The sequence below is a fragment of the Temperatibacter marinus genome (genome assembly GCF_031598375.1).
Classification (GTDB): domain Bacteria; phylum Pseudomonadota; class Alphaproteobacteria; order Sphingomonadales; family Kordiimonadaceae; genus Temperatibacter; species Temperatibacter marinus.
The window spans coordinates 2,792,063-2,849,733 of sequence record NZ_CP123872.1; the positions used below are offsets into that span (position 1 = coordinate 2,792,063).

At 43.5% G+C, this 57,671-nt stretch carries 54 protein-coding genes, 6 tRNA genes and 1 pseudogene (2 of these 61 running past the window's edge); 13 read left to right on the forward strand and 48 right to left on the reverse strand.

Features of this window, described 5'->3' with window-relative positions:
* From dnaE to QGN29_RS12795, 37 genes are all read right to left on the reverse strand, one after another.
* Positions 1-3,373: the 5' portion of a DNA polymerase III subunit alpha gene (gene dnaE / locus QGN29_RS12615; RefSeq protein WP_310798229.1), read on the reverse strand. The gene continues 149 nt to the left of window position 1, outside the view; 3,373 of the gene's 3,522 nt are visible here — the first part of the coding sequence; it begins with the start codon at positions 3,371-3,373; the stop codon falls past the left edge of the window.
* A gap of 87 nt (positions 3,374-3,460) precedes the next feature.
* Positions 3,461-3,883 carry a DUF1761 domain-containing protein gene (locus tag QGN29_RS12620; protein WP_310798230.1) on the reverse strand — a complete coding sequence of 141 codons (423 nt, stop codon included), beginning with the start codon at positions 3,881-3,883 and terminating at the stop codon, positions 3,461-3,463.
* Positions 3,884-3,925: 42 nt separating this feature from the next.
* The gene (locus tag QGN29_RS12625; RefSeq protein WP_310798231.1) at positions 3,926-4,603 is read right to left on the reverse strand and encodes an ABC transporter ATP-binding protein; all 678 of its coding nucleotides are present in this window, start codon (positions 4,601-4,603) and stop codon (positions 3,926-3,928) included.
* A 4-nt stretch (positions 4,604-4,607) separates the two neighbouring features.
* A complete protein-coding gene (locus QGN29_RS12630; RefSeq protein WP_310798232.1) occupies positions 4,608-5,852 on the reverse strand; it encodes an ABC transporter permease in 1,245 nt (414 codons plus the stop codon).
* 19 nt (positions 5,853-5,871) lie between these two features.
* Positions 5,872-7,179, reverse strand: a complete 1,308-nt coding sequence (gene proS / locus QGN29_RS12635; protein ID WP_310798233.1) for a proline--tRNA ligase — start codon at positions 7,177-7,179, stop codon at positions 5,872-5,874.
* Positions 7,180-7,623: 444 nt separating this feature from the next.
* The gene (locus QGN29_RS12640; RefSeq protein WP_310798234.1) at positions 7,624-7,872 is read right to left on the reverse strand and encodes a DUF1467 family protein; all 249 of its coding nucleotides are present in this window, start codon (positions 7,870-7,872) and stop codon (positions 7,624-7,626) included.
* 9 nt (positions 7,873-7,881) lie between these two features.
* On the reverse strand, positions 7,882-8,286 hold the full coding sequence (gene mce / locus QGN29_RS12645; protein ID WP_310798235.1) for a methylmalonyl-CoA epimerase: 405 nt from the start codon (positions 8,284-8,286) through the stop codon (positions 7,882-7,884).
* A 10-nt stretch (positions 8,287-8,296) separates the two neighbouring features.
* On the reverse strand, positions 8,297-9,976 hold the full coding sequence (locus QGN29_RS12650) for a ribonuclease J (protein WP_310798236.1): 1,680 nt from the start codon (positions 9,974-9,976) through the stop codon (positions 8,297-8,299).
* A 13-nt stretch (positions 9,977-9,989) separates the two neighbouring features.
* A complete protein-coding gene (locus QGN29_RS12655; RefSeq protein WP_310798237.1) occupies positions 9,990-10,775 on the reverse strand; it encodes a type III pantothenate kinase in 786 nt (261 codons plus the stop codon).
* Positions 10,776-10,786: 11 nt separating this feature from the next.
* The gene (locus tag QGN29_RS12660) at positions 10,787-11,566 is read right to left on the reverse strand and encodes a biotin--[acetyl-CoA-carboxylase] ligase (protein ID WP_310798238.1); all 780 of its coding nucleotides are present in this window, start codon (positions 11,564-11,566) and stop codon (positions 10,787-10,789) included.
* A 6-nt stretch (positions 11,567-11,572) separates the two neighbouring features.
* The gene (gene nuoN, locus QGN29_RS12665) at positions 11,573-13,024 is read right to left on the reverse strand and encodes an NADH-quinone oxidoreductase subunit NuoN (RefSeq protein WP_310798239.1); all 1,452 of its coding nucleotides are present in this window, start codon (positions 13,022-13,024) and stop codon (positions 11,573-11,575) included.
* 12 nt (positions 13,025-13,036) lie between these two features.
* The gene (locus QGN29_RS12670; RefSeq protein WP_310798240.1) at positions 13,037-14,581 is read right to left on the reverse strand and encodes an NADH-quinone oxidoreductase subunit M; all 1,545 of its coding nucleotides are present in this window, start codon (positions 14,579-14,581) and stop codon (positions 13,037-13,039) included.
* A gap of 18 nt (positions 14,582-14,599) precedes the next feature.
* Positions 14,600-16,687, reverse strand: a complete 2,088-nt coding sequence (gene nuoL / locus QGN29_RS12675; protein WP_445800657.1) for an NADH-quinone oxidoreductase subunit L — start codon at positions 16,685-16,687, stop codon at positions 14,600-14,602.
* An 11-nt stretch (positions 16,688-16,698) separates the two neighbouring features.
* On the reverse strand, positions 16,699-17,010 hold the full coding sequence (gene nuoK, locus QGN29_RS12680) for an NADH-quinone oxidoreductase subunit NuoK (RefSeq protein ID WP_375164607.1): 312 nt from the start codon (positions 17,008-17,010) through the stop codon (positions 16,699-16,701).
* A 9-nt stretch (positions 17,011-17,019) separates the two neighbouring features.
* On the reverse strand, positions 17,020-17,649 hold the full coding sequence (locus QGN29_RS12685; RefSeq protein WP_375164711.1) for an NADH-quinone oxidoreductase subunit J: 630 nt from the start codon (positions 17,647-17,649) through the stop codon (positions 17,020-17,022).
* A 23-nt stretch (positions 17,650-17,672) separates the two neighbouring features.
* Positions 17,673-18,152 (reverse strand): NADH-quinone oxidoreductase subunit NuoI, encoded by a 480-nt coding sequence (gene nuoI, locus QGN29_RS12690; RefSeq protein WP_310798243.1) that lies wholly within the window; start codon positions 18,150-18,152, stop codon positions 17,673-17,675.
* A gap of 5 nt (positions 18,153-18,157) precedes the next feature.
* Positions 18,158-19,219 carry an NADH-quinone oxidoreductase subunit NuoH gene (nuoH, locus tag QGN29_RS12695; protein ID WP_310798244.1) on the reverse strand — a complete coding sequence of 354 codons (1,062 nt, stop codon included), beginning with the start codon at positions 19,217-19,219 and terminating at the stop codon, positions 18,158-18,160.
* Between the two features lies 1 nt (position 19,220).
* Positions 19,221-21,263 carry an NADH-quinone oxidoreductase subunit NuoG gene (nuoG, locus tag QGN29_RS12700; RefSeq protein ID WP_310798245.1) on the reverse strand — a complete coding sequence of 681 codons (2,043 nt, stop codon included), beginning with the start codon at positions 21,261-21,263 and terminating at the stop codon, positions 19,221-19,223.
* Positions 21,264-21,281: 18 nt separating this feature from the next.
* Entirely contained in the window at positions 21,282-22,568 is a 1,287-nt protein-coding gene (gene nuoF, locus QGN29_RS12705; RefSeq protein ID WP_310798246.1) for an NADH-quinone oxidoreductase subunit NuoF, read from the reverse strand.
* Positions 22,569-22,578: 10 nt separating this feature from the next.
* The gene (nuoE, locus tag QGN29_RS12710; RefSeq protein WP_310798247.1) at positions 22,579-23,178 is read right to left on the reverse strand and encodes an NADH-quinone oxidoreductase subunit NuoE; all 600 of its coding nucleotides are present in this window, start codon (positions 23,176-23,178) and stop codon (positions 22,579-22,581) included.
* Positions 23,175-24,359, reverse strand: a complete 1,185-nt coding sequence (locus tag QGN29_RS12715; protein ID WP_310798248.1) for an NADH-quinone oxidoreductase subunit D — start codon at positions 24,357-24,359, stop codon at positions 23,175-23,177. Before QGN29_RS12715 ends, nuoE begins: the two co-directional genes overlap by 4 nt.
* Positions 24,360-24,361: 2 nt before the next feature.
* Positions 24,362-24,991, reverse strand: a complete 630-nt coding sequence (locus tag QGN29_RS12720; protein WP_310798249.1) for an NADH-quinone oxidoreductase subunit C — start codon at positions 24,989-24,991, stop codon at positions 24,362-24,364.
* A gap of 91 nt (positions 24,992-25,082) precedes the next feature.
* Entirely contained in the window at positions 25,083-25,649 is a 567-nt protein-coding gene (locus QGN29_RS12725; protein WP_310798250.1) for a NuoB/complex I 20 kDa subunit family protein, read from the reverse strand.
* Positions 25,640-26,005, reverse strand: a complete 366-nt coding sequence (locus tag QGN29_RS12730; protein WP_310798251.1) for an NADH-quinone oxidoreductase subunit A — start codon at positions 26,003-26,005, stop codon at positions 25,640-25,642. The genes QGN29_RS12725 and QGN29_RS12730 overlap by 10 nt, the downstream gene beginning before the upstream one ends.
* A gap of 257 nt (positions 26,006-26,262) precedes the next feature.
* A tRNA-Asp gene (locus QGN29_RS12735) sits at positions 26,263-26,339 on the reverse strand.
* A 185-nt stretch (positions 26,340-26,524) separates the two neighbouring features.
* Positions 26,525-26,601: transfer RNA gene (locus tag QGN29_RS12740), tRNA-Asp, on the reverse strand.
* 143 nt (positions 26,602-26,744) lie between these two features.
* Positions 26,745-27,173: a BLUF domain-containing protein gene (locus QGN29_RS12745; protein WP_310798252.1), complete on the reverse strand. Its 429-nt coding sequence runs from the start codon at positions 27,171-27,173 to the stop codon at positions 26,745-26,747.
* Between the two features lie 125 nt (positions 27,174-27,298).
* Positions 27,299-27,374: transfer RNA gene (locus QGN29_RS12750), tRNA-Val, on the reverse strand.
* Positions 27,375-27,400: 26 nt separating this feature from the next.
* Positions 27,401-27,476: transfer RNA gene (locus tag QGN29_RS12755), tRNA-Val, on the reverse strand.
* Between the two features lie 157 nt (positions 27,477-27,633).
* Entirely contained in the window at positions 27,634-27,909 is a 276-nt protein-coding gene (gene hbs, locus QGN29_RS12760; protein WP_310798253.1) for a non-specific DNA-binding protein Hbs, read from the reverse strand.
* Between the two features lie 171 nt (positions 27,910-28,080).
* Positions 28,081-30,483, reverse strand: coding sequence for an endopeptidase La (gene lon / locus QGN29_RS12765; protein WP_310798254.1), 2,403 nt, complete (start codon positions 30,481-30,483; stop codon positions 28,081-28,083).
* Between the two features lie 241 nt (positions 30,484-30,724).
* Positions 30,725-31,975, reverse strand: coding sequence for an ATP-dependent Clp protease ATP-binding subunit ClpX (clpX, locus tag QGN29_RS12770; protein WP_310798255.1), 1,251 nt, complete (start codon positions 31,973-31,975; stop codon positions 30,725-30,727).
* Between the two features lie 181 nt (positions 31,976-32,156).
* A complete protein-coding gene (gene clpP / locus QGN29_RS12775; RefSeq protein WP_310798256.1) occupies positions 32,157-32,783 on the reverse strand; it encodes an ATP-dependent Clp endopeptidase proteolytic subunit ClpP in 627 nt (208 codons plus the stop codon).
* A gap of 234 nt (positions 32,784-33,017) precedes the next feature.
* The gene (gene tig / locus QGN29_RS12780) at positions 33,018-34,583 is read right to left on the reverse strand and encodes a trigger factor (RefSeq protein ID WP_310798257.1); all 1,566 of its coding nucleotides are present in this window, start codon (positions 34,581-34,583) and stop codon (positions 33,018-33,020) included.
* Positions 34,584-34,705: 122 nt separating this feature from the next.
* Positions 34,706-34,790: transfer RNA gene (locus QGN29_RS12785), tRNA-Leu, on the reverse strand.
* A gap of 226 nt (positions 34,791-35,016) precedes the next feature.
* Positions 35,017-36,579 carry an NAD(P)H-hydrate dehydratase gene (locus QGN29_RS12790; protein ID WP_310798258.1) on the reverse strand — a complete coding sequence of 521 codons (1,563 nt, stop codon included), beginning with the start codon at positions 36,577-36,579 and terminating at the stop codon, positions 35,017-35,019.
* A 146-nt stretch (positions 36,580-36,725) separates the two neighbouring features.
* A tRNA-His gene (locus QGN29_RS12795) sits at positions 36,726-36,802 on the reverse strand.
* Between the two features lie 307 nt (positions 36,803-37,109).
* Between QGN29_RS12795 and QGN29_RS12800 the strand changes: the two genes are divergently transcribed.
* From QGN29_RS12800 to QGN29_RS12810, 3 genes are all read left to right on the forward strand, one after another.
* Positions 37,110-37,448, forward strand: coding sequence for a P-II family nitrogen regulator (locus QGN29_RS12800; RefSeq protein ID WP_310798259.1), 339 nt, complete (start codon positions 37,110-37,112; stop codon positions 37,446-37,448).
* A 43-nt stretch (positions 37,449-37,491) separates the two neighbouring features.
* Entirely contained in the window at positions 37,492-38,916 is a 1,425-nt protein-coding gene (glnA, locus tag QGN29_RS12805) for a type I glutamate--ammonia ligase (RefSeq protein WP_310798260.1), read from the forward strand.
* A 302-nt stretch (positions 38,917-39,218) separates the two neighbouring features.
* Positions 39,219-39,776: a hypothetical protein gene (locus QGN29_RS12810; RefSeq protein WP_310798261.1), complete on the forward strand. Its 558-nt coding sequence runs from the start codon at positions 39,219-39,221 to the stop codon at positions 39,774-39,776.
* Positions 39,777-39,859: 83 nt separating this feature from the next.
* On the opposite strand, the gene QGN29_RS12815 is transcribed toward QGN29_RS12810, so the two are convergent.
* Complete coding sequence (locus QGN29_RS12815; RefSeq protein ID WP_310798262.1) at positions 39,860-40,126, reverse strand: hypothetical protein; 267 nt, start codon at positions 40,124-40,126, stop codon at positions 39,860-39,862.
* A gap of 325 nt (positions 40,127-40,451) precedes the next feature.
* Between QGN29_RS12815 and parE the strand changes: the two genes are divergently transcribed.
* On the forward strand, positions 40,452-42,428 hold the full coding sequence (gene parE / locus QGN29_RS12820) for a DNA topoisomerase IV subunit B (protein WP_310798263.1): 1,977 nt from the start codon (positions 40,452-40,454) through the stop codon (positions 42,426-42,428).
* A gap of 226 nt (positions 42,429-42,654) precedes the next feature.
* Positions 42,655-43,125 (forward strand): CPBP family intramembrane glutamic endopeptidase, encoded by a 471-nt coding sequence (locus QGN29_RS12825; protein ID WP_310798264.1) that lies wholly within the window; start codon positions 42,655-42,657, stop codon positions 43,123-43,125.
* A 58-nt stretch (positions 43,126-43,183) separates the two neighbouring features.
* Here QGN29_RS12825 and spbR read toward each other — a convergent pair whose 3' ends face one another.
* Entirely contained in the window at positions 43,184-44,314 is a 1,131-nt protein-coding gene (spbR, locus tag QGN29_RS12830) for a SpbR family protein (RefSeq protein ID WP_310798265.1), read from the reverse strand.
* Between the two features lie 353 nt (positions 44,315-44,667).
* Between spbR and QGN29_RS14505 the strand changes: the two are divergent.
* The 3 genes and pseudogenes from QGN29_RS14505 to QGN29_RS12850 all read left to right on the forward strand — a co-directional run bounded on the left by QGN29_RS14505 (position 44,668) and on the right by QGN29_RS12850 (position 47,421).
* Positions 44,668-46,201: pseudogene (locus QGN29_RS14505) on the forward strand (alanine/glycine:cation symporter family protein).
* A 138-nt stretch (positions 46,202-46,339) separates the two neighbouring features.
* The gene (locus QGN29_RS12845; RefSeq protein ID WP_310798268.1) at positions 46,340-46,756 is read left to right on the forward strand and encodes a c-type cytochrome; all 417 of its coding nucleotides are present in this window, start codon (positions 46,340-46,342) and stop codon (positions 46,754-46,756) included.
* A 29-nt stretch (positions 46,757-46,785) separates the two neighbouring features.
* Positions 46,786-47,421, forward strand: a complete 636-nt coding sequence (locus QGN29_RS12850) for an MlaC/ttg2D family ABC transporter substrate-binding protein (RefSeq protein WP_310798269.1) — start codon at positions 46,786-46,788, stop codon at positions 47,419-47,421.
* 97 nt (positions 47,422-47,518) lie between these two features.
* On the opposite strand, the gene QGN29_RS12855 is transcribed toward QGN29_RS12850, so the two are convergent.
* On the reverse strand, positions 47,519-48,058 hold the full coding sequence (locus QGN29_RS12855; RefSeq protein WP_310798270.1) for a glycine cleavage system transcriptional repressor: 540 nt from the start codon (positions 48,056-48,058) through the stop codon (positions 47,519-47,521).
* Between the two features lie 108 nt (positions 48,059-48,166).
* Here QGN29_RS12855 and QGN29_RS12860 point away from each other — a divergent pair, with 108 nt between their 5' ends.
* Positions 48,167-48,388 (forward strand): DUF4170 domain-containing protein, encoded by a 222-nt coding sequence (locus QGN29_RS12860; protein WP_310798271.1) that lies wholly within the window; start codon positions 48,167-48,169, stop codon positions 48,386-48,388.
* A gap of 59 nt (positions 48,389-48,447) precedes the next feature.
* Here the strand turns inward: QGN29_RS12860 and QGN29_RS12865 are convergent, their stop codons facing one another.
* On the reverse strand, positions 48,448-48,627 hold the full coding sequence (locus QGN29_RS12865; RefSeq protein ID WP_310798272.1) for a hypothetical protein: 180 nt from the start codon (positions 48,625-48,627) through the stop codon (positions 48,448-48,450).
* 215 nt (positions 48,628-48,842) lie between these two features.
* Between QGN29_RS12865 and hspQ the strand changes: the two genes are divergently transcribed.
* On the forward strand, positions 48,843-49,187 hold the full coding sequence (gene hspQ / locus QGN29_RS12870; RefSeq protein WP_310798273.1) for a heat shock protein HspQ: 345 nt from the start codon (positions 48,843-48,845) through the stop codon (positions 49,185-49,187).
* A 119-nt stretch (positions 49,188-49,306) separates the two neighbouring features.
* On the opposite strand, the gene hemN is transcribed toward hspQ, so the two are convergent.
* From hemN to QGN29_RS12905, 7 genes are all read right to left on the reverse strand, one after another.
* Positions 49,307-50,668 carry an oxygen-independent coproporphyrinogen III oxidase gene (gene hemN / locus QGN29_RS12875; protein ID WP_310798274.1) on the reverse strand — a complete coding sequence of 454 codons (1,362 nt, stop codon included), beginning with the start codon at positions 50,666-50,668 and terminating at the stop codon, positions 49,307-49,309.
* 131 nt (positions 50,669-50,799) lie between these two features.
* A complete protein-coding gene (locus QGN29_RS12880) occupies positions 50,800-50,907 on the reverse strand; it encodes an aa3-type cytochrome c oxidase subunit IV (RefSeq protein ID WP_310798275.1) in 108 nt (35 codons plus the stop codon).
* Positions 50,908-50,988: 81 nt separating this feature from the next.
* Entirely contained in the window at positions 50,989-51,978 is a 990-nt protein-coding gene (locus QGN29_RS12885; protein WP_310798276.1) for a threonine ammonia-lyase, read from the reverse strand.
* A gap of 18 nt (positions 51,979-51,996) precedes the next feature.
* Positions 51,997-52,257 (reverse strand): PGPGW domain-containing protein, encoded by a 261-nt coding sequence (locus QGN29_RS12890; RefSeq protein ID WP_310798277.1) that lies wholly within the window; start codon positions 52,255-52,257, stop codon positions 51,997-51,999.
* 90 nt (positions 52,258-52,347) lie between these two features.
* A complete protein-coding gene (smpB, locus tag QGN29_RS12895) occupies positions 52,348-52,839 on the reverse strand; it encodes an SsrA-binding protein SmpB (protein WP_310798278.1) in 492 nt (163 codons plus the stop codon).
* A gap of 20 nt (positions 52,840-52,859) precedes the next feature.
* A complete protein-coding gene (gene dapA, locus QGN29_RS12900) occupies positions 52,860-53,750 on the reverse strand; it encodes a 4-hydroxy-tetrahydrodipicolinate synthase (RefSeq protein WP_310798279.1) in 891 nt (296 codons plus the stop codon).
* Positions 53,751-54,021: 271 nt separating this feature from the next.
* Positions 54,022-54,630, reverse strand: a complete 609-nt coding sequence (locus QGN29_RS12905; RefSeq protein WP_310798280.1) for an EF-hand domain-containing protein — start codon at positions 54,628-54,630, stop codon at positions 54,022-54,024.
* 186 nt (positions 54,631-54,816) lie between these two features.
* Between QGN29_RS12905 and QGN29_RS12910 the strand changes: the two genes are divergently transcribed.
* From QGN29_RS12910 to QGN29_RS12920, 3 genes are all read left to right on the forward strand, one after another.
* Entirely contained in the window at positions 54,817-55,779 is a 963-nt protein-coding gene (locus QGN29_RS12910) for a GGDEF domain-containing protein (protein WP_310798281.1), read from the forward strand.
* Between the two features lie 64 nt (positions 55,780-55,843).
* Complete coding sequence (locus QGN29_RS12915) at positions 55,844-56,191, forward strand: hypothetical protein (protein WP_310798282.1); 348 nt, start codon at positions 55,844-55,846, stop codon at positions 56,189-56,191.
* Between the two features lie 207 nt (positions 56,192-56,398).
* Positions 56,399-57,671, forward strand: the 5' end (the start) of a protein-coding gene (locus QGN29_RS12920) for a zinc-dependent metalloprotease (RefSeq protein WP_310798283.1). It continues 1,436 nt past the right edge of the window; 1,273 of the gene's 2,709 nt are visible here — the first part of the coding sequence; the start codon lies at positions 56,399-56,401; its stop codon lies beyond the right edge, outside the window.

A 57,671-nucleotide genomic window follows, 5' to 3' on the forward strand; every position in this document is an offset into this window, starting at 1 on the left:
CAGAACGTCTGGAAAGTACTGATTTTATAGACTTAATAGCGTCTTGATCTTCCACTTCAATCTCTAACCCACTAGAGGACTGTGCCGCCACACTTTCTAGGCTATCCATACCGCGCGAGCCAAGCCTGACCATATCTTCATCGTCTTTTTTCTTAATCTGAATATTGACCACCAAGGGGGCGCCCTCTTCTACAAGTTCCCTTGTGCGCGGCAAATCATCTTCAAAAATAAGGAATTCAAAAGCATCCGTTCTGTCTGATAACATCAACGCGCCAAATTTTCGCCCCGTATTTTTTGATTTACTTTCTCGATAAGAGAGAATCGCTCCAGCCATTCGAACCGTTTGGCCAATCAAGCCAGGATCTGAAAAGACCTCGGCTGCTGAAATAATACTCTCTCGTTCAAGGATTTTTTCATAACTATCCAAGGGATGCGCTGATATATAAAAACCAACGGCTTTACGTTCATGCTCTAATTCCTCTGTCGGTGTCCAATTTCTAACCACAGGCAAAGCAGGACGGTCAACTTGGGCGCTGGCATCGTCCCCAAATAAACTGACTTGATTGCTCGCGCGTTCCGCTGCCATCATATTGGCATACCGCATAACCACATCAGCTGCAGCATTTGCTTGGGACCGACTGTCAAGTAAACAATCAAACGCCCCCGCCGCCGCAAGACGCTCCATTTGGCGTTTATTCATCAGTTTCGGATCAATGCGCTCTGCAAAGTCAAATAAATCGGTAAATGCGCCATTCTTCTCACGTTCTTCAATGATGGCTTCCATTGCCTTTTCACCGACGCCTTTAATAGCCCCAAGCGCATAGCGTATGGCCAAGTTATGGCGAGGATCATCTAAGTCTTCACAGTAAGTTTCTTCTGATTTTTCCACAACGAAAGCTACTTGAGACTTATTTATGTTAGGCAGCAATAGGGGCACCTCCATACGTTGTAGCTCTTGTTTAAAGCCTGCAAGTTTATCTGTATTACCTAAATCGAGCGTCATAATGGCGGCCATAAATTCAACAGGGTAATTAGCCTTCATATAAGCTGTGTGGTAAGCAACTAAAGCATAGGCAGCTGCGTGAGATTTATTGAACCCATAAGAAGCAAAAGCCATTACTTCATCAAAAATGGCCCGTGCCACAGGGTCTGTTACACCCCGCTCTTTAGCCCCTTCAACAAAAATCTCGACTTGTTTATCCATCTCCTCCTTAATCTTTTTACCCATCGCGCGGCGTAATAAGTCCGCCTGACCCAAGCTATATCCAGCCATTTTCTGGGCCAGTTCCATCACTTGTTCCTGATAAATGAAAATGCCATTTGTCTCTGATAGAATATCTTCAAGCATCGGATGCTTATAGGTTACTTCCTCGCGGCCGTGTTTGCGTTCTACATAGGTAGGGATATTGGCCATAGGACCGGGGCGATATAAGGCAACAACCGCAATAATATCTTCAAATAGATCGGGCTTTAGCCCTTTAAGGACAGCACGCATACCCGTACTCTCTAATTGAAAGACGCCTGCAGCATTGCCAGAAGCCAAAAGCTCATAACTTTTCTTATCATCAAGAGGAAGGGCCTCTAGATCAATCTCAATATCTCTCTCAGCAACATATTCCACTGCGCGTTGGAGAACAGTCAGTGTTTTCAATCCCAAGAAATCAAACTTCACAAGTCCTGCCTGCTCAACAAACTTCATGTTAAACTGCGTTACTGGCATGTCAGATTTTGGATCCCGATAAAGAGGTACCAATTGATCTAGAGGACGATCACCAATGACAACGCCAGCAGCATGAGTTGAGGAATGCGCGTAGAATCCTTCTAATTTCAGTGCCCTGTCCACAACGAGAGCTGTTTGCTCATCTGCTTCAATCTCAGCCTTAAAACGCTCTTCACTTTCGACGGCTTCTGCCAGTGTCATCGCGCTTCCCGGATCATTGGGAATTAATTTCGCAAGCCGATCAGTAACAGGATAAGGTTGCTGCATTACACGCCCACAAGCTTTCACAACCGCACGGGCTTGAAGTTTACCAAATGTAATAATTTGAGCGACTTTGTCTGCACCGTATTTATCTTGGGTATATTTAATAACCTGCTCGCGCTTATCCTGACAAAAATCGATATCAAAGTCAGGCATAGATACACGCTCAGGGTTTAGGAACCTCTCAAATAGCAAACTGAAACGCAGTGGATCTAAGTCTGTAATCTTTAGCACCCATGCAACAACGGAACCAGCACCGGATCCCCGACCAGGCCCTACAGGTATATTATTATCTTTTGACCACTGAATAAAATCCGCAACAATAAGGAAATACCCAGGAAAGCCCATCTGATTAATGATGCCTAATTCAAAGTCTAAGCGCTCCCAATATTCCTTTTCCCATTCTTCTTCCTTGCCAGCGGCTAAACCTTCTTGAGCCGCCTTAAAATCAAGGCGCATCCGCAAGCCCTTAATAGCCTCATCTCTCAGCATGTCTGCTTCTGAAATGTCTTGACCCTCAGTAAAGTTTGGTAGAAGAGGATCAATCGGGTCAACTTTGAAGAGGCATTTTTTAGAAATATATAAAGTATTTTCAATAGCTTCTGGCAAGTCTTTAAAGAGATTTATCATCTCTTCAGCTGATTTAAGCCTATGCTCTGGTGTAACACGACGCCTGTCAGTTTCATCCACATAAGCGCCGTCTGCAATACACAGAAGTGCATCATGAGCTTCATACATATCGGGGCCTACAAAGAAACATTCATTAGTCGCCACAATTGGAATGTTCTTTTCGTAAGCCATATCAAGGAGCGCCTCTTCAGAAGCCTCCTCTTCTTCTAATCCATGACGCTGAAGTTCCACATAAAGGCGATCTCCAAAGAGATCTTTTAATTGATCGAGGCACTCAGATGCATCACTTCGCTGATCTTTCAAGACAAGTGTATTAACAGGCCCCTTAGAACCACCTGTTAAACAAATCACATTCTCTGATAATCCTTGCATATCTTCTATCAAGATCTGCGGTCCTTCAGAAGCATCGCTTTCCAGATGAGCTTTAGAGACAAGCTTCATTAAATTGCCATAGCCTTCTCTATTCATTGAGAGAAGAACAAGCTGATCTGGTTCTGGTTTTGAGCGGGCCTTTGGATCAACTGTAAGATAACTGTTTCGGATAGAGAGTTGAACACCGACAATTGGTTGCACCCCTGCGCCTGTGCCAGCCATCGAAAAGTCCATGGCCCCAAACATGTTGTTTGTATCTGTCATGGCGACCGCGGGAAATCCTAGGCCTAAACTCTGTTTAATGAGGTCTTTGGCATGGATCGCACCCTCAGCAAGAGAATAAGCCGAATGAACCCGCAGGTGTACAAATTGTGCATGTGTGTCTGACATATATACCCAACAAAAATAACAGGAAGAAAGATGACTTCCTTCCTGTTTTATACAGCTTTATTTAATTTTAAAAGGCTTAAGACTCTTTTATTTCCATGCCCCCATGATAGCCCCAATTAAAGCCATACCAACACTGCTGCAGCCGATGTGGATTAAAAAATGCCTTAAGGCTTTGCTTTCAAAGGCATAATTAGGATATGCACCTGCTCCCACAAAAATTAAAGCCACAAAAATGCCAATCATGGCACCCTCTTGCCACCCAGAAATTGCTAAGACTGGATTATAGATAACCAGAGCCAATCCAAAAGAGAACACGAGCGCTGAGATTGTGCTCTTAATCATCGCAGGTGCTGGACTCTGGCCTTCGAGATCTTCAGGGGTGATCCCCATTTCTTCCATCCATGCCTTCCCAGCAACAGGACCATACCACAGTCCTCCCACAAACATATAGGCCAGCGCACCAACAAGAATAGCCAGCCAGTTAATGGCATCATAATTGAAAAATTCCATATTTCTCTCCCCTATTTAATGGAAGACATATGGTATCAGACTTTACAAAAGCTGCAACTTTCCGTGAGAAAGCTCGACAGTTGTGGTCATCTTCTTTGCCATAGCACGGTCGTGTGTGGCGATTAATGCGGCAACACCTGTCTTTTGAACAATCTCTAAAAGGGCTTCTAAAACACGCTCACTTGTATCTTCATCTAAGTTACCAGTTGGTTCATCTGCTAGAAGTAATTTGGGTTCGTGTACAAGCGCTCTGGCAATCGCAACCCTTTGCTGTTCACCGCCAGACAATTGAGCAGGTCTATGATCAAGCCGTTCGCCAAGTCCTACCTTCTGAAGCATGTCCGCAGCTTTTTCTCTCGCCGTCTTTGTTGCTTTATTTTGTATAAGTAGGGGCATCATGACATTTTCTAGTGCCGTAAAGTCTGGCAGAAGGTGATGAAATTGATAAACAAATCCCAACTCTGTAGCGCGTATATCGGCTAGATTTTCTTTACTTTCTTGCTGAATTTCATGCCCGCTCAACATGATTTTCCCGCCGTCCGCTTGGTCCAACAGTCCTGCAATTTGTAAAAGCGTTGATTTTCCTGCCCCAGAATGCCCTACCAAGGCTGTAACCGTTCCTGATGCTAGAGATAAATCAATAGCCTTCAGAATTTCCAATGTTTTCCCTGCTTGGGTAAAGCTTTTATGTATCGCCTTCAATTCTAAGATAGATGTCATGGTCTTACTCCGATCTTAAAATGCTAATGGGATTTGTCTTTGCAGCACGAAGAGCAGGCGGAATTGTAGCAATGAAAGATAAGAATAATGCGGAAGAGATCGTGAAAACCACTTCTTCCCATACAACAACAGCTCGCATGTTACTAATGAACCGCACACTTGGATCCCACAAATTGAGTCCCAACATTTGCTCAATTCCTGATTTAATTGAATCGAGATTTGAAATAATGATAGACGCAAGCCCAACACCAGCAAGAATGCCCACCCCGCCGACGCAGAGACCTATAATGATAAAGACTTTCAGAATACTGCCTCTCTTTGCACCCATCGTGCGTAAGATTGCTATATCAGAAGCCTTATCCTTCACAAGCATAAAGAGACTAGAGGATATATTAAAGACGGCCACCACAATAATCATCATCACCACGAGAAACATAGCGACGCGCTCTGTATTTAACGCTCCAACAATTGAACTATTAAATTCAAGCCAGTGAGTCACATAAGCCCTGTTTCCAACGATATTTTGAATATCCTCCTTTAGAAGAGGAACCTCCTCAGGGTTCTCTACAAATAATTCAATTGTAGTGACTTGATCCTGCATGCTGAAAAATCGCTGCGCAAGCCCGATCGGCATCCCTACAAAACTTTCATCAAACTGATAGACGCCTATTTCTACGACAGCCATCACAGGATAAGAGTTATATCTTAGTCGAGACCCGAAAGGGGTTGATTGCATGTTAGGCGAAACCATCGTAATGTCATCGCCCACCTTAACCCCAAGGTTTTTCGCCAGTTGATGACCAAGAACTAAGCCTTCAGCTTCTGGATCTTCAGGAAAAGCCCCTTCCAACAACTTAGAGAAGCCTAGTCCTTCAAGGCTAAATTTTTCTGGTGTATAGCCTCGTGCAATTGCGCCCCATCCTCGGCCATTTTGCATAAGCATAATTTGGCTTTCTGTGAAAGCTGTGGAGCGGATGATTTTATCGTGAATGTTTACCTCTTTTTCAAGCTGATCATAGTCTGTAATTTTACCGCCGTAGCCCTGAAGCAAAATATGACCATTATAGCCCAATACTTTATCGATAAGTTCCAAGCGGAATCCATTCATGACAGACATCACTGTAATCAGTGTTGCCACAGCCAATGCAATAGCGATAGACGCGATGATAGCGATAACTGAGAGAGAGCCTTCACCACCCCTGCTGAGCAAATATCTTTTTGATATTGCCCATTCAAACCGTGAAATCATAATAACTCCCTGCCCTTACTTAACTGAATTTAGTTAAAGCGTCCTGTGGCGTCATTTCAACTTTTTCGCCAGTTTTGCGATTCTTAACTTCAACTACGCCATTTTTAAGGCCGCGTGGACCAACAGCAATCTGCCAAGGCAAGCCAATCAAGTCCATTTGTGAAAACTTGGCCCCAGCGCCATTCTTTGTATCATCATAGAGCACTTCAATGCCTGCAGCCTCTAGCTGTGCATAAAGATCATCACAAAAGGCGACACAGTCATCGTTCTTACCGCCAAGATTGATCAGCCCAATTTTAAACGGAGCGACTGATTCTGGCCAGATAATACCATTCTCATCGTGGCTGGATTCGATAATCCCCCCTACCAGTCTTGAAACACCAACACCATATGAACCCATTTGAACATTGACAAGCTTTCCATCCGGTCCTTGCACTGAGGCTCCCATGGGGGCAGAATATTTATCTCCGAAGAAGAAAATATGTCCAACTTCAATGCCGCGGCCTTGAATGAGGTCAGAATCCGCTACATCACATGTCTCCGGATTATGAATTTCATCGGTAGCAGCATACATACTGGTCCAGGTATCGACGATTGATTGTCTCTCTTCAGCAGAATGCGTTTCCACCATCGGGTCAAGATCTTCGAAGCCCTTATGGAAAAAGACTTCGCTCTCCCCTGTTTCTGCGATAACCAAAAATTCATGAGAAAGGTCGCCGCCAATAGGGCCCGTATCAGCACGCATGGGCATAGCCTTCAGCCCCATTCTTGCAAAGGTACGAAGATAAGCGGTGAACATGGCATTATAGCTATCACGACCAGCTTCTGCAGATACATCAAAGCTATAGGCATCTTTCATCAAAAATTCACGGCCGCGCATCACGCCAAACCTTGGACGAATTTCATCACGGAACTTCCACTGGATATGATATAGGTTTTTTGGCAAATCTTTATAAGACTTTACTTCATTAGAGAATATGTCCGTAATCAATTCTTCATTGGTTGGCCCGTAAAGAAGCTCAGCATCTTTACGGTCACTAATTCTCAACATTTCCTTGCCATAATCATCATAGCGTCCAGACTTTTTCCATAAGTCTGCACTTTGAATTGTCGGCATCAGAACTTCCAAGGCACCAGCTTTATTTTGTTCTTCACGAACGATATCTTCAATTTTTTTCAAAACACGCAAGCCAAGTGGCAACCAGGTATATATTCCAGATGCACTTTGTCTCACCATGCCTGCACGTAACATAAAGATATGAGATGCGATCTGTGCATCTGCAGGGGTTTCTTTTAAGGTAGGTAAAAAATAACGGCTGACACGCATTTTACTGTCTTTCTATTAATTCTCTAGCCCGCTTTTCGCAGGCCTGTCTATCTGAGCTTCTTTTGCCTTTAATAATGATTAAGCGCAACGCCATTTTTCATAAATTGCTCAAAAAACTGAGATTACGAAATATATCACTCCCAGAACTAAACTAAAATCCATTTATGTTGCTATTTAGTCACAAGAATTAGAAAGTTCATTTTCATGGTCATCATATAGTTTTTTTTACAGTGACAATAGCAGCTCTCTTACTTACTTTCATTTTCGCGCAGAGCGGAAAGAGTGCCCTCACAAAAGTGGCCCACGCTCAGGGAGGAAACCATGCGCTGAGCCAATTACTGCTGAGGATATCAGGGGGACAGTAATAAAAATTTGGGCTCGACATTAAAAAGCTGGACGCATCAGGGGCGTCCAGCTTTTTTGCTTTTCAGCGTTTATGTTCAGTTATTCAGGGCGTACCTGAATAAAACCAATCCCTTCTAGATAGACAAAAAGGGCCGTAAGGAAAAACGCAGTCACTGAAGTGATAATAATTTTCTTTTTTAGTGATGCGTTAGCAGGGGCACCAGGATCCGTACCCGCGACACGCTCATCTTTTGCTTCAGCCTGATTTTGAACGCCAATAGATAACACAGGTAAGAAAACTACCCACCAGATAACAACATAAACCAAAATCTTTGTAATAAGTGCCATGGCAGCCTCCTATACCTGTTCAATTTCAACGAGAGTACCAAAGAAGTCCTTAGGGTGTAAAAAAAGTACCGGCTTGCCGTGAGCTCCAATCTTTGGGTCTCCGTCGCCCAAGATGCGGGCGCCGTCTTCGACTAATTTATCCCGAGCGGCCAAAATATCGTCTACTTCATAGCAAATATGATGCATACCACCTGAAGGGTTTTTTGCCAAAAATCCTGCAATTGGTGATGAGTCTCCATAGGGATGAAGTAGCTCCACTTTGCTATTTGGTAAGTTAACAAATACAGTCGTAACACCATGATCTGGAAGATCAACAGCCTCAGAAACATCAGCACCCATTGTGTTTTTATACCGAGCGGCAGCTTCGGCTAAATCTGGAACAACAATAGCGATGTGATTTATATTTCCAATCATGTCAGGCCCCTTACTTTAAATCTAATTCTTGTTCACGCACGATCACAACATCGACCGTTGGATTACGTCCAAGTTCAGAGCGCGTGAGACGGCGGACGGCAATTCGGACTCCGTCATGGATCGCCTTATCTTTTTGTCTTTCTTTACGGCTCAAGCGCTCATACCCCTCTTCGGCAGCATCAATCAAATCGTAATAAAAGTCATCCTCATCAAATTTTGGAATGCCATTCGCTGTGATAACGGGCTCTGAGGCCAGTTGACCATCTCGCCTGATAACGACAACAATAGTCATTTGACCCTGCTGTGAAATCCTGCGGCGCTGAGCAACACTAGGAGCATCAAAGTCTACCACTTGCGTTCCATCAAGAACTAGTACACCTATGGGGGCTTCGTCAATAACAACAGGGCCCTCGTCGGTGATCTCAATAATTTGCCCATTCTTTGGTGCAATAGATTTCTTAACCCCCTGCTCCAATGCGAATTCTGCGTGCTTAATGAGGTGGCGAGCTTCCCCGTGAACAGGTATCGCAAATTTCGGTCTCACCCATTCATACATAGCTTTCAGGTCTGGTTGCCCCGGATGCCCCGAAACATGGACAAAGTCGTCTTTCTCGGTAATCACATTAACTTTTTTCTTGACCAAATTGTTAATCAAACGGAACAGGGTAAGTTCATTACCGGGTATGATTTTGCTTGAAAAGATAACCGTATCCCCAGGAACCAAAGAGACATCTCTGTGCTCATCTTTAGCGATGCGCGCAAGGGCAGCCCTACTCTCACCTTGGCAGCCCGTACAAACGATGAGAACTTTATTCTTAGGAAGATAATCAACCGCATCTACATCGACAAGCTTTGGAAAATCCTGTAAAAATCCTTTTGCACGCGCCACTTCATAAATCCGTTGCATCGAGCGGCCAAAGAGGCAGAGGTTTCTTCCTGTAGCCTTCGCTATTGCCCCCACAGCCTCTAGCCGAGCAACATTTGAAGCAAAAGTGGTAATCACAACCCGCCCTTCTGCTTTTCCAACAATTTTCAGTAAATTTTCTTGCACATCCTTTTCAGACCCACTGGTCTCGGGATTAAAGACATTTGTACTGTCCCCTATCATCGCAAGAACACCTTGGTCTCCCAATGCTTTAAGGCGCGGAGATGGGCACGTTGGACCAATTAATGGCGCCTTATCTAGCTTCCAATCTCCCGTATGAAAGAGTACACCGCGGGATGTGGTAAGAGTTATACCATGGCCTTCCGCAATAGAATGGGCAAGTGGTACATATTCGACCTTGAAAGGCCCACAATCAAAGCTTTGAGACGGTACGACTTCAATGATTTCAACATCATCCACTAAGCCGTGTTCCCCTAACTTTCGCCTAATGAGCTCAGCTGTAAAGCCTGTGGTATAAATCGGACATTTGAACCGAGACCAAATATGAGGGATTGCGCCAATATGGTCTTCATGGCCATGGGTAACAATCAAGCCTACCAAAGCTTCTTGTTCGTCTTCAATGAAGGAAGGGTCTGGAAAAATCAAATCCACACCAGGCGTGTAGCTATCAGCGAAGCTCATGCCACAATCCACCATGAGCCATTTCCCTTTATGTCCATAAAGGTTTAGATTCATTCCAATTTCGCCGCTACCGCCAAGAGGTAAAAACAGCAACCGTTCATCATTTGGCTTCATATAGCCCATAGATAGTCTTTCTTTAAATGGATGATTTTTGATTTCGTTCAAAAATCATGCGTAGTCCCTGTAATGTTAAATCACTGGAGACAGTATCAATCAAATCAGTATGAGGACCAAAGATTGTTGCGAGTCCACCAGTCGCAATCACTTTCATATCCTCTGAATGTTCCTTCTTGAGCCGCGTCACGATCCCTTCGATCAAGCCTACATAGCCCCAGAAAACACCGGATTGCATAGCATCCAATGTGTTTTTCCCTGTCACACGCCCTGTCATTGGAGCTTCTACGGCAATATGCGGAAGTTTCGCAGCAGCCTGATGGAGTGCATGAAGGGATAAATTAATTCCAGGACAGATTACTCCCCCCAGATAGGCACCGCCTTCACCAACCACATCGAAAGTTGTTGCAGTTCCAAAATCTACAATAATGACAGGACCGCCGTATAGACCATCACCGGCTACAGCATTGACCAAGCGATCAGCGCCGACTTCGCGAGGGTTGTCTATTTCTATACTCACGCCCAAATCACAGCCTAAGCGTCCCACAACCAAGGGGTCGACTTTGAAAAATTTCTTACAAAGGCGCGTGAGAGGAAACTCGACAGGCGGTACAACCGTTGCAACAATGGCGCCTTCTATATCGGATGCTTTATGGCCATGGAAATCCATTAGCTGTGATAACCAGACCATATATTCCTCATATGTCCGTTGGTCACGCGTTGAAATTCGCCAGCGTTCTACAATTCTTGACCCTTCAATCAGAGCAAAAACTGTGTTCGTATTACCAGCATCAATTGTTAACAACATATTGGACCTCGTTAACTCTTATTCGGCGGAAAGACATCGCCAGCATATATACACTTTTCCCTGCCATCGTCCAGCATTACTATCAATCCCCCGTCAACGCCAAGACGCTGTATAACTCCTGTGAATGTTTCCGTTGCTGTGCGGATGAGGCGCTTTTGACCTAATCCCCACCCCACAGCTGACCAGGACGCATAAATAGCTTCATCTTGCTTGTTTATCCATTGCTGAAGATAAGCTTCACACTGCAGAGAGAGAAAACGCGTAAACTCTTTCACAGAGATCTCAATCCCTTTTTGTTTTAAACATACGGCATCAAACTTAGTTTCCTGGGGTGAATGAGTAAGATTAACTCCAATGCCAATGACAAGGTACTCAAGAGAATGATCTGCTTTCATCGCACTTTCAATGAGAACACCGCTAACCTTGCAACCGTCAATGAGGATGTCATTGGGCCATTTACATTGTATTGAGGACTCCCGAACTCCGCAATCAATAAGGGCGTCACGAATGGCAAGAGCCACGGCAAAAGGTAGTGCTGCGCAGTCACTTGCTTTCATTGAGGGCCTCAATAGGAGGCTACCAAAAAAATTCCCTTGATAAGAAGTCCACTGGCGACCTCTTCTTCCTCGGCCCGCTGACTGAGAGCCTGCAAGGATCCACAAAGGGCCCTTCTCCCCCTTTTGAGCAAGAGACGTTGCACACTCATTGGTACTGGATAGGGAAGAAAAAAAGAAAGCCTCAGTACCCGAAGGAACCAAGGCTGACCAATTTTCTTCTGCCGAATTAAGCATCAATTTTTAGCTAAACACACCTGCAGCCCAAGCAGCGGCTGAAGCAAGCGACCCAATAAGAACAAAACTTACAGGAGAATTAACCACCGCTGTGACACCAATTACAGCTGATAGGGCTGATGATTGTGTTGCATCAAATGGCTCTGCAGCATCATCAAAGAACATAACCTTAATAATGCGAAGGTAATAATAGGCACTTACAACAGAAGTCAGAACAGCAATCACAGCCACAGTAATCAGATTAGCATTCACTGCTGCAAGAATAACTTCCCATTTACCGAAAAAGCCAGCCAAACCTGGAATTCCTGCAAGAGAGAACATAAAGATTGCAAGAGCAACTGCCATAGGCAAATTATTTTTAGAGAGGCCCGCAAGGTCATCGATACTCTCAACCATTTTACCACCGCGGCGCATTGTCAAAATAACAGCGAAAGCCCCTAAAGTCATAGTGGTGTATATTGCACCATAAATCAACAAAGCCTGTATACCGCCTGCAGCAGCACCGGCTGCAAGGCCAACAAGAGCATATCCAGCATGTCCAATAGAGGAATAAGCCATCAGGCGCTTGATGTTAGACTGCATGAGTGCCACAAAAGCACCCACAAGCATAGAAGCCACTGAGATAAAGATTACAACTTGAGACCACTGTGTCGAAGCATCTGGGAAAGCCCCATACATGGCACGAACAAAAAGAGCAAGAGCTGCGACCTTAGGTGCCGCAGCGAAAAAGGCTGTGACAGGGGTTGGAGCACCCTCATAGACATCAGGTGTCCACATGTGGAAGGGAACAGCAGAAACTTTAAACGCAAGACCCGCAAGCAAGAAGACGAGACCAACAATTAAGCCGATATTAGTTCCAGCTTCCTTTGAAGCCAATGCAACTGTATCAAAATCTGTACTGCCTGCAAAGCCATAGATAAAGCTGATACCGTATAGAAGCATGCCTGATGATAAGGCCCCAAGAACAAAATATTTTAGGCCCGCCTCAGTTGAGCGTTGACGGTCTCGGTTAATAGCCGCCAAAACATAGAGGGCAAGAGATTGTAATTCCAAGCCTACATAAAGCGTGAGGAAATTATTTGACGACACCATTAGGAACATGCCCAAGGTAGCCAAGACGATCAGCACAGGATATTCAAAGCGTTTAATGCCCATATCCTTTAAGAACGGTCCTGACATTAAAATCGCAATTAACGACCCAACAAGCATGACTGTTTTTGTAAAGATGGCAAAGGAATCTGTGATGAACAGATTATTGAAAGCCAAGGTTTTCTCAGCAGCCCCTTCATTGATGGTAATGAAACCAACAACAGCCAACAGGAGAATAGAAATTAGGGCAACTCGGTCAAAAGCTGCTTCTTTATCCTTAGTAAAGACACCGATCATTAAGAGTGCCATCGCCCCAATTGCCAAGATAAGCTCTGGCAGTGCAGCGGTAAGGTTTTGAAGTTCAGTCATCTAAACTCTCTCCTACTTAGCCGCAGTCGCAGCAGCTTTTTTATCACTCTTAGTCTGAGCTTTAGCTGCCTCAATCGCTGGCGTTAGTCTGGTTTCAATCAAATTATTTACACTGGCCTGCATGGGCTCTGTGAACGAAGATGGATAAACACCCATCCAAAGAACAACAGCCACTAGGGGCGCAAAGATCACCTTCTCACGGGTGGTCAAATCAATCATCTTCTTATTATCTTCATGAACAAGTTCACCGAAGACAACTCTAAGGACAAGGTAAAGCATATAGCCCGCACCTAAGATCACACCTGTTGCTGCTCCAAAAGCCAACCAGCTTGAATATTGATATGCCCCAAGTAGAACCATGAATTCACCAACGAATCCTGATGTTCCTGGTAGGCCAATCGACGCCATTGAGAAGAAGACCATGAGGACAGCAAAAAGCTTCATGTTATTAGCAAGACCTTGGTAGCGAACGATTTCCCGAGTATGTAAGCGATCATAGATAACCCCTACACAGAGGAAAAGTGCGCCGGATACAATACCGTGAGATAGCATCTGGAAGATAGATCCTACAATTCCAGCATTGTTAAAGACGAAAATACCGATTGTCACAAAGCCCATATGCGCCACAGATGAGTAGGCAATCAGCTTTTTAATGTCTTCTTGAACAAGCGCAACAAGAGATGTGTAGATCACAGCAATGACCGAGAGCCAAAAGACAAAATCTGCAAAATAGACCGATGCATCTGGAAACATAGGAAGGCTAAATCGCAAGAAACCGTAACCACCCATTTTCAATAAAACACCCGCAAGGATTACGGACCCTGCTGTCGGCGCTTGAACGTGGGCATCAGGTAACCATGTATGGACAGGCCACATAGGCATTTTCACAGCAAAAGAAGCGAAGAATGCCAACCAGAGCCATTTTTGAATATCTGCATCAAAGTTATAGCTCATTAGAGTTGGTATATCAGTCGTCCCTGTCTGCAAATACATATACATGACAGCAACAAGCATCAATACTGAACCTAAAAGAGTATAGAGAAAGAATTTATAGGAAGCATATATTCTATTTACACCACCCCAAACACCAATGATTAAGAACATTGGAATGAGGCCAGCCTCAAAGAAGATATAAAATGTGAATATATCAAGAGCGATAAAGACACCAAACATGAGCGCTTCTAACAAGAGAAAGGCAATCATATATTCTTTGACCCGTGTATTAATGACTTTCAAACTACAGCCGATAACAAAAGGCATCAGAAAAGCTGAAAGTACAACAAACAGCATGGAAATTCCATCAACCCCAACGCGGTAGTTGAAAGGTCCATACCATTCTGCACTATCCACAAACTGGAAGCCAGCTTGAGAATTATCAAAAAGAGCCCATAAAAGAATAGACAGGACAAAGGCAACCAACGTTGTCAGCATGGCGACGGCGCGGATGTTGCGGTTCTCAATCTCTTTATCTTCATGTTTGATAAAGAGCATCACAAGAACGCCTACCACGGGCACAGCCAGCATCAACGATAATAAATGTTGTTCAATAAGTACCATAATTAAGTTCCTCTACCCCTAGTGGCCTGCAGATGAGCTAACGAAGTATGTAACGACAAGCGCCACACCAACAAGCATCACAAAGGCGTAATGATACAAATAACCGGTTTGGAGTTTGCGAACCTGAGCCGCAATTCCTGCGATTGCTGATGACACACCATTCGGTCCAAAACCATCAATGGTATCTTCATCACCGCGTTTCCAGAAGAAACGGCCAATCCACATAGATGGACGAATAAAGATTAAGTCGTAGAGCTCATCCCAATACCATTTGTTGAGAAGGAAGGCATAAAGCCCGTCGTGCAACTCTGCGGTTCTCTGAGGCAATGTCCCTGAGAGACGATCGCTTGCTCTGAGCGCACCGTAGAAGACAATGACCAAAGCAAAAGCAGAGAAGTAGAAAACATAGGTCAAATGCGCTGTAAAGGACCATATAGACAGTGCCAGAAGGCCAACTGTACCACCCCAGGCAGCTGCTTTCGGCAGCTCAAGGCGCGGCGTATAGAAAACAAGTGCGAGGAAAAGCCCAAAGATCATCGCAAAAAATGGTGCTTTCTGCGCTGCCATTGGAATGGCATAGGCCGCGTCCATCACGTCGCCTTTTGCTGTCACTAAAGCCCCATTCCAAAAGGCTTCACGGGCTTCGCCGACAAATTGAGGGGCAAAATACCACCCTGCAAACAGAGCGCCGATTGCAAGAATTAAAAGTGGAAGTTTCATGACCAGAGGGCCTTCATGGGCATGATCATATGTATGCTTGTCCGCGCGTGTTTTCCCAAAGAAAGTAAGGAAAGCCAGGCGCCAGCTATAAAAACTAGTCATGAATGCTGCAAAGACAGTCAGGACGAAGGCAAACTGTCCACCGGCTGTTTCTGTTGCAAATGCAGAGAAAATGATCAGGTCTTTAGAGAAATAGCCTGAAAGCAATGGGAAACCAGTAATGGCAAGAGTACCAATAAGCATTACAGTTGCTGTGAAAGGAATTTTCTTCCAGAGCCCGCCCATATTGCGCATGTCTTGCTCGTGATGCATGGCATGAATAACAGACCCTGCACCCAAGAAGAGTAATGCTTTAAAGAAGGCGTGTGTAAACAAGTGGAAGATCCCTGCACCAAAGGCGCCCACGCCCAGAGCCACAAACATATAGCCAAGCTGCGAACATGTCGAATAAGCAATCACACGTTTAATGTCATTTTGAACGAGACCAACAGAGGCTGCAAAGAGAGCCGTCATCGCGCCGACAATCGTCACAAGATACATTGCGTCTGGTGAATAAGCAAAGACTGGGCTAAAGCGGGCCACAAGGAAAACGCCTGCTGTTACCATGGTCGCTGCGTGAATAAGCGCTGACACAGGTGTCGGGCCTTCCATGGCATCAGGGAGCCAAGTATGCAACCCAAGCTGAGCTGATTTACCCATAGCGCCAACAAACAGCAAGATACAGATAATCGTAATCGCATTTAGATCGTACCCAAGGAACGATAATGTCGCCTCTTGATACTGACCAATATTTGCAAAGATATCATCAAAGACAACTGAACCTGTTAAGACAAAGACAGCGTAGATGCCAAGGGAAAATCCAAAGTCACCCACACGGTTCACGACAAAAGCCTTAATCGCCGCCGCATTCGCTGATGGTTTCTTGAACCAGAAACCGATCAACAGATAGGAAGCCAAGCCTACACCTTCCCAGCCAAAGAACATTTGAACCAAGTTATCAGCTGTGACAAGCATCAACATCGCAAAAGTGAAGAGCGAAAGATACGCAAAGAAACGAGGCTTATGCGGATCCTCTTCCATATAAGATATAGAATACATATGCACTAAGGAAGAAACCGTATTGACAACAACCAGCATAACACCGGTGAGCATGTCGATTTTAAAAGACCAGTTAAACTGAAGGTCTCCAGAAGAGACCCAAGTCAACACATGTACAATCTCTTTATGACCATTCATAATCTGAGTGAAAGCAACCCATGAAAGAACTGCAGAGACAATCAACAAACCTGTTGTGACATATTGGCTTGCTTTATCGCCGATCTGGCGACCAAAACAACCTGCAATCAAGAATCCGATAAGCGGAAGGAATACAATAGCTTTATACAACATAGTCCTGCCTAGCCTTTCATTTGGTTAATATCTTCCACCGCAATAGAACCGCGGTTACGGAAGTAAATAACAAGGATCGCTAACCCGATTGCAGCTTCAGCAGCAGCAACAGTCAGGATAAACATTGCAAAAATTTGACCCACAAGATCTCCTTGATAAGAAGAAAAGGCCACGAGGTTAATATTCACTGCTAACAGCATAAGCTCTACAGACATAAGGATAATGATCACATTCTTTCGGTTAAGAAAAATACCGAAAATCCCAAAGACAAAGAGAATAGCCCCTACAGCTAGATAGTGTGCAAGAGTAATTTCCATCATCACTACCTCCTATTCTTTACCAGCGATAGGGCCAGTGACGCCCTCGCCTGATTTTACATCAACAAGTTTGAAGGCGTCTTCTGGGCGACGTCGAACCTGTGAATTAATATTTTGTTTCTTCACACCTGTTCTTGTTCTCAGCGTGAGAACAATTGCACCAATCATCGCAACAAGTAAGATCATGCCCGATGCTTGGAAAATCAACAGATAGTCTGTGTAGATAAGGTTACCAAGAGCTTCCGTATTAGGAATATCTGACATTTTTGCGTCCAAATTCTTCTCAGAATTGGGTGCGAAATGCCATGTACCAATGATCACAATCAGCTCAACCAACATGATCAAGCCGATAATAGCTCCGTAAGGTAGATACTGGAGGAACCCTTGGCGAAGCTCAACAAAGTTAATATCAAGCATCATCACTACAAAGAGGAAGAGAACAGCAACAGCGCCCACATATACAATGATTAACAGCATTGCTAGGAATTCAGCACCCAACAATACAAAAAGTGCAGCCGCACTAAAGAATGCCAAAATGAGCCACATAACCGAGTGCACTGGGTTTCTGGCCGAAATAACCAGCACACCCGATGCCACTGTCACAAAGGCAAAGAGATAAAAAGCAAGGCTAGCTACAGGAATATCAAATATCATCTGTCAAATCCTTAGCGGTAAGGTGCATCAGCGGCAAGGTTCGCAGCGATTTCTCGCTCCCAACGTTCACCGTTTTCAAGCAGCTTTTCTTTATTATACATAAGCTCTGCGCGTGTCTCTGTCGCGAATTCAAAATTCGGTCCTTCAACCACAGCATCCACAGGGCAAGCTTCCTGACAAAATCCACAATAGATACATTTTGTCATGTCGATATCATATTTAGTCGTACGACGGGATCCATCTTCACGAGGCTCAGCTTCGATTGTGATGGCTTGCGCCGGACAGATCGCCTCACATAATTTACAAGCAATACAGCGTTCTTCACCATTTGGGTAACGACGCAGTGCATGCTCCCCCCGAAACCGTGGGCTGAGAGGCCCTTTCTCATAGGGATAATTGATGGTAGCCTTCGGAGCGAAAAAATATTTCATAGACAGAAATACGGCACCCACGAATTCTAAAAGGAAGAGGCTCTTAATAAATTGCATCATCGTCCTTATCCTTTCACCGGCAGCATATCGCCGTAAACAAGAATGGCACTATAGAAAATCACAAAGAATAGTGAGAGAGGTAGAAAGACTTTCCAACCCAATCGCATCAGCTGATCATAACGATAGCGTGGTACAAATGCTTTAACGAGAGCAAATAGGAAGAAACCAAAAGCCGTTTTACCCAGAAGCCAGATCCATCCAGGAATAAAATCCAAAGCAGGAATGATTGGATCCCAGCCTCCCAGGAAGAGAATAGCCATCACAGCACTCATCAATAGAATATTCGCATATTCCCCAAGGAAGAACAGTGCAAAAGCCATCGATGAATATTCAACCTGATATCCAGCAACCAATTCCGCTTCTGCTTCTGGTAAGTCAAAGGGAGGCCTATTTGTCTCTGCTAAGGCAGAAATAAAGAAGATCACATAAATTGGGAAGAAAGCCCACATATGCCAATTCCAGATGCCACCCTCTTGAGCGATCACAACATCTGCTAGGTTCAGAGAGCCTACTTTTAGAAGCACACAGATCAATACGAAACCAATCGATACTTCGTATGAGACCATTTGTGCCGCAGATCTAAGGCCACCGAGGAAAGCATAGCGTGAATTTGATGCCCAACCCGACATGATAATGCCGTAAACCCCTAAAGATGAGATCGCAAGGATATAAAGAATTCCAACATTAAGGTTGGAAATGGCAACAACGACTCCGTCATCAGTCATATCCCATGGAATGACAGCCCAACCAACCATCGCTAGAACGAAAGTAATCATAGGCGCCATTAAGAAAATGACCTTGTTAGCCCCTGCTGGAATGACAGTTTCCTTCAAAAACAGTTTAAAACCATCTGCAAAAGACTGAAGCAAGCCAAACGGCCCAACAACGTTAGGGCCTCGGCGCATTTGAACCGCGGCCCAAATCTTACGATCGAAGTAAACCGAGAAAGCGACTGCTAAAAGAAGAGGCAGGACAATGGCAAGAATGGATGCCACAATCGCGAACAAGTAGGTAAAACTACCGCCCCCCGTTAATTCAGCAAAAAAGCTATTAATTATCTCAACCATATTATTCCGCAGCCTCCTGAGCTTCAGTCTCACGAGCCGTTACACAGTCCGCCATAATGTCGGAAGCTCTCGCAATTGGATTTGTGAGGTAATAGTTGTCGACATAAGTGGTAATGCCGTTTTGAGAAATAGGTCCTTTGGTGCCAAAATCACCCCAAGCATTGTCATGCAGGGCATCAATTTGGGCTGTGGCAGGAACAGCTTTTTCAAGCTTCGCGCGCAATTGACCCAAATTGTTATACGGCAATGTGTCGCCTACCACATCAGACAGAGCCCTTAAGATTGTCCAGTCTTCACGAGCATCACCAGGCGCTGCGACCGCTTTGGCTGTGCGTTGTACACGGCCTTCAGTATTCGCGTAAGTTCCTGATTTTTCAGTATAAGATGCTGATGGCAGGATAACATTAGCATGTTTAACACCCTCATCACCATGGGTTCCTATATAGACTGTAAAGACATCTTTGAATGACGCTGTATCGAAATCGTCAGCTCCAAGGTTAAAGACAGCTTTCGTTTTTCCTGCCTGAGCATCGTTCAAAAGAGCATCCATGCCGCCTTTTGTTGTGAGACCAAGATCCAACGCACCAACACGACTGGCTGCTGTATGAAGCATATTAAAGCCGTTCCAATCATCGCGCACGCAATAAGTATCGGCGATATCACGGGCTGCTTTCAATACAGCTGAACCGGCTTCCCCTTGCAGGGCCGCTTGGCCGACAAGGATCATTGGCTTCTTTGCGTCTTTCAGTGTTTTAGCATAAGCATGAGAGCCGTCAGCAATCGCCGCAAGAATTGACGCATCGTCACCAAGTTCATCAACAGCATAGGTTAAATCAGTCGCAGACCCTACGTTTGCAACTTTCAGGCCCAAATGACGTACAGCCTTTCTAATTCTGCTATTCATCACAGAAGCTTCGAGGCGCGGGTTTGAACCAACGATCAGAAGAACATCTGCTTCCTCTATACCGTAGATACCACTATTCATCACGTATCCACCACGAACGCTGCCATCAATTGCAGCACCGTCTACACGGCTTTCTATCTGTTTTGAACCAAGAGACGCGAGCAAATCCTTCAGAGCGAGCATGCTCTCCATATCTGCAAGATCACCGACAACGCCAGCAATTTCTTTACCATCGAGACCTTTGAGACCTTTTTTGATGGCTTTAAAGGCATCTGCCCATGACGCTTCAACAAGTTTTTTATTCTTCCGAATGTAAGGACGGTCTAAGCGCCGTTTTTTCAACCCATCATAGACATAGCGTGTCTTGTCAGAAATCCATTCTTCATTCACATCTTCATGAAGTCGCGGTAAAATGCGCATTACAGAAGCCCCACGACTATCCACACGGATATTTGAGCCAAGAGCATCCATCACATCGATTGATTCAGTTTTAGTTAATTCCCATGACCGAGCCGTGAAAGCATAAGGCTTATTTGTTAAGGCCCCTACAGGACATAGATCAACCACGTTGCCAGAAAGTTCGCTGTCAAGTATCTGATTTAGGTATGTTGTCACCTCAGTATCTTCACCGCGCCATAGACTACCCATATCATCGACACCTGCAACTTCTGTTGAGAAGCGAACACAGCGCATACAGTGAATACAGCGTGTCATGGTCGTAGAAATGAGCGGTCCCATATCTTTTTCAGCAACAGCTCTCTTATTCTCATCATAGCGACTGTCCCCGCCACCAAAGGCAACGGATTGATCTTGGAGATCACATTCTCCGCCTTGGTCACAAATTGGGCAATCAAGCGGATGATTTAAGAGCAAGAATTCCATCACGCCTTCACGTGCTTTGGTCACAGTGTCCGTATTGGTATGGATAACCATGCCGTCGCCGGCTGGCATTGCACAACTGGCAATCGGCTTTGGAGCCTTTTCCATTTCAACAAGACACATCCGGCAGTTTCCTGCAATGGATAACCGTTCGTGATAACAGAAGCGAGGGACTTCAACGCCAGCAGCTTCGCAGGCTTGCAAAACTGTAGCACCGTTTTCTATTTCTACTTCTGTACCGTTAATCGTAAGCTTTGGCATTATTTTCTCCGCTCCGATCTATTCAGCTGCCATCTTCGCCTGATAGGCGTCGATACGAGCTTCTACTTCACTTCTGAAATGGCGCATCAGACCTTGTATAGGCCAAGCTGCAGCATCACCAAGTGCACAAATTGTATGTCCTTCGATCTGTTTCGTTACATCCAACAACATATCGATTTCTTCTTTCTCAGCACGTCCTTCGACTAAACGTTCCATCACGCGCCACATCCAACCTGTACCTTCTCGGCACGGTGTACATTGACCACATGATTCGTGTTTATAAAACTCAGAAAGGCGCGCAATTGCTTTCACAATGTCCGTAGACTTATTCATAACAATGACCGCAGCGGTCCCAAGCCCAGACTGAACTTCTTTTAAGCTATCAAAATCCATGCAGACCGTATCACAAATGTCCTTAGGCAACACAGGAACTGATGATCCGCCTGGAATAACAGCTAAAAGATTATCCCATCCGCCAATCACACCGCCTGCATGCTTTTCAATAAGCTCCTTAAGGGGAATGCCCATTTCTTCTTCAACATTACAAGGGTTATTCACATGGCCAGAAATACAGAAAACTTTCGTCCCCGTATTATTGGGCTTCCCAATTCCTGAGAACCAATCGGCACCGCGACGCAAAATTGTTGGTACCACTGCAATTGATTCCACATTATTCACCGTTGTTGGGCGGCCCCATGCTCCTACATTCGCTGGAAAAGGAGGTTTAAGACGCGGTTGGCCTTTCTTTCCTTCGAGGCTTTCGATAAGAGCCGTTTCCTCGCCGCAAATATAGGCCCCTGCACCAGCATGAACATAGACATCAAAGTCATATCCTGTGCCACAGGCATTTTTACCGAGGAAGCCTTTGTCTCTTGCTTCTTCGATAGCTTTATTAAGCGCTTGCATTTCGCGGATAAATTCACCGCGGATATAAATATAGGCCGCCTTAGCACGCATCGCGAAACCAGCGATGAGACATCCTTCAATTAATTTATGAGGATCATGGCGCATCATATCTCTGTCTTTACAGGTCCCAGGCTCGCCCTCGTCCGCATTAACAACAAGATAGGAAGGATTTTCCGGAGAGCCATCCTTAGGCATGAAAGACCATTTCAACCCTGTTGGGAAGCCAGCACCGCCGCGCCCCCGCAGACCAGATGCCTTCATCTCATCGACAATCCAATCAATGCCTTTTTCAATAATCTCTTTAGTGCCATTCCAGTCACCACGCTTCATCGCCGCTTCTATACCTGGACTTTCTGCACCGTAAAGGTTTGTAAAGATGCGATCTTTATCTTGTAGCATTCTAAACTCCCTATTCTTCTGAACCAAACAAGCTGGTTTTGTCGCCAGCTGGGGCACTATTCAAGCGATCAACTTGAGGGCCTGGTTTCGGATCATCGCCAGCAGCAAGCTTGTTTAAAAGCTCAACGACTGATTCTGGGGTTAAATCTTCATAATAGTCATCGCCAATTGAAAGCACAGGCGCATTCACACACGCCCCGGCACACTCGATCTCGTCAAGGGTGAAAAGGCCATCTTCTGTGGTCTGCCCTTTTTCAATGCCAAGCTTGTCTTTGCAGGCTTTCATAATGTCATCTGACCCGCGTAACCAACAAGGTGTTGTGCCACATACACGAACGTGATGCTTACCAATTTTCTTGTGATTATACATGGTATAGAAAGTTGCAACTTCTTGAACGCGGATTGCCGGCATTCCAAGATAGTCTGCAAGATATTCCATAATCTCCACGGTAACGTGACCATCATTTTGGCGTTGTGCTAGATCCAGCAAAGGCATGACAGCAGATTGCTGTTTTCCTTCTGGATATTTAGCAATATGCCATTTTGCAATTTCTTCATTTTCCGGTGTAAATTCGAATTTATCACCGTGCATTAGTGTACCAGCACTCATCGGTCCACCTCACCAAATACAATATCCATCGCACCAAGAACAGCTGGCGCATCTGCGAGCATGTGACCTCTACATAAGAAATCCATAGTTTGCATATGCGCGAACCCAGGGGCTCGGATTTTACAACGATACGGGCGATTAGACCCGTCTGAAACAAGATAAACACCTAATTCACCTTTAGGAGCTTCAACAGCTGCATAAGCTTCCCCTTCAGGCACTTTGAAACCCTCTGTGAAAAGTTTAAAGTGGTGAATGAGCGATTCCATAGAGCGTTTCATATCACCACGACGCGGCGGTGCAAATTTCCGATTATCTGAAATCACAGGCCCTGATGGCATTTGCTCAATAGACTGTTTGATAATTTTTATTGATTCGTACATCTCTGCAACACGCAGCATAAAGCGATCATAACAATCACCACTGGTACCAACGACAACGTCAAAATCCATTTTATCATAGACTTCATAAGGCTGAGAACGACGCAGATCCCAAGCAACACCCGTAGATCTAATCATAGGGCCTGACATGCCCCATTCCTGTGCCTCTTCGTAGGTGAAGCGTCCGATATCGACATTTCGCTGCTTAAAAATACGGTTATCAACAAGCAATGATTCGATGTCACCCATAACCTTTGGGAAAGTCTCACACCACGCGAGAATATCATCAGCCAAACCATCTGGCATATCCTGATGGACACCGCCAGGGCGGAAATAGGCAGTATGGAGGCGTGCTCCAGAGACACGCTCATAGAATTCCATCAACTTTTCACGCTCTTCAAAGCCCCACAAAATAGGCGTCAGGGCACCAACATCAAGCGCGTGTGTAAGCAAATTCATCAAGTGATTTAAGACACGGCCAATTTCACAGTAAAGCACACGGATATACTGAGCGCGATCCGGCACTTCAAGATTCAATAGCTTTTCAATTGCCATAACAAAGGCATGCTCTTGATTCATTGTTCCAACATAATCGAGACGATCGAAATATGGCAAAGCCTGTAGATACTGCTTATGCTCAATTAGCTTTTCAGTGCCTCGGTGAAGAAGGCCAATATGAGGATCTGCTCTCTCGATCACCTCGCCGTCAAGCTCAAGAACCATACGAAGAACACCGTGCGCTGCAGGGTGTTGCGGACCAAAGTTCAGGCAATAGTTTTGAATATCAACATCAACGTCAGACATGATTATCCCTCAGCCTCCTCAGATACATCCTCTTCAGCCTTCTCATCCCCTGGAAGGATATGCTTAGCCCCTTCCCAAGGTGACATGAAATCGAAGTCACGGAATTCTTGTTTAAGTTCTACAGGCTCATACACAATGCGGTTTTCTTCTTCGCTATACCGAACTTCAACAAATCCAGTCAACGGGAAGTCTTTCCGCAGGGGATGTCCTTGAAACCCATAATCTGTAAGGATGCGACGCAAGTCTGGATGATCTGCAAAGAAAATACCATACATGTCCCAGGTTTCACGTTCAAACCAGCCTGCCGATGGAAATACAGAAACTGCACTCGGCACAGTCTTTTCTTCATCAGTATGGACTTTCACACGAATGCGTGCGTTATTTGACATGCTTAACAGGTGATAGACCACATCGAAACGCTCAATCCGTTCTGGATAATCTACCCCACATACATCCATCAGTAATTTAAACATACACTCTGGATCATCACGCAAAAAGGTTAATACCTTGAGGATATGATCACGGCGTACTGTAATTGTCAGCTCGCCCCGATCGATCTTAGTATCAACCAGCTCATTTTCCAGACTTGTAGCGATATGCTCGCTTAAGCTTTTTAAGGCTGTATCAGTCACGCTAATGCGCTCCCTTAGTTATAGCGACCAGACAAACTGGTCTTTCAACATTTAAAGAAGGCTATCCCCTAGCCTTCCTGCAATTCTATTCTTATCGCGTTAAAGTACCTGTGCGGCGAATTTTACGCTGCAGCTGAAGAACACCATAAAGCAAAGCCTCAGCAGTTGGAGGACAGCCGGGCACATAAATATCAACAGGGACAATCCGATCACATCCACGAACAACGGAATAACTATAGTGATAATAGCCACCTCCGTTTGCACAAGAGCCCATTGAAATAACATAGCGAGGCTCAGGCATCTGATCATAAACCTTACGCATGGCTGGTGCCATTTTATTGGTTAATGTACCAGCAACGATCATAACATCACTCTGACGAGGTGAACCACGTGGTGCAAACCCGAAACGTTCAACATCATACCGTGGCATTGACGTATGCATCATTTCAACAGCACAACAGGCAAGACCAAAAGTCATCCACCACAAAGATCCAGTCCGCGCCCAGTTAATCAAATCATCAATTGATGTAAGAACGTAGCCATTCTCAGTAACCTCCTGAGACAGCTTATTATAATAATCCTCTGCAGCAGGACCTGGCACTGGCGACAATGCTGTTCCTGACTTTGAAGCAGTTGTGACTGGGTTATCTACTCCCATTCCAGAGCTCCTTTTTTCCACTCATAAATGAAGCCGATCGTTAAAATTCCCAAGAATATCATCATTGACCAAAAACCAAAGACACCGATCCCACCCAAGGACACGGCCCACGGGAAAAGAAAAGCAACTTCAAGGTCAAAGATAATAAAGAGAATTGCAACGAGATAAAATCTAACATCAAACTGAGATCGTGTCTCGTCAAAGGCCTCAAAACCACACTCATATGCTGAGAGTTTTTCTTCATCTGGACGTTGTTTAGCAACAAGCATCGCAGCAAATACAAAGACTAAAGCTAGGCCGATTGCAATTCCAAGAAAAATCAGGATCGGCAGATAGTTAATCAGTAAGGATTCCATAAGGGATCTTCCATAACTTTGTTGGCACAAATTCAGGACCTTTTATCCACTCTAACGCCTTGATGCAAGGAAGAAATCCTTATTAAGAACCGTTCGCACCTAGTTGTATTCGCTTCACAAAAGCTGACAAATCTAGTCAAGTTTCCTGTTAAGAGAAAGTCTAGTACTTTCGTCTTAATAATAGCTTTAAAGGGAAGATGGTATCTAAGCAACAAAAAAGCCCTAACCGAAAGGCAGGGCTTCTTGTTTTGAGCAAGTGGCGCGAGTGACGGGGCTCGAACCCGCGACCCTCGGCGTGACAGGCCGATACTCTAACCATCTGAGCTACACCCGCGCGCTGCTTGCGAGATGGGTTTTACGAGCAAGCACCTCATCTGTCAACAACACATTTCACTTTTTTGAATTTTTTTTTGTGCCCTAGTTTATCAGACGAATTTCACTTATTATTCCAAGCCACCCGAAATAAAAAAAACGCCCAGACCACAAGGGGTTGAGCGTTTCTTTAAATTATAATGCAAGTGGCGCGAGTGACGGGGCTCGAACCCGCGACCCTCGGCGTGACAGGCCGATACTCTAACCATCTGAGCTACACCCGCGCGCTGCTTGCGAGAGGCGTTTTAGGGTCAACTTGAGCCAGTGTCAATTTATTTTTTAAGATTTTTTTGAGAATTGCGGAAGATCCAGTAAAAGCACTTGAAATTGCTGCAATTTACAGAACCAAGCACATTGTAAATTCTCTTTAGTCACTTCTAGCTGTCTGGCTTAATTTTACAGTTTTCATCAATTGTATTAATCTTTGATGACTCATTTTCCTGGGTTCTAAACGGTCTGAACAAGAATATTTTAATATTGCTTCTCGATTTACATCTGTATCCATGATGAAAGCCATCCACCAATCTGCAAAGTCACGTTCTTCAATATCAATACAGCCTACGAGAACCACCCCATTGTGATGGGGGTCTGCACATATATTATGATATAAATCACTGACCTTCGCCCGCTCTCCTTCTAAGACCTGTATATAAAATTTCCCGTAGGCCCATAAGGCACCTGTAATATAATTCTTCGAATTATGATCTTGTGCTTTATGAAGAAGACTTTCAAGTTCAAGCTTATTCTGTTCATTTACTTCACTGTAGTACACAAGTTGACTAAGCTGACTTGGCATGGACTTCTCCTCAGTTGCAATAATTCTTTTATATACTGAGAACTAGTGTGAAAGTTTTCTTAAGCAAGAAGTACCGGCCCATAAAAAAAGGCCGCCCGTAAAGGCAGCCTATTTTTAAAGTTCAGTGGTGGGTGATGACAGGCTCGAACTGCCGACCCTCTCGGTGTAAACGAGATGCTCTACCAACTGAGCTAATCACCCCTACACTGAAGACTTAATTTTGGCGATGGTGGGTGATGACAGGCTCGAACTGCCGACCCTCTCGGTGTAAACGAGATGCTCTACCAACTGAGCTAATCACCCGTTTCGCCAAATGATCCGAAACATAATTATGTTCCTTGTGGACGAGCGGTTTCTAAGAGCTTATGAGGTCATTGTCCAGCAAAAAATATATTTTTTTTACAAAAAAGAAACGGCCGCAAGAAACTTGCGACCGTCCCTTAAGGATATATGCCCGAAATTAGCTGTTTACAGCGTCTTTTAGACCTTTACCAGCTTTAAACTTAGGCTGCTTAGACGCAGGAATATCAATTTCCTCGCCTGTACGTGGATTGCGGCCTTTAGAAGCAGCACGGTTTGCTACAGAAAATGTACCAAAACCAACAAGACGTACTTCATCACCACCAGCAAGTGTTGATGTTACGGCTTCAAATACAGCGTCGACAGCTTTACCAGCGTCAGCTTTAGAAAGTTCAGCAGCGTCAGCTACTTTTGCAACTAGATCATTCTTATTCAAGGTATCCCCCTCTAGGTTGAGATAGAATTGTTATTGTTCATTGCTTTCGTATCCCGAATGCAATGGCAGTTTAATCTTAAAAAAAACCATCTGTCAAAATAAAAAACCGCAGAAAGCTGCGGTTTTTATAACTTTTTTTACTTGCTTTTTTGAATTTAGGTCAATCAGTACCTAATGAGTCGTCAAATCGGGGGTATTTTCATCATTTTCCCCAGAAATTGTGGATAACTCAGCTTCATCTGGCCAGTCAATTGATTCGAGTTCTTCGACCAATGCATGTTTTAACACTTCATCAGCGTGCGAAACGGGAACAATCTCGAGTCCTTTTTTCACATTATCGGGTATATCCGCTAGATCCTTTTCATTATCAGCGGGAATCAGTACCTTTTTGATGCCTCCGCGAAGCGCTGCGAGAAGCTTTTCTTTCAAGCCGCCAATTGGTAAAACACGTCCTCTTAATGTTACCTCTCCCGTCATCGCGATGTCTTTTCGAACAGCGACGCCGGTGAGAACAGAAACGATTGATGTCACCATGGCAATGCCAGCACTTGGACCATCTTTTGGAGTAGCACCTTCCGGTACGTGAATGTGAATATCTTTAGTTGTAAAAGTTTTAGGTGAAATGCCAAACTCTACACAGCGCGAATGAACAAAAGACCAAGCCGCGGAAATCGATTCCTTCATAACCTCGCCCAGCTTACCTGTTTGTTTAACCTGTCCTTTACCCGGGACTATTACCGCTTCAATTGCAAGAAGTTCACCGCCAACCTCGGTCCAGGCCAGTCCTGTTGTTAAACCTATTTCATCTTGCTCTTCTACTTCACCAAAACGGAATTTCCTGACACCAGCATAACTGCTTAAATTTCGTGTTGTAACTGCAATCTTTTCTTTTGATCCTTCGACAATTTCTTTCAGAGCTTTGCGAATTAATTTTGCAAGCTCTCGCTCTAAACTTCGCACGCCTGCTTCACGGGTATAATATCGGATCACATCTTGAATGGCAGAGTCAGAAATGCTCCATTCATCTTTCTTGATGGCATGATCTTTCATTAATTTTGGCAGAAGGTGGCGTTTCCCAATTTCAATCTTTTCGTCTTCGGTATACCCAGAAAGATGAATGATCTCCATCCGATCCAAAAGTGGACGCGGCATATTGAGGCTATTAGCCGTTGTCACAAACATCACATCAGATAAATCATAATCAACTTCAAGATAATGATCATTAAATTTGCTGTTTTGTTCAGGGTCTAAAACTTCAAGCAATGCCGAAGCTGGATCACCGCGGAAGTCTTGCCCCATTTTGTCAATTTCATCTAATAAGAAAAGAGGATTAGAGGTCCCTGTTTTCTTCATGTTTTGCATAATCTTACCGGGCATGGATCCAATGTAAGTTCTCCGATGACCGCGAATTTCAGATTCATCTCTCACACCACCAAGTGAGAAACGTACAAATTCACGCCCTGTCGATTTTGCAATCGATTTACCAAGCGAGGTTTTTCCAACACCCGGTGGGCCAACAAGGCACAAAATTGGTCCTTTCAATTTTTTTGCCCGCTGCTGAACAGCCAAATATTCAATGATCCGTTCTTTAACTTTCTCAAGACCAAAGTGGTCTGTATCCAAGACAAGCTGTGCTTTCTTGATATCTTTTTTCACTCTGCTCTTTTTGCTCCAAGGTACAGAAAGCATCCAATCTAGATAATTGCGAATAACAGTGGCTTCTGCTGACATGGGAGACATATTTTTGAGTTTTTTAAGCTCAGCCAAACATTTCTCTTTGGCCTCTTTACTTAATTTTGTCTCATTAATATTATCTTCAAGTTCTTGAATTTCTTCACGTCCATCATCGCCGTCGCCCAATTCTTTTTGAATCGCTTTCATTTGCTCATTCAAATAATAATCGCGCTGAGTTTTCTCCATCTGGCGTTTTACTCGGCCACGGATTTTCTTCTCCACCTGAAGAACACCGATTTCACCTTCCATGTAGGAATAAACACGCTCTAAGCGCTCAATGATACTAGCGGTTTCCAACAATTCCTGTTTGTCCCCAACTTTCAAGGCCAAATGTGCTGCAATTGTATCAGTAAGTTTCACCGGATCTTCGATTTGATTGACGGTTACCAAGACTTCTGCTGGGATTTTTTTATTCAGCTTCACATATTGTTCAAATTCAGAGACCACTGAGCGAGAGAGAGCTTCCATCTCTTCTTCAGATCCGACTTCATCTGGAATGGGTTCGGCGCGAGCTTCGAAATAATCATCCGTACGCGTATATTCAATGACTTGAGCACGCGTACCGCCTTCCACAAGAACCTTTACAGTTCCATCTGGTAATTTCAACAGTTGCAAGACTGTAGCAATCGTCCCTATTTCATAAACATCTTCAACACTAGGATCATCCTCGCCAGCATCCTTTTGGGCCACCAGCATGATTTGTTTATCATCTCCCATCACCTGCTCAAGTGCGGCAACACTCTTATCGCGCCCAACAAACAGCGGAACAATCATGTTTGGAAAGACGACAATATCTCTGAGAGGGAGAACTGGGAATATTTGTTTTTCTTCTTGATACATAGCAGTGACTATCTCTTGTGTAGATTACTAGGAACGTTTGTTGTGATAAACTGACTTGGAACAATCAATTGAAAAAAGCTTAGTATAGGAATTGTCTTTAAGCGAAGAAAAAAGTCACTAAAGGCAAAAAAAGAGCTCCAAATACAGTATTTATCATACTTGCTTCAAGATTTGGGGCCTGAAACACGAATTTCAAGCCCCTAATCTCTATTTTATTGGTGTTTTTGAAAGAAAAACGACTCTAACCAGCCTCATTTCTCTTTTCAGCATAGATTAACAGGGGTTCAGCATTACCTTCAACCACTTCTGCGTTAATAACAACCTCTTCAACCCCTTCACTTCCTGGAAGGTCAAACATTGTATCTAACAATGTATTCTCCATTATAGAGCGAAGTCCACGGGCCCCTGTTTTCCGCTCAATTGCCTTTTTAGCAACAGCAATGAGAGCATCATCCGTAAAGGTCAACTTTGTTTCATCCATATCAAATAGAGTTTGATATTGTTTCATAAGTGCATTTTTCGGCTGTGAGAGAATTTGTACAAGAGCGTCCTCATCCAAATCTTCAAGTGTTGCAAGAACTGGCACACGACCCACAAATTCAGGAATGAGACCAAATTTCAAAAGATCTTCAGGCTCTACGTCTTGGAAAAGCTCTCCGGTATTCCGATCATCTGGCGCCGCAACAGAAGCACCAAAACCAATTGATTTATCCTGCATTCGTGTTGAAATAACTTTATCAAGCCCAGCAAAAGCCCCACCGCAAATAAACAGAATATTTGTCGTATCAACTTGAAGGAATTCTTGCTGAGGATGCTTGCGTCCGCCTTGTGGAGGGACAGAAGCAACTGTTCCTTCCATGATTTTCAGGAGTGCTTGTTGCACGCCTTCACCAGACACATCTCTGGTAATAGAAGGATTATCAGACTTGCGGGTGATTTTGTCTACTTCATCAATATAGACAATACCACGTTGTGCTTTCTCAACTTGATAGTCTGCAGACTGCAAGAGTTTAAGAATGATATTCTCAACATCTTCACCGACATAACCTGCTTCAGTTAGTGTTGTTGCATCTGCCATGGTAAATGGTACATCAAGGATGCGCGCCAATGTTTGTGCCAGCAGAGTTTTACCGCACCCTGTTGGTCCGACAAGAAGGATGTTTGATTTGGACAACTCGACTTCGCCGCCGCCTTGGGTGGCATGGTGAAGGCGCTTGTAATGATTATGAACTGCCACAGAAAGAACTTTTTTAGCGCCCCCCTGTCCGATAACGTAATCATTTAGAACATCAAGGATTTCTTGAGGGGTAGGAACCCCATCACTTCCTTTAGAAAGATTGCTTTTGCTCTCTTCCATAATGATGTCATTACACAGCTCAACACATTCATCGCAGATAAAAACTGTCGGTCCGGCGATAAGCTTTTTCACTTCATGCTGGCTCTTGCCACAGAAGGAACAATAAAGTGTTGATTTGTTTTCTTCGTCCGTCATTTCACTCTTCTTACTCTGTTAGATGCATCTTTACACTCAAAGCTCTCTAACCTACAAAATATTGACTTTCTATTCCATGCTAGCGGTTTTTAGGCCTATCTCAAGCAAAAAATAGATTTTTATTCACCCTCAAGCATAACGCCAATCATGACCGTATAAGGGCATGAAGTGAGAGGCTTCCTTACTCTTCTTCTAAATCACTTCTTTTTTCAAAGACCTGATCGATCAATCCAAACTTAAGGGCCTCTTCAGCACTCATGAAGTTATCACGATCCATTGCCGCTTCAATTTTATTGAGCTTCTGACCGGTATGTTTCACATAAATATCATTGAGACGCTCTCGCAATTTCAAGATTTCGCGAGCCTGAATTTCAATATCAGAAGCTTGTCCGCGAGCGCCGCCTGATGGCTGATGAATCATTATACGCGAATTTGGAAGTGCATAACGCATGCCCGGCTCCCCTGCGGCAAGCAGTAAAGAACCCATAGAACAAGCCTGACCAATGCAAATAGTCGCAACTTTAGGCTTGATATACTGCATTGTGTCATACATGGCCATGCCAGATGTTACGACCCCTCCAGGGCTATTAATATAGAAGCTGATATCCTTATCAGGATTTTCGGCCTCCAAGAATAAAAGCTGTGCAACCACAAGTGCAGAAACTTCATCATTAACTGCTCCAGTTAAAAAGATGATCCGTTCTTTAAGTAAACGAGAGAAAATGTCAAAAGAGCGCTCGCCCCGATTAGTCTGTTCTACAACCATCGGCACAAGAAGGTTTTTAAAATCATCTACAATATCTACCATCAGTCTCTCCTGAATAAATTCTCGCTGTTTCATGCAGCTTTATAATAGGTAATCTCTAGCAAACGATATGCAAGGGCAGCAAGTCACAAAATCATCATAAGTGGTAATAATCTGTGGATAACTCTTCTTTACCCCTATTTTGCCAAGATATTCGACCCGAAAAGGAAGTCTTCCATAAAAAAAGGCTCGGAAAAATCCAAGCCTTCTTCATTATTTTTAAAAAGTACGTGATGCTTATTTAGCAGCTTTTTTCTTAGCAGGCGCTTTTTTCTTAGCTGGCGCTTTTTTTGCTGCTGCTTTTTTAGGTGCAGCTTTTTTCTTCGCCGGTGCCTTTTTCTTAGCAGGAGCTTTCTTTTCAGCAGGCGCTTTTTTCTTTGCTGCTGCTTTTTTCTTAGCAGGAGCTTTTTTCTTAGCCGGTGCTTTTTTCGCTTTTGGATTAGCTTCTTCTTCGTCGATGGCACGCACAGCATTGTCTAGTTCTTCGAATGAAACAGACTTATCTGTAAGATCAGCACCCTCAAGAATAAAGTCTACAACTTTTTCTTCAAAGATCGGAGCACGTAGTTGAGCTTTTGCTTGCTCATTTTGGCTATAGAATTCAAAGATTTGTTGTTCTTGACCAGGGAAGCGGCGGGCTTCTTCAATCACACGACGATTAATTTCTTCGTTTGTGACTTGAACATTGTTTGCAACACCAATTTCAGAAAGTAAGAGACCCAGACGTACACGACGTTCTGCAATGTCGCGGAATTCTGCAGCTTCTGCTTCATCAGCTGGCTTATCAAGGCCTTCAAGGTCTTCTGCTTTTGCTTCGCCAGAAGAGAGCATGTCACGTTTGATTTGCTCCCATATAGCATTGAATTCCATATCAACCATCTTCTCAGGAACCGCAAATGTATAATCTTCAGCAAGAGAATCGAGAAGCGAACGCTTAAGCTTAGCGCGGGTAAGAGCTGCTGTCTCTTGCTCAAGAGAACCTTTAACAGCGTCTTTAAGACCATCAACATCTTCAAAGCCCATGCCTTTGGCAAATTCTTCGTCAATTTTTGTTTCTGATTCACGACGAACTTCTTTAACAGCTACTTTGAAAGAAGCGTCTTTCCCTTTAAGGTCTTCACTGTGATAATCAGCTGGGAAAGCAACATTGACTTCAACGTCCGCTCCAGCCTTAGTACCTACAAGTTGCTCTTCAAAACCAGGGATGAACTGACCAGAACCAAGTTCTAGCTGGAAGTCTTCGCCTTTTCCGCCTTCAAACTCAACACCATCCACAGAGCCAACGAAATCGATTAGAACGGCATCGCCCTCTTTCGCTTTAACTGTTTTTGCTGCTTTCTTGAAAGACTTCTGACGAGACGCCATTTCAGTAAGACGTTCATCGACTTGTGTATCTGATGCTTCAGCTACCCAGCGCTCAAGGGCTGGTGCTTTGAAGTCATCAACTTTAATTTCTGGAAGAACATCCATCTTCACAGAAAAAGCAAGATCTTTACCGTAATCCCACTCAGCTTCGTCAACCAAATCAACAGCAGGCTGAAGAGCAGGCTTCAATGAGTTTTCTTCCATAAGCTTATCAAGGCTGTTTTGAATAGCTTCATTCAAAACCTGACCTTTAGCACGTTCACCGTGCATTTTTTTAAGCAATGAGAGAGGGGCTTTTCCTGGACGGAATCCATTGATGCGAGCTGTCGCACGGAATTCATTCAGGATTGCATTAAGACGGGCATCTAGGTCGTCAGCAGCAAGAGTTACTTTGAACTCGCGTGACAGACCTTCGTTTAGAATTTCTTCAACATTCATGGGAGGTCCCACTTTCTGTATAATATCTAGTTAACTCCTCAAACCAAGGCTCTCCAAATGAAAAAGCCCCATACAATGATGGGGCATTTTCCTCTAGGGACTTACAGGATAGTGTTTTGAAGTGGTGCGGGTGAAGAGACTCGAACTCCCACGCCATAAGACACCAGAACCTAAATCTGGCGCGTCTACCAATTCCGCCACACCCGCACACTCAACAAATTAAAACCTAATGGTTTTAAACACTTTCCCGTGCCCAGGCCGGACAAGTTCAAGGCAAAGCCTATTCCATGTCCTGTCTGGAGGTGCTTATAACAGCCAAAATTTATTAGACAAGACATTTTTTACAAGAAAATGATTTTTTTCTGATGGCTGAGTAATTTTCGTTGATTTTTAGGAGATTTAGGTACTGATTTTATTACGCACCTAAACAGAATTAAGGTAATACACGTGCAATGATAGGAAGCAAATCACTAGCAATCATGCCCTTCCCTGCTGTCATAGCCGATTCAGAATGGAAATAGACAGCAGCACTACTGGCTTCAAAAGCTGGCATTCCCTGTGCCATTAAACCTGCAATCATTCCGGCCAGTACATCACCTGTACCTGCAACGGAGAGCCAAGTGGGCGCATTGCTATTGATATATGCGCGCCCGTCGGGATGGGCGATAATAGTATCAGCCCCTTTTAAGACAACAACTGCCCCCATATCTGCAGCAGCTGATCTTGCCGCCATCAACCGACCTTCAGAAAGGGGATATTCAGGGAAAAGGCGTGTGAACTCGCCCTCATGAGGGGTCAGAACCAATTTCAAGTCTCCCTTAGACTTGCGCTTGAGTTTTTTTGACCGTCCCACAAAGCTCAAAAGACCATCTGCATCTAGGACACAGGGAATATCTCTTTTCAAAACCCCTAAGACGAGTTCATTTGTTTTCTCGCCAACACCAGCGCCTGGACCAATGGTCACAACGTTTAACCGTGGATCATCTAAAAAACCAAGGAAACCAAAGTTTGAATCAAAACGACGAACCATAATATCGGTGAGCGCTGTGGCTTGCACAGAATAACTTTCACTGGGACATGCTAAAGACACCAGTCCCGCTCCAGAACGCAGAGCGGCCATAGATGTCAAACGAGAGGCCCCTAACGTGGGTTCGCGTCCGCCTAGGACAAGCACATGCCCTTTATTATACTTGTGTGCAAAAGGAGATGTTATTGGGTAGAGATGCTGCCAAGCTAGGGGAATATTCTCGCCGGTTTTCGCTTGAATATCTGTTAAAGTTTTTGTTGGGATACCAATATCCATCACATGAATATGGTCAGATCCTCCACTAAGAAAACGGCCTGGCAAAAGAACGTGCCCGGGTTTGCGGGTAAAAAATGTAACCGTGACATCTGCTTTAACACAAGATCCAAGAGCTTGACCTGTCGCGCCATCCAGGCCAGAGGGTAAATCTATTGCAATTGTTAAAGCATCTTCTTCATGGTTAACTGCCTCAATTAAATCAGCATAAATACCAGAGACAGGCCGAGAGAGCCCTGCACCAAAAAGAGCATCGAGTATGATCGACGCGCCTTTCACACAGTCGGGGGTCGCTTGATTCACTGTCCCCTCAAACCGTTCGGCCATATAATGCGCGTCACCGCTGAGATCTGACACTTTACCAACTAAATATAATTTTACGGGGAAACCCCAGTCTTCAAGATAGCGTGCGGCAACGAATCCGTCCCCGCCATTATTACCTGGACCACAAAGAACACAAACTGGTCCAGCCAGATCAGAAGGTGCTGATACCGCTTGGGCTACTACTGTAGCGACACTCTTCCCTGCAGTTTCCATAAGTTGCACAGAAGATATGCCTGCTTCAACAGCCAATGCATCAGCTTTGATGCTTTCCTCTGGGCGCAGTAAAACACAATCAGAATTATAAAATCCCGGAGACGGATAAACTGTCCAGTCATTCGATTTAGCTATTGTTTGTGTATTGGTCCCTACCAAAACCCTCTCCTGAGCAGATATGTATCGAAGACATATCATTAAGCATAACTGAGAGAAGGTGCAAGTCTTTGATACAATCGATCTCAAAATATTGAGTACACCGCACAAATACACTTTTATGGAGTTAGGAATACAAAGAAAAGAAGTGGGGCGAGTGACCGGGATCGAACCGGCGACTTCCAGAATCACAATCTGGCGCTCTAACCAACTGAGCTACACCCGCCACATGAATGGGTGCGCCTAAATAGTCCCGACTATCCCTTCTCGTCAAGTGTAAAACAGCGCCTTTTATATTTTTTTTCTTGGCTTGGTCTTTTTATCATCAAATGAAGAAGCATAAAAAATACTCAATTGCCTATATTTTATGCAATTTACGCCTCTATTTTGTGCACTTTTGATCGGCTGTAAGGGGAGAAACCTACAATTACAAGGTTTTTGAAAACTGGCACAGCCAGTGCAATAGAAGAACAAGCAAGATTGCAGCGCTCTAAAAAAGCAATCTGATTTAATAGATAAAAAAATGGGTCCTCATGAAGAAAATAGAAGCCATAATCAAGCCTTTCAAACTGGATGAAGTTAAAGAGGCTCTCTCTGATGTCGGCATATCAGGAATCACTGTCGTTGAAGCAAAAGGATTTGGTCGTCAAAAAGGCCATACCGAATTATACCGCGGTGCAGAATATGTTGTCGACTTTGTTCCAAAAGTCAAACTTGAGATCGTTCTCGAGGATGCCCAAGTCGAGGCTGCTGTAGAAGCCATCTTAAAGGCCGCTCAAACAGGTCGTATTGGCGATGGCAAAATTTTCGTATCCCCCATTGAAGACGCAATACGCATTCGAACCGGTGAAACTGGTTCAGACGCAATTTAACTTAAAAAGACTAACTCTAAACAGAAAAGAAGAAAGGGCCGACATGTCCAAATTTACAGATTTAAATGCAGAATCTCTCCTGGCGCTCGTCGCAGAACATAATATTGAGTGGATTGACCTCCGGTTTACAGACCCTAAAGGGAAATGGCAGCACCTTACAATGTGCGCTGATCTTATTGATGAAGATATTCTTGAAGAAGGCTTCATGTTTGATGGTTCCTCTATCTCAGGCTGGAAAGCTATTAATGAATCAGATATGATTCTTATGCCTGACTTATCTGCAGTCACTGTTGATCCTTTCACTGCAGACCCAACAATCGTTCTTTTCTGCGATATCCTAGAGCCTGCAACCGGTCAACCTTATGCTCGCGATCCCCGTTCTACAGCGAAAAAAGCAGAAGAATATGTTAAATTTTCAGGTGTCGGTGACACTGCATTCTTTGGTCCAGAGCCTGAATTCTTTGTATTTGATCATGTTGAATTTGGTAACGAATACAATACAGCTTTTTATCGTATGGATGACGTTGAAGGTCCTTACAATAGCGGCAAGTCATACGATGAAAACAACCAAGCCCATCGCCCTCGCGAAAAGGGTGGTTACTTCCCTGTAGCACCAGTTGATAGCATGAATGATATTCGTGGTGACATGGTTAAGGCCATTAAGGAAATGGGCCCAACAATGGATAAGCACCACCACGAAGTTGCAGCTTCTCAGCACGAACTTGGCATGGCTTTCTCTACCCTTACGCAAACAGCAGATAACGTGCAGCTCTATAAGTACGGCGTTCACCAAGTTGCTCACCAATACGGTAAAACTGCGACATTCATGCCAAAACCAGTTGCTGCTGACAATGGGTCAGGCATGCACACACATATGTCTATCTGGAAAGATGGCAACCCACTCTTCGCCGGTGAAGGCTATGCGGATCTGTCCGAAACAGCCCTTTACTATATCGGTGGAATCATTAAGCACGCTAAAGCATTAAACGCTTTCACAAACCCTTCTACAAACTCATATAAGCGCTTAACACCAGGCTTCGAGGCCCCAGTACTTCTTGCATATTCTGCACGCAATCGTTCAGCCTCAATTCGTATTCCTTATGGTTCTTCTCCAAAAGCAAAACGAATCGAAGCACGCTTCCCAGACGCTGTGGCGAACCCATACTTAGCCTTCGCAGCAATGCTTATGGCTGGCCTTGATGGCATTGAAAATAAGATTCACCCTGGCGATGCGATGGATAAAGATCTATATGCTCTTCCTCCAGAAGAACTTGCAGGCGTCCCAACAGTTGCTGGCAGCCTCCGTGAGGCCCTAGAATCTCTTGATGCTGATCGTGACTTCCTGAAAAAAGGAGATGTGTTCACTGATGATCAAATTGATGCATATATGGAACTTAAGTGGGAAGACGTAAACCGTCTGGAACTTGCTCCGCATCCAGTAGAGTTTGACATGTACTATAGTGCATAATTTTTGACCACTGAGAACTATTTGAGGAAAAGCCCTGCCTTCTGGCGGGGCTTTTGCTATTGCAGTCATAATCCTAGAGACCGCAGTACTGAAAAAGCATCGTAATTCCAAGGCACTAAAGACGAGGCTTTCTTTTTTTTGCTCTCCTTTGTATAGAGAGGCCCAAGAAAGAAGAACTTTTGTGAAATTTCGAGTTTGCAACGTCCCTTGGGCATATTACTCAATTTCTTAGTTTACTCTTTACCATTTGTATACAAATCGTATGCTAAGTGTATGAACAGACGTTCGATGTGGGTAGTTTAATGACGATCAATTACAATAAAAACCAAGAAGCAATAAGACCAGACTTAGCCGCTGCTAATATCAATTCTGATAGCTTTTTAGCGACGGATTACCTGAATCACTTTAATGAGATCGTAATGCTTTTGGAAATGGTTCCTGATATGCCTGAAATGGCTGAAGACTGTATGGACTGGACTCCTTTGTCCTATTCAGATCACTTCATGCAAAGCGGATTCACAGCAAAGGAATTGGCTGTAAAAGCCTATGAACTGGCTCCATTAGAATTTAAAGGACCATTTGATCAAATTATTGCAGAGCTTGACTTATTAATTGGCTCAACAGTGAATGGACTGCGCGCAGTGAATGTTTCTGAACGCGGCGTGAGTGATGCGGCCCGTATGCTCATCGCTAATCGCACAACCATGATGCAAGACTATCTAGCAAAGATGAATAAATTAATTCACGGCAAGCTTTTGGAAGAAGACATTGAAGTGTTTAATGAAGTTCTTGCCCCCATGGAAGCTAAAGATGCAGAAGACGTTCAATCACAAGCAGATATTGATGCTCTCTTCGACTAGACGTCCCTATATTTCATCTCTCCATCCATAAAAAAAAGCAGGGAATTCCCTGCTTTTTCTTGTTTGAAAATCTGAATCACGTCTCAAGATTGACATCTCATATAGTCTGAGCCTGTATTGAGAGCAGTACTAGAGAGAACTTTAAGTAAATCAGGATGTCCTTCCTGATGCATGGTCACAAGAGGATATTCATGGACGGTTTTATCCTGAACTTTCTCAACCACCCAAATGCGCTCTATCGATTCATGATGGACGAATCGATCCCCTATCTCAATTACGGTGCCTTCGCTGTCACTTGGTTGTGATGCAAAGAACTTTTGAAAGAAACCAGTAGGCTTACTTTGTCCCATCCATTGTCTCCTTTTCTTCGCCGTTTGCCGTATAATATTTCATTCTTTTTATTACTCGTCTTTCTTATCACAAGATAGGGTTTGTTTTCCTCTATAAAAGGGTGAATCTCACAAATTAATCAAAATTGTTGCAAAATTACATCTTGTGCCGAACATCTATATGTTGGTCACCATCAGTAAAGTGATACTATATATAGAGATAATTGCCTATATATTTTTAATGTCCTTGATTTGTTCTTTTATGCTCTTGACCTAAAAGTGATTACCCCTTACCACCTATAGAGAGACGGTTTTACAGTTAGATTTTTGAATTTATGGGTGGGATATGAGCGACCTTTTTGAAGCAGCGCAAACTAAAACTGAATATACAGCGCAGGACATTGAAGTTCTTGAAGGTTTAGAGCCCGTCAGGCAACGACCAGGCATGTATATTGGTGGCACAGATGAGCGCGCTCTTCATCACTTGGTTGCCGAAATTCTTGATAACTCAATGGATGAAGCTGTCGCTGGCCATGCCAGCAGGATTTCGGTCGAATTACATGAGGACATGTCTGTCTCTGTGCAGGATAATGGACGCGGCATTCCTGTGGATCCCCATCCAAAATATAAAGACAAGTCAGCTCTGGAAGTGATCATGTCGACGCTGCACTCAGGCGGTAAATTTAGCAGCGATGCTTACGCAACATCGGGGGGACTCCACGGTGTTGGCATATCTGTGGTAAATGCACTCTCTGAGTGGAGTTATGTTGAGGTGGCACGGGACAGAGTTCTCTATAAGCAAGAATATTCACGGGGATTGGTAACCAGCCCTCTGCAAAACTTAGGGAGCATACAAAACAAGCGCGGCACTAAAGTTCACTTCTTGCCTGACCATGAAATTTTCGGGGCCAACCCTACCTTCAAGGCGGAACGTCTTTATAAAATGGTGCGATCAAAAGCCTATTTGTTTAGAGGCGTTGAAATTCGCTGGAAATGTCCTGTATCAGCGATAAAAGAAGGCAGCAAAATACCTGCAGAAGCAACCTTGCATTTCCCAGGTGGTCTTTCAGATTATCTAGAAGAAGCAACCGCCAAACGGTCAATGGTCGTAGAAGAACCATTCAATGGTTTTGTCAAATTTCCTGACGAACAAGGACAAGTCGAATGGGCCGTTAACTGGCCTGAATTTGGTGACGGTTTTTCGAATACATATTGTAATACAATTCCGACCCCTCAAGGGGGAACCCATGAAACAGGGCTTCGAATGGCTCTTCTGCGGGCTGTTAAAGCTTATGGAGAACTGACTGGCAACAAAAAATCGTCGCAGATTACGTCTGAAGACATCTGTGGCAGCATGACCGGCATGCTCTCAGTTTTTATTCGCGATCCTCAGTTTCAGGGACAGACAAAAGACAAATTAACCAACCCAGAAGCAAGTCGGTTGACAGAAGCTGCCATAAGGGATGCTTTTGATCATTGGCTTGCTGATCAGCCTGAACGGGCCAATGGCCTTCTTACATGGGCATTGGAGCGAGTCGAGGAGCGACTTCGTCGCAAACAGGAACGCGAGATTAAGCGAGTTAGTGCAACCAGCAAACGGAAGCTTCGACTGCCAGGAAAACTCACTGATTGCTCAAACACAGAGCCAGAAGGCACAGAAATATACATCGTTGAAGGGGACAGTGCTGGCGGCTCAGCGAAAATGGCACGAGACCGTAAAACTCAAGCCATTCTGCCCATCCGCGGTAAGATCCTCAATGTTGCCAGTGCCACACGAGAAAAAATCGCGGCCAATCAAGAAATAAAAGACATTTCTCAAGCTCTTGGATGCGGCATGAGAGATCTGTATGACCCAGAAGCTCTACGCTATGAAAAAGTCATTATCATGACTGATGCTGATGTAGACGGCGCCCATATTGCTACTTTGCTGATGACATTCTTTTTTCAGGAAATGCCTCAAATGGTCAAGGACGGCCGTGTCTTCCTTGCCCAGCCACCTCTCTATCGTCTCGCAAAAGGTGGCAAAGTTCACTATGCTAGGGATGATGAACATAAAGATCAGCTCACAGAAAAAGAATTTAAAAACCAAAAGAATATTGAAGTTAGTCGGTTTAAAGGGCTCGGAGAAATGCCCCCTGCCCAGCTCAGAGAAACCACGATGGATAAAAGCAACCGCACACTCCTTAGATTAAGTCTACCAAAAGAATATGCTGAACGCGCAGAAACCAACGAGCTCGTTGATGCATTAATGGGGAAAAAACCGGAAAAACGTTTTAACTTCATACAAGAAAATGCCGTTTATGCTCAAGACCTAGACATTTAATTATGGTGATTGGTCAATAATGATTATTCCTATCGCACTGATAATATCATGGATTTGCTTAAAATTAGCGAAAAGGCCTCTTTCAGATTTAGGTTTTAATGATCCCAGAAAACGATGTTTTGAATTTTTCCTTTTTTCATTGATCTTTTGCGCGATTTTGAGCATCCAACATCTCTTAAATGCGTATTTTAGTGATAGTATCATTCGATTCAATCCTGAATTTCCAGTGACACAGCTCTTTGAAAATCTATGGTGGATTACTAAATCTGTGGTCTATGAGGAATTTCTATTTCGTGGTGTCCTTCTCCTCCTAAGCCTCCATTATTTAAGCCCTCGCAACGCTTGCCTATTGAATGGCTTCGCTTTTGGCATTTATCATTGGTTCTCCTATGGGATTATTGGCAATATTCAAGCGATGATTTATATTTTAATCCTCACAGGCAGTATGGGATATCTGCTTGCTCATGCTTTTCATCGCTCAAAAGGTATTATTGCCCCAATAGGCATTCATATGGGTGTGAATATCAGCACCATCACTCTCTTTTCAAAGGGACCAATTGGTTCAGGTGTTTTTCTTTTATCTGACCCCGCCACACCGTTAAACTTGACAATGAGCTTATCGCTGAGCTTAGCTTTCCCACTTTTTTATATGGTTGCGGCCTTTTATTTAATTAATAAAATATATTCTAAAGAATAAAAGCCGCCAAGAATGGCGACTTTTAATGAACCGACTATTAGATTAGATGTTTGCTTATCTAAGCGGCTTGATCTGGCATCTCAATAGTTTTAAGTTTTCCAATGAGATAGTCAATGCTATCGCCGTCCATCTTTTCTTCCAAAAATTCAAAGTTTGTCAAAACTCTCTCAAGAATGAGTTGATGAAACATGTCTTTGTCATCCCCGCCCGTCTCGACCATCTCTTTGGTCAGATCGATTGCAGCTTGAGCCACGCTAACAAATTGATTTGGAATTTTTGCACGCTCGAAAGCTTTTGAAAGCCCCATCGCACCGCCCTCATGAATAATTTTATATGCATTCGCCACAGGAATACCACACATTTTTGCAAGAGCCGTTTCAAAGAAGGTTGTATCTCCTGTACAGACTGCACGAATAAGCAATGTCGGTGTTAAGCGTTCATTATCATATAATTGATCAACCAATGACTGAACATCCTGACTATCAGAACCGTCTAGTAAGCCAACCGTTGCTTTTTCACGTGTTTCTAACAGCAAGTCACTGGCAACAGATGCAGAAATCTCGTGATGGGTCATAATATGTTCGCGCAGTTGATCTGAGACAAGCGTAACCAATCGTTCTGCTACATTTATGGGTAATTCACCCCGTTTGGCCATGGAACTGTTAATGGTTTCATTTTCCCCAAATTCATCCAGCACGCGGGTGAATGTATTTTCGGAAATAGCCGCCTTATCATTCGATACCAAAACGCCAATAACATTCTCATTAGCCGTATCAACCAATTTATCCGCAACAGCTTCAGAAACATCCTTTCTCTGGGCCACTGCTTTTTGCAAAGTTTCGCCCCTCGTATCTATGATATCAATAAGGTCCGCTTCAGAAAGCACTGTAGAATTTTGAATCATGGGCAAAGCCACTTCATCAATATCCTGAGCTAAACTGCTGACAATATCTTTAGAAATTTCTGGATTATCCTGCAAACTTTCAGATAGGGCTTGACGTACTCTTACCGCCGCATCTTGCAACATAGCGCGAAATATATCTTCCGCTATACCCTTCTCTTTATCGCCTAATTCCGCGCTAGAGAAGACTTCCCCAACTTTTTTCGCGGCTTCCGCACGATTTTCAGGAGAAGGATCTTGTAATAGATTCAAGACATCGGTGTTTGATAAAAGATTCTGATCGGCCAAAGTTCTATCCTACTCATAAAGTTCAAAGACGACGCCAACTCAATATGACGGCTAATTATTCTAGCATAATTCATATTCTTAAAAAAACAAAACATGATTTTTCTATTTCATTATAGGAAATTGATAGAGGAATAGGCCACAATTAGTTAAAATTTTAAAAAGATTAAGTGGAACTCTGTTTTTCACGCCTTTCTAAGATCTTAATGTTGTATTAACAGCATGACTTGTCTAGCATGCCATACAAAATCAAACGATTCTTTCCGTATTGGACAGAACATAATAAGTAAAGCTTAATACCTTGGAGAGGGAGTAGAATGTTAAATCGTTTTCTTGCTGTTGTTGCTATAATTTTTATGAATGGTGCAACAGTAATGGCCCAAACAGACTCAGCGGCCGAAAAATCATGTAGTGCATACGAGACAATCTCTGAAACAGTGAATTGCTATATGCAGCCAGTAGAAAAAGCACTGAATGCAACAATCTTCTATGCTATCGATACAGGCTATACCTATGCTGATGGGTCTGCCATTGAATTCCCAGTCGTGGTCATGTGGCTCTTCGGTGCTGGGTTGTTTTTCACATTTTACTTCAGATTCATCAATATACGCGGGTTCCGTCAATCGATTAAGATTGTTAAGGGGACATATGATGATCCCAATGATCCCGGTGAGGTAACTCACTTCCAGGCTCTTACCGCTGCTGTGTCAGGCACAGTTGGTCTTGGGAACATTGCCGGCGTCGCCATTGCTGTCTCGATCGGTGGTCCAGGTGCAGTATTCTGGATGATCCTTGCTGGTCTCTTTGGTATGTCGACAAAATTTGCTGAGTGTACACTTGGTGTTAAATATCGTGAGATTGATGAAAATGGCTCTGTAACTGGCGGCCCGATGATGTATCTGCAAAAAGGTCTTGCAAATCGTGGTTGGCCTACGCTTGGAAAAGCGTTAGCAATTTTTGCAGCCGTTATGTGTATTGGTGGAGCTTACGGCGCAGGTGCCATGTTCCAAGTAAACCAATCTTCTATGCAGTTTACCAATGAAATTGTTGCATTAACAGGCGGCGAAGAAAGCTTCTTCAACGGAAAGCCTTGGATCTTTGGGGTCATTTTTGCCAGCTTTGTTGGTCTTGTTATTATTGGTGGTATTCGTAAGATTACCCATGTAACAGAATTTTTGGTGCCTGTGATGGCTATCATTTATGTGACAGCTTCTCTCTTCATCATCTTTAGCCATATTACTGAAGTGCCTAGTGCTCTTGCACTGATCTTTGAAAGTGCCTTCTCTTCAGAAGCTGGTATGGGGGGGTATCATCGGAGCCTTGATCCAAGGCTTAAGACGCGCAACATTCTCTAATGAAGCTGGCCTTGGGTCTGCGTCCATAGCGCATGCTGCTGCAAAAACAAAAGAGCCTGTATCAGAAGGGATGGTTGCCCTTCTAGAGCCGTTCATCGATACCGTGGTGATTTGTACAATTACAGCTCTTGTGATTATCTTAACGGGATCCTATGGGACAGGCTCTGGCATTGAGCTTACCTCGAATGCCTTTGGAAGCTTTGTAAGCTGGTTCCCATACATTTTAACAATTGCAGTTATCTTGTTTGCCTTCTCAACCTCGATCACCTGGTTCTATTATGGTCAACGGTCATTCCTGTATCTCTTTGGCAATAATGCACGCGCTGACTTTGCCTTTAAGGTGTCATATTTGTTTGTTCTGATTATTGGATCAGCCTTAGCACTGGGTTCTGTAATGAATATTGCGGATGCTTTGTTATTCGCGATGGGCTTCCCTAATGTTCTTGGCTTGATAATCTTTAGAAAAGAGTTGAAAGAAATGCTTGATGATTATCTTGCGCGCATCAAATCTGGTGAGATTAAAGAAATAAAATAATGTGGATGGGGCCTGTTCACTTGTTCAGGCCCCATTCATTAAAAGAATGCCATGAAACAGGCCTAAGATGAACTTAAGTTCAATCGATATCCTGATGGTTTTGAGATAAAAGTTTTTCGTAAATGAAGAGAGTAGATCATGAAAAAAATACTACTGAGCGCCCTCATTGCTTTTAGCCCTGTAACTGTAGCGACAATTGCAGACGATACTGATCCAGCTGATACAAGCTTGTCTGTACAAGGTGATGCAAAACGTGGAAAATCTGTCTTTAACAGATGTCGCGCATGTCATAGCTTAACAGCAGCCCCGCGTCACCGGGTTGGCCCTAATTTGAATGAATTGTTCGGCAGTACAGCAGGCACAAAAGAAGGCTTTAAATATTCTCCAGCTCTCAAAAAAGCTGGCTTTGTTTGGACGGAAGGCAAGCTCAATGCTTGGCTAGAAAAACCAAAGAAATTTTTACCTGGTAATCGCATGGCTTTTATGGGGCTGAGAAAAGAAAAAGATCGTCTCAACCTTTTGGCCTATCTACGTGAGGCGACTGCCGCTCAATAAAACCATAAAGTCATAGCGAGGAACACTTTATGAAATGGATAGCAAAACAATTTGTGGCTATTTGCGTAGCCACTGTATTTTTCACCGCCTTAGATGTGTCTGCACAAAATAAAGACAGAGCCGTAGACGATCAAGAAGGCGCACTAGCATTTGTAGAAAAGCTGGCAAACGACACCACAAATGTTTGGAGTAACGCAGCCGTAACAAAAGCCGACCGTGATGCAGCTTTTTTCTCACTCTTTGAAGAAGCTACGGATATCAATTACATTGCAAAAGTCATGATGGGTCGCCAGTACCTTAAAATACCTAAGGATAAATTCAAAGACTATGTAAAAGCTGTTAGATCTTTTATTATCTTTGAATTCGACAAAAGAATGACTCAAATCGGTTTTCAAAAGTTAACCGTCACTGGGGTAACGCCCCTCCTAGGAAAACGCGGCACAGTAAAAGTAAACTCAACAGTCCAGCGTACGGACGGCCCAGACTTAGAAATTACTTGGCGCGTTGATAAGCGCAAAGGCCAGTTTAAAGTCATTAACATGACTGTGGACGGCGTAAATATGGTTCTCGTAAATCGGGACTATTTTCAGGACCGGATGAAAAAAGTTGGCATTGATGGACTGATTAAGGAACTTCAGGACAAAAACCAAAAGGCGTCAAGCTAATCCAATTGAGTGACGAGATATAATCAAGAAGAAAAATGCTATTTATGAAAAACCCCGTCTTTCAAGCGGGGTTTTTTACGACAGATGTCCCGAACACTTAGACAGGGTTAAACTCCATCTTAAGACGCATGCTCCCAACAACGTTAGAGAGCGTATTATCGAGCTGGGTGACTTTGTCTGCAGGGATATTTAAAGCAAATCGCATTCTATATTCTAGCTCATTCTGGCCTGTATCTACACGGCGAGAATTCATACGAACAATATTGCTATCAAACTGCTGCAGCACATCACTTATACGAGAGACTAGTCCCGTGCGATCGCCTCCTTGCACTTCCAAAACATGAGAGATTTCACCCATATCCGGACGATCCACACCAAAGGGGAATTTAGCCACATTGATTCGTGTGCCCTTAAGAGCCGGTAAGCTTATAAGTCCTTCTTCAAGTTCTTCAGGGGTCATCAGATCCACTAAATCAGCGACACATGAGAATTCAAACCCCTCGCCCAGAACCGCATAGGCCGTATCTGCCAAATTAGCACCAATTTCAAAGAGATAGCCCGTAACATTGGAAACAACGCCAACACGATCTTCCCCTGCTATCGATATAAGATAGGCATTTGAACTGGTTTCTTTCATGGATGACTCCTAAAAACACTGGATTATTTTTGTAACTTTGGTATCTAAAGCGCAAAAGCTCAACAAAAAAATGAATAATTCATTTATTAAATTGAAAGTGAAATCAAAATGGCACAGCTTCCACATCTTGTATTTGGCGGAAAAGTAACAGACCCACAGACTTTAGAATTTGAAGACCTGAATAAAGTAGATCTTGTTGGCGTATACGGTTCTTACGACGAAGCCGTTACAGCTTGGCGCGCCGTATCTCAAGCAAATGTTGATGACTGTATGACGAAATATGTTGTCGTTCACCTGCACAAACTTCTTGAGCCTGAAGCTCAAGGATAAATGAGGAAAAGGCCTGACAGTGCAGGCCTTTCATCTCTTCCAAGAAGCATAAGTTTTCCTTATGCTGGCAAATTGTAGTAGGTCTCAAGACTACGTTCAATAATGATCCCGTCATGGTCATAGGCGCCTAACCGTTTGATGAGATGGCGACGCGCCTCATCTTGAGTTTTCGGGTTAAAACGTGTTAATTCTAGATGTGCTAGTCGAGTGAGGCCTTCGCTGTTGATGGGCTGGTACATATTTTTATTCCTTATTTTACTTTACTGATTCTTTTTTTTCATCGTTTCATCCTATGCAAAGAGCATGACAAAATTATGAACATGATCATACACCAAAATATATAGTGCGTTTTTGTTTATTTTCCAGATGGTTAGATGAAAATTTTAAAAGTTCGATTCCAATGATTGACAGCAGGACTAATAGTTTCTATCTGATGATGAAGGAGCAGTTTACCATGCAGCAAAACATTATCGTTACAGACAAGGCACTTTTTTCAATCGGTCAAATTGTTAAACATCGTTTGTTTGACTTTCGAGGCGTGATTGTTGATGTGGATCCTGAGTTCGATAATACGGAAGAATGGTGGCTTTCTATTCCCGAGGAAATTCGTCCTGTCAAAGAACAACCTTTCTATCACCTTCTTGCAGAGAATGAAGACAGCTCTTATGAAGCATATGTTTCACAGCAAAACCTGCTAGCAGATACGACAGATGAGCCTATTTACCACCCAGAAGTCTCGACCCTTTTTGGTGTCTTAGAACAGGGGAAATATGAGCTTAAAGGCATTGCAGCCCACTAGAGTTAAAGAATTTTCCTTTAGCCTCTTCAACTTCATAGATCATTAAGCGCAAGCGTGCCGTGCAGGCGCGCTTTTTTACTATTTACCCTTGAGCACTCGCCGTCTGTATTTATACTTTGTTAGGCGACCTGAGCGTGTTTGTTCTTAGAAGCTGTCAGATATTGGTCAAAAGAGGCAGCAACCAGTCTTACAAATTGACGAGTCTCAGAAAGAAGGATGATTTGTTCATTCTCGATTTTCACAATCCCTTGTGCTTCTAAAGGTCTCAACTGTTCAAGAGCTGCTGACCAAATTTGATCATAATAACTCGACTGTGTAGAAAGGCTTTTACGATCAACACGATAGTAGCACATTAACTGCTCAATCACTTCCCGACAAAATAAATCCGCCTCGTTTACTGCAAGGCCCTTCCCTGTCGCACAGACACCAGAGCGGATTGCCGCTCTATAGTGCTTCAAGTCTGTGAAATTTTGCCAGTACCCATCCTCTGTCTGACTGATCGCAGATACCCCTAATCCAATAAGGTTTTTTGCTGTATCTATCGTATATCCTTGAAAATTTCTTTTCAAAGTTTGTGTCTCAAGGGCACGGGCCATTGTGTCATCAGGTCGCACGAAATGATCTAGTCCCACAGCCCTATATCCCGCTTTTATCAACAGCTCTGATGCAAGCTCAAAAAATTCCATTCTCTCTTCACTTTTCGGCAGTTTAGTTTCGTCTATCAACTTCATGTGCTTTTTCATCCACGGCACATGCGCATATCCAAAGAGCGAGACCCGAGAGGGAGAGAGAAGGACAGTCTTCTCAAGTGTCTTATGAATAGTTTCCTTAGACTGATTAGGAAGGCCGTAAATTAAATCAACATTGATATTTTCAATTCCATAAGATCTTAACAGTTCAATTTTATCATAGACTTGTCTAAAGGGTTGAATTCTATTTATAGAGCGCTGGACGTTTAAATCAAAATCCTGAACGCCGAGAGACGCCCTGTTAACTCCCGCCTTAGCATAAGCGGCGACTTTTGCCTCTGAGATCTCTCGAGGGTCCATTTCAATGGCAATTTCGGCATGATCTGACACAGTAAAAGAGGTCTTGACAATATCCATCAAATTACAAAATTTACCGGCGGGAACAATTGTAGGAGATCCTCCACCAAAATGGATATGGGTTACTCGAATGGACGGATCTAAGTGGCTAGCGATTATGGCAATTTCACTCTCGAGCAAAGAAAGATATTTATAAATTGGGTCTTCTTTGTGAGTAACTGAAGTATTGCACCCACAATACCAGCAAAGTTGTCGACAGAAAGGAATATGGAGATAGAGGGAGACGTCCTGAGAACTTGATATAGAAGAAACCCAAGCCAGTGATTGAGTTGAGGTCACCTTTTCAGAAAAATGGTTTGCTGTGGGATAGCTGGTGTAACGAGGTAGATTTCCAGCCTTATTCATTATCTCGGTCTTGGTCAATGTCTGTGTCATCAATTATGCCCCTTATTTCTTGGCTGATTATATTCCAAGAAATGCTGGCCAGAGTTGACCTTGATCAAGCCACAAAAAAACCCTACTAAGAAGCAGGGCTTTCACGTCTTTAATCTTCTAAAAGATTGGCCTTAAGCAATCGCAGCCAAGACCAGTAAAATGGCAATGACACCGATGAGGCCGTATTTTGTCCATCTCATAAACCCATCATAGGTTTCTTGCTGTTCTTTGATATCCATAATCATGTTCCTTATGCCAAGAATGTCTCTTACAGGGAAATAGATAGCGGAAATTTCAAATTATTCAATGACAAAGTGTCTTTATCCATAATTTGATAGCGCTTTCTCCAGCAAGGCAGGATCAATATTTCCACCGCTGATGACCACAACAGTGGTTTTGTCCTTAACAGGAATTTTCCCCTTAAGGACAGCTGCAAGCGAGACAACGCCGCCTGGCTCTCCTGTCAGTTTTAATTCACGGGCACAATAAGCCACAGTTTCCAGGGCTTCGGCATCACTGACTGTCAACCCTTTGACTTTTAAATGTTGTAGGACCTCCAGGGTATATTTCCCTGGCCTTGGGGACAGCAAAGCATCGCAAATGCTTTTCTGAGTAATATCAGCATCCTGCATCACACCTGTTTCAAGAGACAGTTTTGTATCATCATAGCCAACAGGTTCCACAACATAGCCTTCCAGCGAAGAGAAATGGTGAACCAACGCAAGGAAACTACCAGACGATAGACCCCCCCCTCCGCAATTGATAAGCACTTGATCAGGCACGATATTTAAATCGAGACATGACTGCGCTATTTCTAAGCCCATTGTTCCTTGCCCGGCCATAATATGAGGATCATCAAAAGAAGGGACAACAACGGCTCCTGTCTCTTTTGAAATCTGATCAGCAATGGCTTCTCTGCTTTCACTATATCGATCAAAGGTGATGACTTTTGCGCCGTAGGCTTTTGTATTTTCCATTTTCAATTTCGGCGCATCTATTGGCATTACAATGATCGCCGGCACCTTCAGGAGCTTTGCAGCGTAAGCCACGCCTTGTGCATGATTACCACTAGAAAAGGCGACGACACCTCTTTCTTTTTCATCATCCGTAAGTCGTGCCAATCTGTTATAGGCGCCTCGAAACTTAAAACTACCAGTTCGCTGTAAACATTCTGGTTTAATTAAGATTCGTCCCCCCATTGCCTCATTCAAGTTAGGATTTTCCAAGAGGGGTGTTTGTACTGAGTTCCCCTTTAAAAGTGTGGCTGCTGAAAGTATATCTTCATAGGAAATTGCTAAATTATGTGTCATTTGTCCCCTACTCTTTTGTTATGACTGTCTATTGTTATGACTGTCTTTGGTTATGCTGGCCTTGCGTTTTTTCCACCACCGGCCCACCTTCACTTCTTGTCTGCGTCTAAATCGTCTGACTGCAGGAAAATCTGTGGATAGGATCAGCAGCCCTAAGGGGATCATCCAGAAGCCTAGGACTGGTAAAAAACCTAATATACCCCCTATAATTAAGAAAATCCCAGCAAAGAAGCGGGCAATTCTATTATTAGGAATTTTTCCTCTAATTTTTTTAAACATTTTGACTAGTGTCTTATTATTTTCATTAGATAAGAGATAAGAAGTAACTTCCAACATTACAATGATGATGGATTAATATAGCAGATAAAATTAGGCGTGATCTTTCAATAAGCGTTGTTTCTGCTTATTCCAATCCCGTTGCTTTTCAGTTTCACGCTTGTCATGTAGGTTCTTACCCTTCGCGAGGCCAAGTTCTAACTTCGCACGCCCTTTATCATCAAAATATAAAGTTAAAGGTACCAATGTCATACCACTTCTTTGAACAGAGCCCCCTAGCCGACTAATCTCTCGCTTGTGCATCAGTAGCTTTCGAGGTCTACGAGGAGAATGATTGAAGCGGTTGCCATGAGAGAATTCTGGAATATGAGCATTGATCAGCCATAACTCTCCGTCTTTTTCTTCTGCATAGGCATCTTGAATGTTTGCTTTACCGTTGCGCAAGGATTTTACTTCTGTTCCTTGCAAAAGAATGCCTGCTTCGAAAGCATCTTCAATAAAAAAGTTATGCCGCGCTTTTCTGTTGTCAGCCGCGATCTTAACTTTATTGCCAACGGTTTTTGATTTTTTTCTCGGCGGTGCCATTCATTTTCTCGCTATACGCCCTATGAACTCGCGCTTGGGAGATCAAGATTTTCGATTAATTCTGATAATAATTTTTGACGAGCCGTCGTGAGAGGCTGAAGCGGCATCCTAACACGGCGATTACATAGCCCTAATATTTCCGCAGCAAATTTCGGACCAGCTGGGCTCGGCTCCATAAACATAGCATCATGCAACGGTAGAAGTTTATCTTGTAATTCCAAGGCTTTGGTATAATCCCCAGCGAGGGTTGCTTCTTGAAAAGCCGCACATAATGCGGGTGCAATATTTGATGTGACAGAAATGGCACCGATACCGCCCATAGCGTTAAAAGCCAGAGCTGTTGCATCTTCACCAGAAAATTGAAGGAATTCTGGCCCCATTATTTGTCGCGCCCATGTGGGACGTGCCAAATCACCTGTCGCATCTTTTACCCCAATAATATTTTCACAATCAGTAAAGAGGCGCTTCATCGTTTCATCTGTCATATCTATGACTGATCTTCCCGGAATATTATACATGATAATAGGAATTGAGATGGCGTCATTAATGGCTTTAAAATGCTGGTAAAGACCTTCCTGACTAGGTTTGTTATAATAGGGTGTGACAACCAGGACTGCATCTGCACCTGCTTGCTCTGCATAGAGCGCGAAATCAATGGCCTCTCTTGTTGAATTTGATCCCGCGCCAGCAATCACAGGGACACGTCCAGCGGCAACATCAATACAAGTTTGCACAACTCTTTTATGTTCTTCATGGCTTAACGTTGGGCTTTCTCCCGTGGTACCAACGGGAACGAGGCCGTGTGTACCTTGTTTAATCTGCCAATCAACAAATTTTTCAAATGCCTTATAGTCCACATCGCCATTCTCTGTGAATGGAGTAATGAGTGCTGTGATTGAACCTTTAAACATGACATACCTCGCCAACTGAGTACTGAACTTAAACCTTAAAAATCTGCGCCACATTAGGGTGTTGCCCTAGAAAGCGCAAGTTTAAAGAGCCATTGATCATAAAAAGTTGACCCATGGCTATGGCAAAAAAATGGCAACTGTCAAAGGGAAGTAAAAAAGATAAAATACCCAAGATAAAAGACCAGCATCCCAAGGATACTGATCTTCAAGTGAGGTCAGAAAGTATATCATAGTTCAATCATAGCCTTTCCAACCAGGAGAATAGAACGGTCTATTCAGATCGAGCTCTTTTCTTTTTATTTTTTTTACGCATCGTCTTCACTCCCTTTTTAAGGGCTTTCTTTGTTTCTTTCAGCGAGACCAAGCCATCTCCATTCCTATCAGCTCTTTTAAATCTTTTAACGGCCCGTTTCGAGAATTCCTCAAGACTGATAGCTTCATCCCCGTCACGGTCCATACGAGCAATCATTCCCATACGCGTTGGCTTCTTTTTGAGCTTCTTCTCTGCATGCTGCTTTTCATGCTGCATTTCCTCTCTCTTTGCCTGAAGTCTTTTGCGCAGAGGATTCATCTCTCCAGCCCCGATCATCTGACGAAGCTTTGACAAATCTTGGGGCAACTCCTCTAAGACAATTTTACCATCCTTATTCACATCAATCTTCGAAAAATTATGGCTTACTTGCTCCATCATTTCAGCGTGGGAAATAGACCCATCCCCATTGAGATCTCTTTTAGCAAAAGAAGTTTCAATATGTTCAAGCATTTTCTTACGCATTTCTTTGCGCTTCATCTTGTGATCATCCGCGGTTAGACCGGAAAGGCCTGTCACTGAGACGGAAAGAATAACCCCTACTGTCAGTGTTTTGATTTTCTTATTCATTGTTTGTCCTTTCAGTTGCAAAAATAAACGCCGCTTGTCAAATCTTAAGGATTGTCCTCGCTCTGAGCGTCTCTTATGGTACGAGGGCTCAAGAAGAAACCCTTCAAAAAAATAAAATGCACCGCTTTTGTTGCTTTATACGCTAATGCAGATTATAAGCGCAGAAGGGATAGTAGGCTGTGTAAAATGAACTCATTAGATAAAATCGTAGCAGGCTTTTATAAGAAAATGGAATTGATGGGAATCATCCATGATCAAGAGCTGAATATTATTTATATGACGAACTTAGCAAAACAATTTTGCCAAGATCAAGGCCTCTCAAATAATCCCACAGCCTCAGATTTTTTTGAAAAATTTCACGCCCTCTGCCTCAATCCAGAAGAGGTAGACAAAACCTTTAGATTTATAACTCAACAAAGTGACCTTAAATATCAAGAAGAGATCCAAGGCCTTGAGGGTAAAGTATATCACCGCATCACTAAAACTCTCAAAGATGGCGCAGGCAATACCTATAGGCACTGGGTTATTCGAGACTTCTCCGACTTTGTAGGAGATCAAGCGAATAATATCTATATTCAGGAGCAGTTGGAGTTACAGGCACAGCAGAATGCGCATCTGGCAGAAGAATTATTCGACGCTCGTGAAGAGCTAGAACGGCTAGCGAATACGGACCCTTTGAGTGGGCTATTGAATAGACGTTCATTTATGAATGCTGCGACTGATCTTATAGCGACTGTTAAAGATACGCATAAAGTTTATGTCATGATGATAGATATTGACCACTTTAAGAGCATTAATGATACAAAGGGCCATGCAACTGGTGATCACTGTATATGTGTTGTGGCTGATCTATTGACTGCAAAGGCTCCAAAAGACAGCTTTGTCGGGCGATTAGGCGGGGAAGAATTTGCAATTATGTTGACCAGCGAGACCCAAACCCCACTTGAACAACTTGCTGAAACAATCAGGCAGTCACTCGAAAATGAGATGATCACGTTTGAAGCACATACGATAAACATGACCGTTTCAATTGGATTGAGCGCCTGTAAGAGCCATGAAGAAAAATGTGACCCAGCCTTGGATAGAGCTGATCAAGGCTTATATAAAGCGAAGGAAAATGGTAGAAACCAAATACACGCTGTTTTCTAAGGCACTGCCGTTTTTTTGCCGTTCTTCACGAGTAGAGTAATATATTAACTAGGAAAATCATTCAATGAGCAGAATATTATACATTCTTATTACTTTAACTCTCTTATGTCTTGCCCAACCTCTACAAGCAGATGATCCTATGAAACCTGCTAAAGAATCGGCTGCCATCAAAGAAGCCAAACGCCTTGCAAAAATTGGCGGGACTGCAATATATTGCAAAGAAGAGCCTGAAATCATGAATGAATTTGTAGATAAGGCTCGCACACATCTTCTCATGCTCGCCAAAGATAAATATGATCGTGTTTTTGCCACGGTTGATTTCAAAAATCTAATGACGGCATTCTCTGTAAAAAAGCCTGACGTTAAATGTGAACAAACCATTCTTGATTTGAAAAAATTCCTCCGAAAATAAGCTGACTTTCTTTATTTTTCGATCAACCGTTTATTTCATAAGACGAGTCGAGTTTGTTCCGTAGATTAACTATTGACTGTTCTTTTGATTCTTTCAATTATCACACTACTTCTACGTATCACGCCTCACAAGCTCTAGGGGGAGCTTGATGCGTAAGAATGGCTGATTGTGTTATCAGTCAGAAGAGGTTCAAATTTGGAGGATCAAATGAAAACACTTGATAAAACACTAAAAGGGCTAATGACTTCTGTCGCTCTCCTTTCAATTACAGCTGTTGCTATGCCATCTGTTGCTTTTGATGACGGGGATAAGCCAGGGGAAGAAAAACCGAAAAAAGATAAGCCTAAAAAAGAAGATAATAAAAAGAAAGACGATAAAAAGTCTGACAAAAAGGCTGATGGCAAAGACGCCAAAAAAGACGGCAAGGATGCAAAAAAGAAAAAGAAGAAAAAAAAGAAAACGATTAGCGAAGTTACAAAAGACTTCACAGTCAAAGATGGTTTTTTCAAGCTTTATGAAGATCCTAAGACCGGCAAATTAAAAATGGAAATTTCCAAGGATCACCTTGGTAAAGAATTTATTTACAACTCTGTAATTTCTAATGGTGTTGTCGAAGGTGGCCACTTTACAGGTCAGTATCGTGCGAATGCCGTAATGAAATTTGTTAAAGTTCGCGATACTATTGAATTGCACACTGTCAATACTAGCTTTCATTTTGATAAAGATCAGGCGATTGCACGCGCTGAAAAAGCCAACAGATCTGATGCTCTGAGCAAAATTTTAAAAATCGAAGCTAAGTCTAAAGACAAAAAAGCTTTCCTTGTTGATGCAACTGCCATCTTCAAAGGCGAAGGCCTTGATCCCATTAAACGCCTTGGCGGTCCTCGTCCGCGCCCGGGTCAATTCACTCTTGGTAAAATGAACCCAAAAAAGTCTAAGATTAATTTTGCCAAAAGCTTTAAAGACAATACAGCCGTTAAGGTTGATTATGTATATTCAACACCGCGCCCAACTGGACCAGCCAGTGCTGCTGTCGTCGATTCACGCAATGTAAATGTTAGTGTTCATCACGCTTTCGTAAGAATGCCAGAAGATAATGGTTTTATACCACGAATGGATGATCCACGTATTGGATATTTCCTAGATAGCGTGACTTCTTTAACTGATCGGAGTGCAACACCGTGGCGTGACATGGTTAATCGTTGGCATCTAGAGAAGAAAGATCCTACGCAGGCTGTTTCTGAGGTGAAAGAGCCAATAACATGGTGGATTGAGAACACCACACCGGTTGAATATCGTGATGTGATTAAAAAGGCTACTCTCGCTTGGAATGAAGCATTTGAATCAGCTGGCCTTAAAAATGCTATCGCCGTAAAAGTTCAGCCTGATGATGCTGATTGGACAGCAGAAGACATTAACTATAATGTACTTCGTTGGACATCTAGTCCTCAACCTCCTTTCGGCGGATATGGCCCAAGCT

Excerpts from the sequence above, each read along its gene's own strand:
- QGN29_RS12915 (WP_310798282.1), top strand. The coding sequence starts at position 55,844 with ATGAGCAGAATATTATACATTCTTATTACTTTAACTCTCTTATGTCTT.
- QGN29_RS12815 (WP_310798262.1), bottom strand. The coding sequence starts at position 40,126 with ATGGGACAAAGTAAGCCTACTGGTTTCTTTCAAAAGTTCTTTGCATCA.
- tig (WP_310798257.1), bottom strand. The coding sequence starts at position 34,583 with ATGAATGTTGAAGAAATTCTAAACGAAGGTCTGTCACGCGAGTTCAAA.
- lon (WP_310798254.1), bottom strand. The coding sequence starts at position 30,483 with ATGTATCAAGAAGAAAAACAAATATTCCCAGTTCTCCCTCTCAGAGAT.
- QGN29_RS12910 (WP_310798281.1), top strand. The coding sequence starts at position 54,817 with ATGAACTCATTAGATAAAATCGTAGCAGGCTTTTATAAGAAAATGGAA.
- nuoG (WP_310798245.1), bottom strand. The coding sequence starts at position 21,263 with ATGCCAAAGCTTACGATTAACGGTACAGAAGTAGAAATAGAAAACGGT.
- QGN29_RS12810 (WP_310798261.1), top strand. The coding sequence starts at position 39,219 with ATGACGATCAATTACAATAAAAACCAAGAAGCAATAAGACCAGACTTA.
- parE (WP_310798263.1), top strand. The coding sequence starts at position 40,452 with ATGAGCGACCTTTTTGAAGCAGCGCAAACTAAAACTGAATATACAGCG.
- clpX (WP_310798255.1), bottom strand. The coding sequence starts at position 31,975 with ATGACGGACGAAGAAAACAAATCAACACTTTATTGTTCCTTCTGTGGC.
- dapA (WP_310798279.1), bottom strand. The coding sequence starts at position 53,750 with ATGTTTAAAGGTTCAATCACAGCACTCATTACTCCATTCACAGAGAAT.
- QGN29_RS12880 (WP_310798275.1), bottom strand. The coding sequence starts at position 50,907 with ATGGATATCAAAGAACAGCAAGAAACCTATGATGGGTTTATGAGATGG.
- QGN29_RS12670 (WP_310798240.1), bottom strand. The coding sequence starts at position 14,581 with ATGGTACTTATTGAACAACATTTATTATCGTTGATGCTGGCTGTGCCC.
- hemN (WP_310798274.1), bottom strand. The coding sequence starts at position 50,668 with ATGACACAGACATTGACCAAGACCGAGATAATGAATAAGGCTGGAAAT.
- QGN29_RS12630 (WP_310798232.1), bottom strand. The coding sequence starts at position 5,852 with ATGATTTCACGGTTTGAATGGGCAATATCAAAAAGATATTTGCTCAGC.
- QGN29_RS12800 (WP_310798259.1), top strand. The coding sequence starts at position 37,110 with ATGAAGAAAATAGAAGCCATAATCAAGCCTTTCAAACTGGATGAAGTT.
- nuoK (WP_375164607.1), bottom strand. The coding sequence starts at position 17,010 with ATGATGGAAATTACTCTTGCACACTATCTAGCTGTAGGGGCTATTCTC.
- QGN29_RS12620 (WP_310798230.1), bottom strand. The coding sequence starts at position 3,883 with ATGGAATTTTTCAATTATGATGCCATTAACTGGCTGGCTATTCTTGTT.
- QGN29_RS12660 (WP_310798238.1), bottom strand. The coding sequence starts at position 11,566 with ATGCTTAATTCGGCAGAAGAAAATTGGTCAGCCTTGGTTCCTTCGGGT.
- mce (WP_310798235.1), bottom strand. The coding sequence starts at position 8,286 with ATGATTGGAAATATAAATCACATCGCTATTGTTGTTCCAGATTTAGCC.
- QGN29_RS12640 (WP_310798234.1), bottom strand. The coding sequence starts at position 7,872 with ATGGCACTTATTACAAAGATTTTGGTTTATGTTGTTATCTGGTGGGTA.
- proS (WP_310798233.1), bottom strand. The coding sequence starts at position 7,179 with ATGCGTGTCAGCCGTTATTTTTTACCTACCTTAAAAGAAACCCCTGCA.
- QGN29_RS12725 (WP_310798250.1), bottom strand. The coding sequence starts at position 25,649 with ATGGGAGTAGATAACCCAGTCACAACTGCTTCAAAGTCAGGAACAGCA.
- nuoH (WP_310798244.1), bottom strand. The coding sequence starts at position 19,219 with ATGGTTGAGATAATTAATAGCTTTTTTGCTGAATTAACGGGGGGCGGT.
- smpB (WP_310798278.1), bottom strand. The coding sequence starts at position 52,839 with ATGGCACCGCCGAGAAAAAAATCAAAAACCGTTGGCAATAAAGTTAAG.
- QGN29_RS12865 (WP_310798272.1), bottom strand. The coding sequence starts at position 48,627 with ATGTACCAGCCCATCAACAGCGAAGGCCTCACTCGACTAGCACATCTA.
- QGN29_RS12905 (WP_310798280.1), bottom strand. The coding sequence starts at position 54,630 with ATGAATAAGAAAATCAAAACACTGACAGTAGGGGTTATTCTTTCCGTC.
- QGN29_RS12850 (WP_310798269.1), top strand. The coding sequence starts at position 46,786 with ATGAAATGGATAGCAAAACAATTTGTGGCTATTTGCGTAGCCACTGTA.
- QGN29_RS12855 (WP_310798270.1), bottom strand. The coding sequence starts at position 48,058 with ATGAAAGAAACCAGTTCAAATGCCTATCTTATATCGATAGCAGGGGAA.
- nuoF (WP_310798246.1), bottom strand. The coding sequence starts at position 22,568 with ATGCTACAAGATAAAGATCGCATCTTTACAAACCTTTACGGTGCAGAA.
- QGN29_RS12715 (WP_310798248.1), bottom strand. The coding sequence starts at position 24,359 with ATGTCTGACGTTGATGTTGATATTCAAAACTATTGCCTGAACTTTGGT.
- QGN29_RS12655 (WP_310798237.1), bottom strand. The coding sequence starts at position 10,775 with ATGTTGTTAACAATTGATGCTGGTAATACGAACACAGTTTTTGCTCTG.
- nuoE (WP_310798247.1), bottom strand. The coding sequence starts at position 23,178 with ATGAGTGCTGGTACACTAATGCACGGTGATAAATTCGAATTTACACCG.
- QGN29_RS12745 (WP_310798252.1), bottom strand. The coding sequence starts at position 27,173 with ATGCCAAGTCAGCTTAGTCAACTTGTGTACTACAGTGAAGTAAATGAA.
- QGN29_RS12730 (WP_310798251.1), bottom strand. The coding sequence starts at position 26,005 with ATGGAATCCTTACTGATTAACTATCTGCCGATCCTGATTTTTCTTGGA.
- clpP (WP_310798256.1), bottom strand. The coding sequence starts at position 32,783 with ATGGTAGATATTGTAGATGATTTTAAAAACCTTCTTGTGCCGATGGTT.
- QGN29_RS12650 (WP_310798236.1), bottom strand. The coding sequence starts at position 9,976 with ATGGGCTATATGAAGCCAAATGATGAACGGTTGCTGTTTTTACCTCTT.
- hspQ (WP_310798273.1), top strand. The coding sequence starts at position 48,843 with ATGCAGCAAAACATTATCGTTACAGACAAGGCACTTTTTTCAATCGGT.
- QGN29_RS12845 (WP_310798268.1), top strand. The coding sequence starts at position 46,340 with ATGAAAAAAATACTACTGAGCGCCCTCATTGCTTTTAGCCCTGTAACT.
- QGN29_RS12625 (WP_310798231.1), bottom strand. The coding sequence starts at position 4,603 with ATGACATCTATCTTAGAATTGAAGGCGATACATAAAAGCTTTACCCAA.
- QGN29_RS12885 (WP_310798276.1), bottom strand. The coding sequence starts at position 51,978 with ATGACACATAATTTAGCAATTTCCTATGAAGATATACTTTCAGCAGCC.
- QGN29_RS12890 (WP_310798277.1), bottom strand. The coding sequence starts at position 52,257 with ATGTTTAAAAAAATTAGAGGAAAAATTCCTAATAATAGAATTGCCCGC.
- QGN29_RS12860 (WP_310798271.1), top strand. The coding sequence starts at position 48,167 with ATGGCACAGCTTCCACATCTTGTATTTGGCGGAAAAGTAACAGACCCA.
- nuoN (WP_310798239.1), bottom strand. The coding sequence starts at position 13,024 with ATGACTGAACTTCAAAACCTTACCGCTGCACTGCCAGAGCTTATCTTG.
- glnA (WP_310798260.1), top strand. The coding sequence starts at position 37,492 with ATGTCCAAATTTACAGATTTAAATGCAGAATCTCTCCTGGCGCTCGTC.
- nuoI (WP_310798243.1), bottom strand. The coding sequence starts at position 18,152 with ATGATGCAATTTATTAAGAGCCTCTTCCTTTTAGAATTCGTGGGTGCC.